Annotated in this window: 61 protein-coding genes (2 of these 61 cut by a window edge); 55 read left to right on the plus strand and 6 right to left on the minus strand. The window is 57.1% G+C overall.

The genetic code is table 11. The features are described 5' to 3' along the window. From pseI to ACVBEG_RS07435, 45 genes are all read left to right on the plus strand, one after another. On the plus strand, positions 1–522 hold the 3' portion of the coding sequence (pseI, locus tag ACVBEG_RS07215; RefSeq protein WP_322180054.1) for a pseudaminic acid synthase. The gene continues 531 nt to the left of window position 1, outside the view; only the last 522 of its 1,053 coding nucleotides appear in the window; the start codon falls outside the window, past its left edge; the stop codon is at positions 520–522. A 228-nt stretch (positions 523–750) separates the two neighbouring features. Further along, complete coding sequence (locus ACVBEG_RS07220; protein ID WP_322180052.1) at positions 751–1,677, plus strand: ketoacyl-ACP synthase III; 927 nt, start codon at positions 751–753, stop codon at positions 1,675–1,677. Between the two features lie 81 nt (positions 1,678–1,758). Then, the gene (locus tag ACVBEG_RS07225; RefSeq protein ID WP_323565703.1) at positions 1,759–3,051 is read left to right on the plus strand and encodes a motility associated factor glycosyltransferase family protein; all 1,293 of its coding nucleotides are present in this window, start codon (positions 1,759–1,761) and stop codon (positions 3,049–3,051) included. Further along, positions 3,048–3,308 (plus strand): hypothetical protein, encoded by a 261-nt coding sequence (locus ACVBEG_RS07230; RefSeq protein ID WP_322180048.1) that lies wholly within the window; start codon positions 3,048–3,050, stop codon positions 3,306–3,308. The genes ACVBEG_RS07225 and ACVBEG_RS07230 overlap by 4 nt, the downstream gene beginning before the upstream one ends. A gap of 388 nt (positions 3,309–3,696) precedes the next feature. Beyond that, on the plus strand, positions 3,697–4,854 hold the full coding sequence (locus ACVBEG_RS07235) for a flagellin N-terminal helical domain-containing protein (protein WP_322180046.1): 1,158 nt from the start codon (positions 3,697–3,699) through the stop codon (positions 4,852–4,854). Positions 4,855–5,142: 288 nt separating this feature from the next. Next, complete coding sequence (locus tag ACVBEG_RS07240; protein WP_322180044.1) at positions 5,143–5,991, plus strand: flagellin domain-containing protein; 849 nt, start codon at positions 5,143–5,145, stop codon at positions 5,989–5,991. A gap of 73 nt (positions 5,992–6,064) precedes the next feature. Next, positions 6,065–6,415, plus strand: a complete 351-nt coding sequence (locus tag ACVBEG_RS07245) for a flagellar protein FlaG (protein WP_322180042.1) — start codon at positions 6,065–6,067, stop codon at positions 6,413–6,415. Between the two features lie 81 nt (positions 6,416–6,496). Then, the gene (gene fliD, locus ACVBEG_RS07250; RefSeq protein WP_322180040.1) at positions 6,497–7,912 is read left to right on the plus strand and encodes a flagellar filament capping protein FliD; all 1,416 of its coding nucleotides are present in this window, start codon (positions 6,497–6,499) and stop codon (positions 7,910–7,912) included. Between the two features lie 128 nt (positions 7,913–8,040). Further along, positions 8,041–8,424, plus strand: coding sequence for a flagellar export chaperone FliS (gene fliS, locus ACVBEG_RS07255; protein WP_322180038.1), 384 nt, complete (start codon positions 8,041–8,043; stop codon positions 8,422–8,424). A 23-nt stretch (positions 8,425–8,447) separates the two neighbouring features. Further along, complete coding sequence (gene fliT / locus ACVBEG_RS07260) at positions 8,448–8,744, plus strand: flagellar protein FliT (protein ID WP_322180036.1); 297 nt, start codon at positions 8,448–8,450, stop codon at positions 8,742–8,744. A 172-nt stretch (positions 8,745–8,916) separates the two neighbouring features. Next, positions 8,917–10,392 carry a transcriptional regulator FleQ gene (gene fleQ / locus ACVBEG_RS07265; RefSeq protein ID WP_322180034.1) on the plus strand — a complete coding sequence of 492 codons (1,476 nt, stop codon included), beginning with the start codon at positions 8,917–8,919 and terminating at the stop codon, positions 10,390–10,392. Between the two features lie 139 nt (positions 10,393–10,531). Continuing rightward, the gene (locus tag ACVBEG_RS07270) at positions 10,532–11,728 is read left to right on the plus strand and encodes a sensor histidine kinase (RefSeq protein ID WP_447107528.1); all 1,197 of its coding nucleotides are present in this window, start codon (positions 10,532–10,534) and stop codon (positions 11,726–11,728) included. Further along, a complete protein-coding gene (locus ACVBEG_RS07275) occupies positions 11,728–13,173 on the plus strand; it encodes a sigma-54-dependent transcriptional regulator (protein ID WP_322215477.1) in 1,446 nt (481 codons plus the stop codon). The genes ACVBEG_RS07270 and ACVBEG_RS07275 overlap by 1 nt, the downstream gene beginning before the upstream one ends. Positions 13,174–13,361: 188 nt before the next feature. Further along, a complete protein-coding gene (fliE, locus tag ACVBEG_RS07280) occupies positions 13,362–13,688 on the plus strand; it encodes a flagellar hook-basal body complex protein FliE (protein WP_322180027.1) in 327 nt (108 codons plus the stop codon). Between the two features lie 14 nt (positions 13,689–13,702). Continuing rightward, a complete protein-coding gene (fliF, locus tag ACVBEG_RS07285) occupies positions 13,703–15,487 on the plus strand; it encodes a flagellar basal-body MS-ring/collar protein FliF (RefSeq protein WP_322180025.1) in 1,785 nt (594 codons plus the stop codon). Beyond that, positions 15,480–16,499: a flagellar motor switch protein FliG gene (fliG, locus tag ACVBEG_RS07290; protein ID WP_322180023.1), complete on the plus strand. Its 1,020-nt coding sequence runs from the start codon at positions 15,480–15,482 to the stop codon at positions 16,497–16,499. The genes fliF and fliG overlap by 8 nt, the downstream gene beginning before the upstream one ends. Positions 16,500–16,509: 10 nt before the next feature. Then, positions 16,510–17,346: a flagellar assembly protein FliH gene (gene fliH, locus ACVBEG_RS07295; RefSeq protein ID WP_322180020.1), complete on the plus strand. Its 837-nt coding sequence runs from the start codon at positions 16,510–16,512 to the stop codon at positions 17,344–17,346. Beyond that, positions 17,336–18,694, plus strand: coding sequence for a flagellar protein export ATPase FliI (fliI, locus tag ACVBEG_RS07300; RefSeq protein WP_322182752.1), 1,359 nt, complete (start codon positions 17,336–17,338; stop codon positions 18,692–18,694). The genes fliH and fliI overlap by 11 nt, the downstream gene beginning before the upstream one ends. 6 nt (positions 18,695–18,700) lie before the next feature. After that, positions 18,701–19,150 carry a flagellar export protein FliJ gene (gene fliJ / locus ACVBEG_RS07305; RefSeq protein WP_322180018.1) on the plus strand — a complete coding sequence of 150 codons (450 nt, stop codon included), beginning with the start codon at positions 18,701–18,703 and terminating at the stop codon, positions 19,148–19,150. Between the two features lie 91 nt (positions 19,151–19,241). After that, positions 19,242–19,547, plus strand: a complete 306-nt coding sequence (locus tag ACVBEG_RS07310) for an STAS domain-containing protein (protein WP_322180016.1) — start codon at positions 19,242–19,244, stop codon at positions 19,545–19,547. A gap of 3 nt (positions 19,548–19,550) precedes the next feature. Further along, positions 19,551–21,257 carry an ATP-binding SpoIIE family protein phosphatase gene (locus tag ACVBEG_RS07315; protein ID WP_322180014.1) on the plus strand — a complete coding sequence of 569 codons (1,707 nt, stop codon included), beginning with the start codon at positions 19,551–19,553 and terminating at the stop codon, positions 21,255–21,257. A gap of 81 nt (positions 21,258–21,338) precedes the next feature. Next, positions 21,339–21,653 carry an Hpt domain-containing protein gene (locus tag ACVBEG_RS07320; protein WP_407074674.1) on the plus strand — a complete coding sequence of 105 codons (315 nt, stop codon included), beginning with the start codon at positions 21,339–21,341 and terminating at the stop codon, positions 21,651–21,653. Positions 21,654–21,718: 65 nt separating this feature from the next. Continuing rightward, positions 21,719–23,134, plus strand: a complete 1,416-nt coding sequence (locus ACVBEG_RS07325) for a flagellar hook-length control protein FliK (protein ID WP_447107529.1) — start codon at positions 21,719–21,721, stop codon at positions 23,132–23,134. Between the two features lie 210 nt (positions 23,135–23,344). Beyond that, on the plus strand, positions 23,345–23,839 hold the full coding sequence (gene fliL / locus ACVBEG_RS07330) for a flagellar basal body-associated protein FliL (RefSeq protein WP_219060448.1): 495 nt from the start codon (positions 23,345–23,347) through the stop codon (positions 23,837–23,839). A gap of 9 nt (positions 23,840–23,848) precedes the next feature. Next, entirely contained in the window at positions 23,849–24,817 is a 969-nt protein-coding gene (gene fliM, locus ACVBEG_RS07335) for a flagellar motor switch protein FliM (protein WP_322180006.1), read from the plus strand. A gap of 63 nt (positions 24,818–24,880) precedes the next feature. Then, entirely contained in the window at positions 24,881–25,345 is a 465-nt protein-coding gene (gene fliN, locus ACVBEG_RS07340; RefSeq protein ID WP_322180004.1) for a flagellar motor switch protein FliN, read from the plus strand. Further along, a complete protein-coding gene (gene fliO / locus ACVBEG_RS07345) occupies positions 25,346–25,789 on the plus strand; it encodes a flagellar biosynthetic protein FliO (protein ID WP_322180002.1) in 444 nt (147 codons plus the stop codon). Continuing rightward, positions 25,789–26,547 (plus strand): flagellar type III secretion system pore protein FliP, encoded by a 759-nt coding sequence (fliP, locus tag ACVBEG_RS07350; protein ID WP_322180000.1) that lies wholly within the window; start codon positions 25,789–25,791, stop codon positions 26,545–26,547. The genes fliO and fliP overlap by 1 nt, the downstream gene beginning before the upstream one ends. A 19-nt stretch (positions 26,548–26,566) precedes the next feature. Next, entirely contained in the window at positions 26,567–26,836 is a 270-nt protein-coding gene (gene fliQ, locus ACVBEG_RS07355; protein ID WP_219060453.1) for a flagellar biosynthesis protein FliQ, read from the plus strand. A gap of 4 nt (positions 26,837–26,840) precedes the next feature. Beyond that, positions 26,841–27,626, plus strand: coding sequence for a flagellar biosynthetic protein FliR (gene fliR, locus ACVBEG_RS07360; RefSeq protein WP_323569136.1), 786 nt, complete (start codon positions 26,841–26,843; stop codon positions 27,624–27,626). 1 nt (position 27,627) lies between these two features. Beyond that, a complete protein-coding gene (flhB, locus tag ACVBEG_RS07365) occupies positions 27,628–28,764 on the plus strand; it encodes a flagellar biosynthesis protein FlhB (protein ID WP_322179998.1) in 1,137 nt (378 codons plus the stop codon). Between the two features lie 112 nt (positions 28,765–28,876). Continuing rightward, entirely contained in the window at positions 28,877–31,006 is a 2,130-nt protein-coding gene (gene flhA / locus ACVBEG_RS07370) for a flagellar biosynthesis protein FlhA (RefSeq protein ID WP_322179996.1), read from the plus strand. Between the two features lie 11 nt (positions 31,007–31,017). Beyond that, positions 31,018–32,340, plus strand: a complete 1,323-nt coding sequence (gene flhF, locus ACVBEG_RS07375) for a flagellar biosynthesis protein FlhF (protein ID WP_322179994.1) — start codon at positions 31,018–31,020, stop codon at positions 32,338–32,340. Positions 32,341–32,451: 111 nt separating this feature from the next. Beyond that, positions 32,452–33,285, plus strand: a complete 834-nt coding sequence (gene fleN / locus ACVBEG_RS07380) for a flagellar synthesis regulator FleN (protein WP_322179992.1) — start codon at positions 32,452–32,454, stop codon at positions 33,283–33,285. Continuing rightward, positions 33,282–34,022, plus strand: coding sequence for an RNA polymerase sigma factor FliA (gene fliA, locus ACVBEG_RS07385; RefSeq protein WP_322179990.1), 741 nt, complete (start codon positions 33,282–33,284; stop codon positions 34,020–34,022). The genes fleN and fliA overlap by 4 nt, the downstream gene beginning before the upstream one ends. A 263-nt stretch (positions 34,023–34,285) precedes the next feature. Beyond that, the gene (locus tag ACVBEG_RS07390) at positions 34,286–34,660 is read left to right on the plus strand and encodes a chemotaxis response regulator CheY (RefSeq protein ID WP_322179988.1); all 375 of its coding nucleotides are present in this window, start codon (positions 34,286–34,288) and stop codon (positions 34,658–34,660) included. A gap of 19 nt (positions 34,661–34,679) precedes the next feature. Continuing rightward, complete coding sequence (locus ACVBEG_RS07395) at positions 34,680–35,468, plus strand: protein phosphatase CheZ (protein WP_322179986.1); 789 nt, start codon at positions 34,680–34,682, stop codon at positions 35,466–35,468. Positions 35,469–35,501: 33 nt separating this feature from the next. Further along, a complete protein-coding gene (locus ACVBEG_RS07400; protein WP_322215491.1) occupies positions 35,502–37,718 on the plus strand; it encodes a chemotaxis protein CheA in 2,217 nt (738 codons plus the stop codon). A gap of 51 nt (positions 37,719–37,769) precedes the next feature. After that, complete coding sequence (locus ACVBEG_RS07405; RefSeq protein WP_322179982.1) at positions 37,770–38,912, plus strand: protein-glutamate methylesterase/protein-glutamine glutaminase; 1,143 nt, start codon at positions 37,770–37,772, stop codon at positions 38,910–38,912. Next, entirely contained in the window at positions 38,912–39,652 is a 741-nt protein-coding gene (locus ACVBEG_RS07410) for a flagellar motor protein (RefSeq protein WP_322179980.1), read from the plus strand. The genes ACVBEG_RS07405 and ACVBEG_RS07410 overlap by 1 nt, the downstream gene beginning before the upstream one ends. 10 nt (positions 39,653–39,662) lie before the next feature. Next, a complete protein-coding gene (gene motD, locus ACVBEG_RS07415) occupies positions 39,663–40,550 on the plus strand; it encodes a flagellar motor protein MotD (RefSeq protein ID WP_322179978.1) in 888 nt (295 codons plus the stop codon). A gap of 44 nt (positions 40,551–40,594) precedes the next feature. After that, positions 40,595–41,383, plus strand: a complete 789-nt coding sequence (locus ACVBEG_RS07420) for a ParA family protein (protein WP_219060466.1) — start codon at positions 40,595–40,597, stop codon at positions 41,381–41,383. 105 nt (positions 41,384–41,488) lie between these two features. Further along, positions 41,489–42,301: a chemotaxis protein CheW gene (locus tag ACVBEG_RS07425; protein WP_447107530.1), complete on the plus strand. Its 813-nt coding sequence runs from the start codon at positions 41,489–41,491 to the stop codon at positions 42,299–42,301. A 54-nt stretch (positions 42,302–42,355) separates the two neighbouring features. After that, on the plus strand, positions 42,356–42,835 hold the full coding sequence (locus ACVBEG_RS07430; RefSeq protein WP_322179973.1) for a chemotaxis protein CheW: 480 nt from the start codon (positions 42,356–42,358) through the stop codon (positions 42,833–42,835). Continuing rightward, complete coding sequence (locus ACVBEG_RS07435) at positions 42,836–43,264, plus strand: DUF2802 domain-containing protein (RefSeq protein ID WP_322179971.1); 429 nt, start codon at positions 42,836–42,838, stop codon at positions 43,262–43,264. A 17-nt stretch (positions 43,265–43,281) separates the two neighbouring features. Here the strand turns inward: ACVBEG_RS07435 and ACVBEG_RS07440 are convergent, their stop codons facing one another. Further along, positions 43,282–43,605: an EscU/YscU/HrcU family type III secretion system export apparatus switch protein gene (locus ACVBEG_RS07440; protein WP_447107531.1), complete on the minus strand. Its 324-nt coding sequence runs from the start codon at positions 43,603–43,605 to the stop codon at positions 43,282–43,284. Next, positions 43,605–45,182: a flagellar hook-length control protein FliK gene (gene fliK / locus ACVBEG_RS07445; RefSeq protein WP_447107532.1), complete on the minus strand. Its 1,578-nt coding sequence runs from the start codon at positions 45,180–45,182 to the stop codon at positions 43,605–43,607. The genes ACVBEG_RS07440 and fliK overlap by 1 nt, the downstream gene beginning before the upstream one ends. Before the next feature lie 197 nt (positions 45,183–45,379). On the opposite strand from fliK, the gene ccmA reads away from it, so the two are divergent. The 10 genes from ccmA to ACVBEG_RS07495 all read left to right on the plus strand — a co-directional run bounded on the left by ccmA (position 45,380) and on the right by ACVBEG_RS07495 (position 52,821). Next, positions 45,380–46,015 carry a cytochrome c biogenesis heme-transporting ATPase CcmA gene (gene ccmA, locus ACVBEG_RS07450; protein WP_322179965.1) on the plus strand — a complete coding sequence of 212 codons (636 nt, stop codon included), beginning with the start codon at positions 45,380–45,382 and terminating at the stop codon, positions 46,013–46,015. Then, positions 46,012–46,683, plus strand: a complete 672-nt coding sequence (gene ccmB / locus ACVBEG_RS07455) for a heme exporter protein CcmB (protein WP_219060472.1) — start codon at positions 46,012–46,014, stop codon at positions 46,681–46,683. Before ccmA ends, ccmB begins: the two co-directional genes overlap by 4 nt. Positions 46,684–46,762: 79 nt before the next feature. Continuing rightward, a complete protein-coding gene (locus ACVBEG_RS07460; RefSeq protein WP_322182748.1) occupies positions 46,763–47,548 on the plus strand; it encodes a heme ABC transporter permease in 786 nt (261 codons plus the stop codon). Next, positions 47,545–47,721, plus strand: a complete 177-nt coding sequence (ccmD, locus tag ACVBEG_RS07465) for a heme exporter protein CcmD (protein WP_322179963.1) — start codon at positions 47,545–47,547, stop codon at positions 47,719–47,721. The genes ACVBEG_RS07460 and ccmD overlap by 4 nt, the downstream gene beginning before the upstream one ends. Further along, positions 47,718–48,185 carry a cytochrome c maturation protein CcmE gene (gene ccmE, locus ACVBEG_RS07470; RefSeq protein ID WP_219060474.1) on the plus strand — a complete coding sequence of 156 codons (468 nt, stop codon included), beginning with the start codon at positions 47,718–47,720 and terminating at the stop codon, positions 48,183–48,185. Before ccmD ends, ccmE begins: the two co-directional genes overlap by 4 nt. 4 nt (positions 48,186–48,189) lie before the next feature. Then, positions 48,190–50,163: a heme lyase CcmF/NrfE family subunit gene (locus tag ACVBEG_RS07475; RefSeq protein ID WP_322179960.1), complete on the plus strand. Its 1,974-nt coding sequence runs from the start codon at positions 48,190–48,192 to the stop codon at positions 50,161–50,163. After that, positions 50,160–50,696: a DsbE family thiol:disulfide interchange protein gene (locus tag ACVBEG_RS07480; RefSeq protein WP_322179958.1), complete on the plus strand. Its 537-nt coding sequence runs from the start codon at positions 50,160–50,162 to the stop codon at positions 50,694–50,696. The genes ACVBEG_RS07475 and ACVBEG_RS07480 overlap by 4 nt, the downstream gene beginning before the upstream one ends. Continuing rightward, positions 50,693–51,163: a cytochrome c-type biogenesis protein gene (locus ACVBEG_RS07485; protein WP_447107533.1), complete on the plus strand. Its 471-nt coding sequence runs from the start codon at positions 50,693–50,695 to the stop codon at positions 51,161–51,163. Before ACVBEG_RS07480 ends, ACVBEG_RS07485 begins: the two co-directional genes overlap by 4 nt. Beyond that, positions 51,160–52,401, plus strand: coding sequence for a c-type cytochrome biogenesis protein CcmI (gene ccmI / locus ACVBEG_RS07490; RefSeq protein WP_322179954.1), 1,242 nt, complete (start codon positions 51,160–51,162; stop codon positions 52,399–52,401). The genes ACVBEG_RS07485 and ccmI overlap by 4 nt, the downstream gene beginning before the upstream one ends. Positions 52,402–52,413: 12 nt before the next feature. After that, positions 52,414–52,821, plus strand: coding sequence for a hypothetical protein (locus tag ACVBEG_RS07495; protein ID WP_322179952.1), 408 nt, complete (start codon positions 52,414–52,416; stop codon positions 52,819–52,821). 56 nt (positions 52,822–52,877) lie between these two features. Here the strand turns inward: ACVBEG_RS07495 and ACVBEG_RS07500 are convergent, their stop codons facing one another. The 4 genes from ACVBEG_RS07500 to ACVBEG_RS07515 all read right to left on the minus strand — a co-directional run. Then, the gene (locus ACVBEG_RS07500) at positions 52,878–53,876 is read right to left on the minus strand and encodes a sulfate ABC transporter substrate-binding protein (RefSeq protein ID WP_322179950.1); all 999 of its coding nucleotides are present in this window, start codon (positions 53,874–53,876) and stop codon (positions 52,878–52,880) included. Positions 53,877–53,987: 111 nt separating this feature from the next. Further along, positions 53,988–54,821 carry an ion transporter gene (locus tag ACVBEG_RS07505; protein ID WP_322179948.1) on the minus strand — a complete coding sequence of 278 codons (834 nt, stop codon included), beginning with the start codon at positions 54,819–54,821 and terminating at the stop codon, positions 53,988–53,990. A 225-nt stretch (positions 54,822–55,046) separates the two neighbouring features. After that, positions 55,047–55,655 carry a TetR/AcrR family transcriptional regulator gene (locus ACVBEG_RS07510; protein ID WP_322179945.1) on the minus strand — a complete coding sequence of 203 codons (609 nt, stop codon included), beginning with the start codon at positions 55,653–55,655 and terminating at the stop codon, positions 55,047–55,049. Between the two features lie 246 nt (positions 55,656–55,901). Beyond that, a protein-coding gene (locus ACVBEG_RS07515) for a urate hydroxylase PuuD (RefSeq protein WP_443691186.1) crosses the window boundary here: on the minus strand, positions 55,902–56,252 show its 3' end. The gene runs 843 nt beyond the window's last position; 351 of the gene's 1,194 nt are visible here — the last part of the coding sequence; the start codon falls outside the window, past its right edge; its stop codon occupies positions 55,902–55,904.

Below are 56,252 nucleotides of genomic sequence, written 5' to 3' on the forward strand. Positions count from 1 at the left end.
TGCAAGGACTTGGTGTTGCTCAAGTGCACCAGTACTTACCCGGCCTCGCCAGAAAACAGCCATGTGCGCACCATCCCGCATTTGCGCGATTTGTTTGGTTGCGAGGTGGGATTGTCCGATCATTCCATGGGCGTTGGCGTTTCCGTGGCAGCCGTAGCGCTCGGGGCGACAGTGATCGAAAAACATTTCACTCTGGATCGAGCCGCTGGCGGGGTAGATGCGAGCTTTTCCCTGGAACCGGCTGAAATGGCTAGCCTGGTCATTGAAACCGAACGTGCCTGGCAGGCCATGGGGCACGTGCATTATGGCGTCACAGAGGCCGAGCGCGCGTCACTGGTCTATCGTCGATCACTGTATGTGACTCAGGATATGGTCGCCGGTGAAGTCTTCAGTGCTGACAACCTGAGAGCAATCCGTCCGGGCTTTGGATTGGCCCCAAAACACCGCGATGCGCTCATCGGGCGACGTGCGGGACAGGCCTTGAAACGGGGTACACCCCTGGACTGGTCATTGGTCGAATAACAGCTTCTGTGGCTGATTCGGCAAAATAGCGTGACCTGCGAGTCATAACGCGCATCTTCACTGTATTGTATTAATAGGGAATGATGGCGCTTGGCTCTTTATTGGCCTGGCGATAGCCACTTATTCCCTTCGCTGTCGCTCCTTGTGGACGACAGGAAATCTCTGTTGGCCAGCGCTCTCGATTGCAGAGAACGGTGATATTCAGCTGTTTATTATTGGGAAGCCATAATGATTGGCATAAAAAGCATAGCGAGTTACGTGCCCGTAGCCGGCGTCGATAACTACGCACAAGGTGCTAAGTTCGCCAAGGATGAAGAGTTCATTCTGGGCAAGATCGGTTCTGCTTTCCTGCCGCGCAAAGACGCCGGGCAAGAAACGTCTGACCTGTGCGTCGAGGCCGTCAATGCCTTGTTCGCCAAGAATCCCGACCTCAAGCGCGAATCCATCGACGTGCTGATCGTCGTCACCCAGAACGGCGACGAAGAGGCCTTGCCCCACACCTCCGCCATCGTTCAGGACAAGCTCGGCCTGTCGACCCATGTGGCCGCGTTCGATATCTCCCTTGGGTGCTCGGGCTACGTCTACGGCCTGTATGCGCTCAAGGGCTTCATGGACGCCGCAGGGCTGAAGAACGGCCTGCTGGTGACCTGCGACCCGTACTCGAAAATTGTCGACCCCGAAGATCGCAATACCACGATGCTGTTTGGCGATGCTGCGACAGCCACGTGGATGGGCGAGGGGGCTGACTGGCAGCTGGGCAAGGCCAAATTTGGCACTGACGGTTCCGGCGCACCGCACCTGAAGGTCAGTAACGGCGTGTTTTTCATGAATGGCCGTCAGGTCTTCAACTTCGCGCTGCTCAAAGTGCCCGCGCACCTGCACGAGTTGCTGGATGAGTCTGGCTTGCATTCGGACGATATCGACGCCTTCTGTATTCACCAGGGCAGTGCTGCGATTGTCGATGCTGTAGCCCGGCGTTTTGAAGGTGATCCGGAGAAGTTTCTCAAGGACATGCTGGAAACCGGTAATACCGTTTCTTCGAGCATTCCTTTGTTGCTGGAAAAACACGTGCTCGACAGCGATTGGAATCGGGTTGCGTTGAGTGGCTTTGGTGTCGGCTTGTCCTGGGGCTCGGCGATCATTCATCGCTCGTGATTGCATAAGCTTCTAAAAATAGCGCTTCAGGTGAGTTAACCTTGAGCGCTATTTTTTTGCGCACGTTTTGAGTGAGGCAGCATGAGCGAGAGCTTTCAGCAAAATGCCGAGGTGCTACAGGCGCGCTGGCCGGAGGTGTTCTCCCGGTTGTTGGCCGAAGATAGCGAATCATTGCAGGTCGAACTGGTGGAAGGGTTGGGTTCAACCCTGAGGATTGCCGGCATTCAGTTGACCAGTCGCCATGACCGCACTGCTGAAGCCCGCCTGCAAGCAGCCAGTCTGCCACCTGAGAGTCCGATGCTGCATGTGTACGGTACGGGGCTGGGCGATTTGCAGCAGGTCTTGCTGGAAAATCCCGAGCTACGACGGTTGCAGGTGCACATTCTCAACGGTGGGTTGTTTGCTTTGGTCCTCAGCCTCCTTGACCAAACGCCCTGGCTCAGTGATCCACGGGTCGAACTGAGTTATGCCGCCGATTGCCGCGAGATCCAGTTACCGTTCTTTGCGCTGCCGTCCGAGTTGGAATTAGCGGATGAGTTTAATGCCAGGATTCGTGATCGACTGGTCAGCGAAGTGCACCTGAGCTTCAATAATCGCGAGTTCGATCCGCAATCCCCGCAGATTCTCCAGCGCTTGCAGGACAGCCTCGAGCTGTTGCGCAGTGACCGTGATATCGCTGAGCTGTTCGGCTCGCAGGCGGGGCAGGAAGTCTATGTGATTGGTACGGGGCCGAGCCTGGAGCAGCACTTCGAAAAGCTTCTGGCTATTCGTGAGCAGGTGCAGCGGCCTCTGTTTATCAGTGTCGATACGGCTTACCGGCCGTTAATTGAGCACGGCATCAAACCGGACTTGGTGGTGAGCATCGATAAGGGGATCACGGCTCGGCACTTGCCGCCGTCGGACTCCGACAGTATCCCCTTGGTGTATATGCCAATGAGTGATCCGGAGGTGCTCGTGGCCTGGAAGGGCCTGCGCTATGCCGGCTATTCCGCCAGCCCGATCTATGCCGCGCTGCGCCAGCAAATTGCCAAAGCGCAGTTGTACGTCGGCGGCAGCGTGCTTCATCCGGCGGTAGACTTGGCGGTGAAAATGGGCGCAGCGAGAATCACCTTGTTCGGCGCTGATTTTGCTTTCCCGATGAACAAGACCCACGCGGGCTGGAATGACGGTGATCTAGGGCCTGGCGTTAACCTCGCCAGGCACTGGGTGCTTGATGGTCATGGACAACGAGTCAAGACGCAGCTCAATTTTCGTCGCTATCTGGGCGAGCTGGAACGTTACATTGCCGGGCATCCAGAGGTGCGCTTTCTTAACAGTAGTCGGGCAGGTGCGATGATCGCCGGTACGGCCTTTAACCTGGAGTTTGTGCAATGAGCCCCCGTGCACAGTGTGTCATCGACTGTCGGCAGTGTGCCGGGCTGTTTCGTCTTGGGCGTAATGTCGAGGCGGCCTTGACTATGGTCGATGTGTTCGATCACGCGCAGAGTCTGTTAAGTCGGGGCTCGCCAGCAGCGCAACAACAATGGTTGCAGCTACTGCCGCCGATGCTGGCCTGCCAGGAAGGGCTGGACTGGTTGGGGTTGGCTGACTATCTAGAGTATGAGTTGGTGGCGTTACTCGAGCGCGAATAGTAGTTCGAGCGCGTTCAGGTTGCCCCGCCGACGCTTCTGCATGGATGTGTTCCTTTCTCGACTCCCCGTCACGACCCCGTTCTAGATACGTCACGAATTTTTCTCTTATCCCCGCTCGGAAAATGTGTGAGGAGGAGGCTTTTCGATTTTTTTTTCATCTTTTTTTGCAAAAAAATCCGTAAAAAATTAAACCTTTAAAAATCCACGCTTATAACCAAAATACCCTACAAATGTCGGGTATTTAATAGTTGTAATTCCCAAACAGTCTTAAAAAGCCAGTTAAAGCCACTTGTAATTTTTCCGATAAGCATTTTGTAGGTTTTCAGGGCGTGCCGGATGCAGCCCGTTTTTGGAAGCCAGCAATCTTTTTTTTGTGAGGAATTTCACGATGGCTTTAACCGTAAATACCAATGTCGCTTCGTTGTCGGTTCAGCGAAATCTGAACCGCTCTTCCGATGCCGTCAGCACATCAATGGCGCGTTTGTCTTCAGGCTTAAGGATTAACAGCGCCAAGGACGATGCCGCCGGCATGCAAATCGCGAGTCGCCTGACGACCCAGATTAAAGGGATGACGGTTGCGGCCAGAAATGCGGGCAATGCAATTTCCATTGCGCAAACTGCGGAGGGGGCATTGCAGGAATCGACCAACAACCTGCAGCGGATGCGAGAACTGGCGATTCAATCAAAAAACGGCGACAACAGTCAAAAGGAGCGGGATGCACTCAATTCCGAATTCAATCAGTCGGTTCAAGAACTGACCCGTCTTTCGAAGAGCACCACGTTTGGTGGTGGTTTGAAGCTGCTGGATGGCAGCGCCGGGACGATGACGTTTCATGTGGGCGCCAACGTAGGGAGAACCGAGGAGATCAGCCTGTCGCTCTCGGACGATTTCTCTGCCGAATCGTTGTTTGTAGCGGCTAAAAGCGCTGCGGCTGTACCGGGCGACGATAAGACAACCGGCTCCGTAGCGGTTGTGAAGGGCGAGTACACGGCGCTTGCGATTGATGGGAGCGGAAGTCGAAATCTATTGCCTGTCAATGTGACGGAAAAGATGACCGATGATGCTCTACAGAAAAATACAGCACTGGCTGCTGCTGAAGCTGCGCTGGGTGCGATTGATGCGGTTACTGATCCTGCTGCCTACACGGCTCAACAAGCCGTTGTGGCTACCGCAAAAACGGAAGCCGATGGTGCGACGACAGTTTTAAAGGACGCAACCGAACTGGATAAAAAGAGCAAACCGCTCAACGATCAAGCCATTGCCGACAACATCGAGGCAACTATTGTATCCATCGACAAGGCTCTGGAAACCATTGATGCCGCTCGTTCCAATCTGGGCGCCAAGCAAAACCGCTTCGCCAGCACCATTTCCAACCTCAACAACATGGTAAAGAACACCACGGCTGCGCGCGGCCAAATCGAAGACGTCGATTTCGCCTCGGAAACAGCCGAGCTGACCAAGCAGCAAACGCTGCAACAAGCGTCGACGGCCGTCTTGGCTCAAGCCAACCAGCTACCGGCCGCAGTTCTTAAACTTCTGCAATAAAGAATGCCTTCGGGCGCATGTCGAATCCTGGTATCCGGTCAAGGATGCCAGGCCTCAAAACGGTTGGAGATGTCGGGGTGGTGTGAGGTTGTAGGTCGTTGAATAGAGTGAGTGAGATGCTCTGCAGCCCCCGACAGCTGTAGGGATGTCAGAGTAGTGGCAATATTTTTTTAAAAAGCCCTCAAGCTCCTTGCTATCTCGACGATAACTATTACGAAGGTTCTCTAGGCCACACCCGGCGGTTGCCAGGGCCGGAAGCCGCAGTACCCAACCATTGAGGAACTCATCATGACTTTAGGCGTAAACACCAACGTTACATCCCTGGCTGTTCAGAAAAACTTGAACAACGCAGCGAGTTCTCTTTCTCAATCCATGACTCGCCTGTCTTCCGGCCTGAAAATCAACAGCGCTAAAGACGACGCTGCCGGCCTGCAGATTGCTACCCGTATGAGCAGCCAGATTCGTGGTCAGACCGTGGCAGTGAAAAACGCCAACGACGGTATCTCGATGGCTCAGACTGCTGAAGGCGCGCTGCAAGAATCTACCAACATTCTGCAACGTATGCGTGAACTGGCTGTTCAGGCACGTAACGGCACCAACGGTACCGCTGACCAGACCGCAACTAACTCAGAATTCGCTCAGATGTCTGACGAACTGACTCGTATCTCTGCCAGCACCAACTTGAACGGCAAGAACCTGCTCGACGGTTCTGCCGGTACCATGACCCTGCAAGTGGGTTCCAACACCGGTACTGCTAACCACATCGACCTGGTTCTGAGCAGCAAGTTCGACGCCGCCAGCCTTTCCGTAGCCAGCGCTACTGTTGCGCTGACCGGTACCAGCGCCACTGTTGGTACCAACATCGATAACGCAATCACTGCAATTGATGCTGCCATCGCTCAAATCGGCGCAACTCGCGCAAACCTGGGTGCTTCGCAGAACCGTCTGACCAGCACCATTTCCAACTTGCAGAACATCACTGAAAACGTCACGGCTGCACAAGGTCGCGTACAAGATACCGACTTCGCTGCTGAAACTGCTCAGTTGACCAAGAGCCAAACCCTGCAACAAGCTTCGACCGCTGTTTTGGCTCAGGCCAACCAGCTGCCTTCCGCTGTACTGAAACTGCTTCAGTAATTTTGGAATGAGTTTTGGCGGGAGGGTGCGCGTGTCGTGCTCTCCCGCTTTTTTACTTTAGGAGGTGATGGACATGGATATGAGCGTCAAGCTGAACTTGTCTTACCCGGCGGTGACACCGCTGAGCGGTGCTGCTAATAAGTCGGCTGGGACGCCTCTGGTCGATAGCGTGGCAGAAGTGACCGCGAGTAAAGACTCTGATTCGAAAAAGTTGAAAGCGGCAGTGCAGGAGATTGAAAAATTCGTTCAATCGGTCAAGCGCAATCTGGAGTTTTCGATTGACGAAACGTCCGGCAAGGTTGTGGTAAAAGTAATCGCCAGTGAAACGGGTGAGGTGGTCAGGCAGATTCCCTCGGAGGAGGCGCTGAAATTGGCAGATAACTTAAGTAATGCAAGCAGCGTGTTGTTCAACGCAAAAGCTTGATGCTGGCATGAATAGTGTCTGTATGTTCTTTTATTCGTTGTAGTGGTCAAAAGACCGACGAAAAACTGAAAGGAGATGCACATGGCAAGTCCAATTGTCCCCAGTACAGGCCTTGGCTCTGGCCTTGATATCGGTTCTATCGTCACCGCATTGGTCAATGCCGACAAGTCGGCCAAGCAGACGCAGATCAACAGTCAGACGACCCTCGCGACGTCCAAGATTTCTGGAGTGGGTTCGCTGAAAAGCGCTCTGACTGCCTATCAGACGGCGTTGACCAATCTTGGCAGCGCCACAAACCCGGCTTTTTCGGGTTTTGCGGCGACTTCGTCTACCCCGGCAACCCTTGCTGCGACCTCGGACAATACGGCGGTCAATGGCAGTTACAATATTGTTGTTCAGAATCTGGCCACCAGCTCCAAAGTTGCGACTGCCTCTTTCTCTGGAGGGGCTACCAGTGCTATTCCGAGTGGTAACTTGACTATCACTCAAAATACCACTGCGACCAGCTTCACTATCCCGGCGAACTCGACGCTGCAGTCGGTTCGTGATTTGGTCAACACCCAGACAGCCACCAGTGGCGTCAGCGCCAACATCGTGACGGACAGCACGGGGGCCTCGCGTCTGGTATTTGGTTCTACAACCACCGGTGCTGGCTCGGATATCACCACCACCAGTAGCGTTGCGGGGTTGGTTATACCCGCGAATACTGCGCTCAATTCAGCAACTCCTGGTAGTGCTGGCTATATAGGCAGTCAGGCATTGGATGCAAATCTCACCATTGATGGGCTGGCGGTCAAGAGCTCGTCCAACACGGTGAGCAAGGCAATCAGTGGTTTGAGCATGACATTGGTTGCCGCTGGCAGCTCGACGGTGACGGTTGCAACCAATACCGATGGCTTGAAAACCTCGTTGCAGACCTTTGTTGATGCCTACAACACAGTGGTCAAGACCATTACCTCCTTGACTAAGGCCACCGCAGACAGCAAGGGTAATCTCACGGTAGCGGCTGCTATGACCGGTGATTCTCTGCCAAGGACATTGCTGGCGTCTTTGCGTGACCAATTGGTTACGCCTGGTCCTGGCAGTCAGTTGTCGGTGCTTTCACAGTTGGGTATCCAGACGGACCAGAAGGCCGGTACGCTGACCTTTGATAGCACCAAGTTCACGACAGCGATGACCAGCAAGAGTCTGGGCGGGCAGGTTCAGCAGTTGTTCAGCGGTACCACGAGTACCAACGGATTGCTGGCGCGGATGGGTGCGGTCCTTACGCCTTATACTCAGACGGGTGGTATTCTTGATACGCGTTCGAGCAGTTTGACCACGCAGAAGAATGCCCTCACCACCCAGCAGGCCGCACTGGATCTGCGGGTGACCAATATGACCGCCGCGTTGACAGCCAAATACAACGCGATGGACCTTTTGGTGGGGCAGATGAAGGCGACTTCGACCAGTATCACGTCATACTTCACTTCGTTGAGCGCATCGAAGACGGGCTAATTACTGTCTCGGCACCGAAAGCCCGGCTGCGTTTAACGCAGTCGGGCTTTTGGCATCTGGCCTAAAGTTTTGTGACGTTGTGTCGATACCTTGGGTATACGAACTCTTGAGTTTTGATGAGGTAGAACATGAATCCGATGTTAGCTCTTCGGCAGTATCAGAAGATTGGTGCGCAAGCCCAGACTTCCGAAGCCAGTCCCCACCGCCTCGTGCAAATGCTGATGGAAGGCGGTCTGGACCGCATTGCTCAAGCCAGGGGTGCGATGGAGCGTAAGGACATTCCTAACAAGGGTATCCTGATCGGCAAGGCCATTGGCATCGTGGGTGGTCTGCGCGAAGGTCTTGACCTGGAGAAATCGGCAGCTGCTCTGGGGAATCTAGACAATCTCTACGTTTACATGATGAAGCGTCTGGCGGAAGCCAACATCAAGAGCGACCCGAAAATCCTCGACGAAGTCAGCGATTTGCTGCGTACGGTCAAGGATGGCTGGGATGGCATCGCGACCCTATAGCCTGCTGTTTCGAGGAGATCACCATGAGTGCTGTATTGCAGCGTATCGAAGAAACCCGTGAAGCGTTGGTCGGTGCATTGGCTGAGCGTGACTGGGAAGCTATTGGGCAGCTGGATCTAGCTTGCCGCGCTTGTGTTGACGATGTGATCAGCGAGGCTCCGCTAAACGAAACCGAAGTGAGAAGCAATCTTGAACGCCTGTTAGGGGTGTATCGACAGCTGATTGAGGTCGCTACTGATGAGCGCCAAGCAATAGTCGACGAGATGACGCAGATCCGGCAAGCGAAAAACGCGGCAAAGGTTTACCATCTGTTCGGTTGACACTCAGTTGATCGAAAAAAAGAAATTCGCCATAAATTTGACTGTGCGCGGATTTTTGACTTAACTAGTGCGGTTTACTATTTTCTGACGTCTAAATCGCCAAATGGGTCGTAGACGCCAAGCTTGCCCCCATTTCATGGGCATTGAGTTTGACTAGGGAAGTTGCTATTGCATGTGGCGTGAAATCAAGATTTTGCTGATTGATGACGATAGCCTGCGCCGCCGGGATATGGCGGTCATTTTAAATTTTCTTGGCGAAGAAAATTTGTCCTGCTCAAGCCTTGATTGGCAGCAGGTCGTCGGTTCTCTGACCTCTACCCGAGAAGTGCTTTGCGTGCTGGTGGGCGAAGTGAGCGCTCCAGGTACTCTTCAAGGACTGCTTAAGACCATCGCCGCCTGGGATGAGTTCCTTCCCGTCATGTTAATGGGAGAATTTTCTTCCACTGACCTGCCAGAGGACTTGCGCCGTCGTGTGCTCTCGTCTCTGGAAATGCCGCCCAGCTACAGCAAACTGCTCGATTCCCTGCACCGTGCTCAGGTTTATCGTGAAATGTACGATCATGCCCGTGAGCGTGGTCGTCATCGTGAGCCGAACCTGTTTCGCAGTCTGGTGGGTACCAGTCGCGCGATTCAGCATGTTCGGCAAATGATGCAGCAGGTTGCCGACACCGATGCCAGTGTGCTGATCCTCGGTGAGTCCGGTACTGGCAAGGAAGTGGTTGCGCGCAATCTGCACTATCACTCCAAGCGTCGTGATGCGCCGTTCGTACCTGTCAACTGTGGAGCCATACCTGCCGAGTTGCTGGAAAGCGAACTGTTCGGTCATGAGAAGGGCGCGTTTACCGGGGCGATCACCAGTCGTGCCGGGCGCTTTGAGCTGGCCAATGGCGGCACCTTGTTCCTCGACGAAATCGGCGACATGCCGCTGCCTATGCAGGTCAAGCTGTTGCGTGTGCTGCAGGAGCGCACCTTCGAGCGGGTCGGCAGCAACAAAACCCAGAGCGTCGATGTGCGAATCATTGCAGCGACGCACAAGAATCTCGAGCACATGATCGAGATCGGTACGTTCCGTGAAGACCTGTATTACCGTTTGAATGTATTCCCGATCGAGATGGCCCCGCTGCGCGAGCGTGTCGAAGACATTCCGTTGCTGATGAACGAATTGATTTCGCGCATGGAGCACGAAAAACGTGGCTCGATCCGTTTCAACTCGGCGGCCATCATGTCGCTTTGTCGTCACGCCTGGCCGGGCAATGTTCGCGAACTGGCCAATCTGGTCGAGCGCATGGCGATCATGCATCCCTACGGGGTGATCGGCGTCATCGAGTTGCCGAAAAAATTCCGTTACGTTGACGATGAAGACGAGCAACTGGTTGATAGCTTTCGCACTGACCTGGAAGAGCGGGTCGCTATTAATGGACATACGCCCAACTTCGCTTCCGGCGCCTTGTTGCCACCTGAAGGTCTTGACCTCAAGGACTATCTGGGAGGGTTGGAGCAGGGCCTGATTCAGCAGGCATTGGACGATGCGGGCGGCATTGTGGCGCGCGCGGCTGAGCGTCTGCGTATTCGCCGTACAACCCTGGTGGAAAAAATGCGCAAATACGGCATGAGCCGTCGTGATGGGGAAGAACAGGCGGAGGATTGACGCTTCTTCTCTTCTCGAATAATCAAACCCCTGATAAGTCAGGGGTTTTTTTTCGGCACGGGTATTGCTATGTCTCTTGCTACATACCGTTTAATGACGGTTCGCCATGCGAGAGACCACTATGCCCCAGGCTGCCCAGATGTCTTCTGCCCTTTCTTACGAAGCGCAGCCGTCCCTCGAGCCGGAAAGCCGGACCGGGCTTGAGCAGGCGTTCTCGCGGTTCGATCAGATGTCGAGTCAGTTGAGTGACTCCTACAGCTTGCTCGAAGCGCGGGTGACGGAGCTCAAGGGGGAGTTGGCGGTCGTCAGTGCTCAGCGAATGCAGGAATTGGCGGAAAAAGAGCGTCTGGCTAATCGCCTGCAAAACTTGCTCATGCTGTTGCCCGGCGGCGTCATTGTCATGGACGGTCAGGGCGTGGTGCGTGAGGCCAACCCTGCAGCATGCGACCTGTTAGGTGAGCCACTGCTGGGCATGCTTTGGCGACAAGTGATCAGTCGGTGTTTCGCGCCGCGCGAAGATGATGGTCACGAAGTGTCTCTCAAGGATGGACGACGTCTGTCCATCGCAACGCGTTCACTGGACGCGGAGCCGGGTCAGCTAGTGCTGCTTAACGACTTGACCGAAACCCGTCATCTGCAGGGGCAGCTAGCCCGTCACGAGCGTCTATCCTCCCTGGGGAGAATGGTCACCTCGCTGGCTCATCAGATTCGTACGCCGCTGTCCGCAGCCTTGATCTATGCCAGCCATTTGGCTGAGCAGGAGCTGCCGGTGGCGACTCAGCAACGTTTTGCCGGACGCTTGAAAGAGCGTTTGCACGAGCTCGAACATCAGGTGCGCGACATGCTGGTCTTCGCACGTGGCGAGTTGCCGATGACCGATCGTATTGCGCCCGATCTGTTGTTTCAGGCCTTGCAGGCGGCGGCGCAAACCCACGTGCAGGGTCTATCGGTACGTTGGCAGTGCGACAGTCGCGAAGGCGCGTTGCTGTGCAATAGAGACACGCTGGTGGGGGCGCTGCTTAATTTGATTGAAAACGCGGTGCAGGCCAGCGCTGGAAAAGCGCGCTTGAAAATCCATCTCTACAGTCGCGATAACACGCTGCGCTTATGCATCAGTGACAATGGCAGCGGGATCGACGCCTCGGCACTGGCGCGCATCGGAGAGCCTTTCTTTACCACCAAGTCCACCGGCACCGGGTTGGGGTTGGCGGTGGTCGGCGCAGTCACCCGTGCACACCAGGGGCAGCTGCAATTTCGTTCTCGTCCGGGTCGCGGCACGTGCGCGATTGTCACTCTGCCTTTGATTCCGGAAGCTTGTGACGCGGGAGTGAACTGATGGCGATCAAGGTGTTGCTGGTCGAGGATGATCCTTCACTGCGCGAGGCGCTGGGTGAGACCTTGATGTTGGCCGGGCACGACTTCCGTGCCGTCGGTTCGGCTGAAGAGGCGCTTGAGGCCGTGGCTGAAGAGTCCTTCGGTCTGGTGGTGAGTGACGTCAACATGCCGGGCATGGATGGTCATCAATTGTTGAGCGTGTTGCGCAGCCGTTATGCGCAATTACCTGTACTGTTGATGACTGCGCACGGCGCGGTCGAGCGTGCGGTAGATGCGATGCGTCAGGGCGCGGCGGATTATCTGGTCAAGCCTTTCGAGCCCAAAGCATTTATGGAGTTGGTAGCGCGGCACGCACTGGGTCGTCCCGGACCTGCTGACAGTGAGGGGCCGGTAGCCTTCGAGCCGGCCAGCGCACAATTGCTGGATTTGGCCGGTCGAGTGGCCAGGAGTGATTCGACGGTGCTGATTTCCGGTGAGTCCGGTACGGGCAAGGAAGTGTTGGCGCGTTTTATTCACCAGCAGTCTACTCGGGCTAACAAGCCGTTTATTGCGATCAATTGCGCGGCGATCCCGGACAACATGCTTGAAGCGACGTTGTTCGGTCATGAGAAAGGATCGTTCACCGGCGCCATCGCGGCGCAGGCGGGCAAGTTTGAGCAGGCAGATGGCGGCACCATTCTGCTGGATGAGATTTCTGAAATGCCCCTCGGTCTGCAAGCCAAATTGCTGCGCGTGCTTCAGGAAAGGGAAGTGGAGCGTGTGGGCGGGCGTAAACCCATCATCTTGGATATTCGTGTGCTGGCAACCACCAACCGCGATCTGGCCGCAGAAGTAGCTGCAGGACGTTTTCGCGAAGATCTTTATTACCGGATTTCGGTGTTTCCGTTGGCTTGGCGACCACTGCGTGAGCGAACTGCCGATATTCTGCCGCTGGCCGAACGGTTGCTGTCCAAACACGTCAATAAAATGAAGCATGCCGCCGTACGATTGTCGGCGGACGCGCAAGCCTGTCTGATCGGCTACCCATGGCCAGGCAATGTTCGCGAGCTGGATAACGCGATTCAGCGGGCATTGATCCTGCAGCAGGGAGGGGTGATTCAGGCACAGGACTTCTGTTTGTCTGGCCCGGTAGCGGCTTCGCCAGTGCCGGCGTTAGGTGTTCCGACGCAGCCGCAGGTTGTTGCTTCAACACCGATGCCTTCAGTGTCAGTGCCTTCAGCCGATGGTGCGGCATCACATAATCAGGTCGGAGAGTCCGCCGGGGCCTTGGGTGATGACTTGCGGCGTCGTGAGTTTCAGATAATCATCGACACCCTACGCGCTGAGCGCGGCCGTCGCAAAGAAGCGGCGGAACGCTTGGGTATCAGCCCCCGGACCTTGCGTTACAAGCTGGCGCAGATGCGCGATGCGGGGATGGATGTTGAAGCGTCTCTATTCGCTACTTGATGCCGTGTGGTGTATAAGGCGCACCGCATCAAACTATTCGCAGGCTGGCGCGTGTTCCTGCAGACTTCATACCATTTGAATGCAAGTTGCGGCTAAAGGCCATCACCTGGCTGGCACTGTTGTTGCTTTGCCATGTGTAGCCGCTTAACGAGTGTCAAAAATCTGCGGCCTTTAGTGAGAGAGACGTCATGAGCCAAGGTGTTGAATTTAATCGCTTGATGTTGGACATGCGCTCCATGCAAATGGACGCCATGGCTACGCCAAAAGCAATAAGCACCCCGGAAATCGGCGCCAGCAGCTTTGCCGATATGCTTGGCCAGGCCGTCAACAAGGTCAACGATACCCAGCAGGCCTCTAATCAATTGTCGAATGCGTTTGAAATCGGCAAAAGCGGTGTGGACCTCACTGACGTGATGATCTCCTCGCAAAAAGCGAGCGTTTCGTTCCAGGCGTTGACCCAGGTCCGCAATAAACTGGTTCAAGCGTATCAAGACATCATGCAGATGCCGGTTTAAGGACGTATTGAGTCATGGCTGAAGCAGTCACCGATAACGTGCCGGCCAAATCGGGTGCCCCTCAAGGTAAGCCGCCGCTGTTTGGTTTGTCCTTTCTGGAAAATCTCTCCGAGATGACCATGTTGCGTCAGGTTGGCCTTATGGTCGGTCTGGCAGCGAGTGTTGCTATTGGTTTTGCCGTGGTGCTCTGGTCCCAGCAGCCTGATTATCGGCCGCTGTACGGCAGTCTGGCCGGTATGGACGCCAAACAGGTCATGGATACGTTGGCGGCCGCGGACATCCCTTATACCGTCGAACCAAATTCTGGCGCGTTGCTGGTCAAGGCTGATGATTTGCAGCGTGCGCGGATCAAATTGGCGGGCGCGGGTGTAGCGCCAGGCGACGGCAACATCGGCTTCGAAATTCTCGACAAGGACCAGGGCCTGGGTACCAGCCAGTTCATGGAAGCCACGCGCTATCGTCGCGGGCTTGAAGGCGAGCTTGCCCGGACCATCTCCAGCCTCAATAACGTCAAGGGTGCACGTGTGCATCTGGCGATCCCGAAAAGTTCGGTGTTCGTGCGTGACGAGCGTAAACCGAGCGCTTCGGTACTGATCGAATTGTACGCTGGCCGCTCATTGGAGCCGGGTCAGGTCATGGCGATTATCAACCTGGTGGCAACGGCTGTTCCCGAACTGAGCAAGTCGCAGATTACCGTGGTCGACCAGAAGGGCACGCTGTTGTCCGATCAGAGTGAAAACTCCGAATTGACCATGGCTGGCAAGCAGTTTGACTACAGTCGCCGTATGGAAAACATGCTCACTCAGCGTGTACAGAACATCCTGCAACCGATTCTGGGCAATGATCGCTACAAGGCCGAAGTCTCGGCCGATGTGGACTTCAGCGCCGTTGAGTCGACAGCGGAAAGCTTCAACCCCGATCAACCTGCGTTGCGCAGCGAGCAGTCGGTCGACGAACAGCGTTCCTCCGGTGGCGGTCCGCAGGGCGTTCCGGGTGCGTTGAGTAATCAGCCGCCCGGTCCAGCCAGTGCGCCTCAGCAGGCGGGCGCGGGTGCAGCTGCCTCAGGTTCCATACAGCCAGGTCAACCGCTGCTCGACGCAAATGGTCAGCAGATCATGGACCCAGCGACCGGTCAGCCGATGCTGGCACCTTATCCAGCGGACAAGCGTAAGCAGTCGACCAAGAACTTTGAGCTGGACCGTTCCATCAGTCACACCAAGCAGCAGCAGGGTCGGGTGAATCGCTTGTCTGTGGCGGTGGTCGTGGATGATCGGGTCAAAGTCGATCCCAAGACAGGCGAGACCAGCCTTACGCCATGGAATGCCGACGAATTGGCGCGCTTTACCCGGCTGGTGCAGGACGCTGTTGGTTTCAACGCCAGTCGCGGCGACAGCGTCAGTGTGGTAAACGTGCCATTCTCCACCGATCGTGGCGAAGTGATCCCTGATATTCCGTTCTATTCCCATCCGTGGTTCTGGGACATCGTCAAACAAGTGCTGGGTGTGTTGTTCATCCTGGTACTGGTATTTGGTGTTCTGCGGCCGGTACTCAACAACATCACCAGTGGCAAGAACCGGCAGCTGGTTGGCGTCGACGGCGATGCCGAGCTCGGTGGCATGGGTGGTCTGGGTGGTGAACTGTCCAATGACCGCGTCAGCCTTGGCGGTCCGCAAAGTATTTTGCTGCCTAGCCCGAGCGAGGGTTATGACGCACAGTTGAATGCAATCAAGAGCCTGGTGGCTGAAGACCCAGGTCGTGTGGCTCAGGTCGTGAAAGAGTGGATTAACGCAGATGAGTGACAATCGAGCGCTTACCGCCAAGATGACCAAGGTCGACAAGGCTGCCATTCTCTTGCTCTCCCTCGGTGAAACCGATGCCGCTCAGGTGCTTCGGCACATGGGGCCTAAAGAGGTTCAGCGGGTCGGTGTCGCCATGGCGCAAATGCGCAATGTGCACCGTGAGGAAGTCGAGCAGGTGATGAGTGAGTTCGTCGAGATCGTCGGCGACCAGACCAGTCTCGGCGTCGGCTCCGACGGTTATATCCGCAAAATGCTGACCCAGGCCTTGGGCGAAGACAAGGCCAACGGCCTCATCGACCGGATCTTGCTGGGGGGCAATACCAGTGGTCTGGACAGCCTGAAATGGATGGAGCCTCGTGCGGTTGCTGACGTGATCCGCTATGAGCACCCGCAAATTCAGGCCATCGTTGTGGCTTATCTGGACCCGGATCAGGCTGGCGAAGTGCTCGGTCATTTCGATCACAAGGTACGTCTGGATATCATTCTGCGTGTCTCCTCGCTCAACACCGTGCAGCCGGCGGCATTGAAAGAGCTGAACCAGATTCTGGAAAAGCAGTTCTCCGGCAACTCCAATACAGCGCGCACCACCTTGGGCGGCATCAAGCGTGCGGCCGATATCATGAACTTCCTCGACAGCTCCATCGAAGGCCAGTTGATGGACTCGATCCGCGAAGTCGACGGGGACCTGTCCGGTCAGATCGAAGACCTCATGTTCGTTTTCAACAACCTTTCCGATGTCGACGACCGGGGTATCCAGGCGTTGCTGCGCGAAGTGTCTTCTGATGTGCTGGTGTTGGCGCTTAAAGGCTCCGACGAAGCAATCAAGGAGAAAATCTTCAAGAACATGTCCAAACGTGCTGCCGAATTGTTGCGCGACGATCTCGAGGCCAAAGGCCCGGTGCGCGTCAGCGATGTGGAAACCGCGCAGAAAGAAATCCTCACTATTGCTCGCCGTATGGCCGAAGCCGGAGAAATCGTTCTCGGTGGCAAGGGCGGCGAAGAGATGATCTGAGGATCACTACATGTTTAGCTCCAACAAAGAGCCGCCCAGTGATCTGATCCGGGCCAAGGATGTCGGCGGCTTTGATGTCTGGTCGTTGCCTAGTTTCGACCCGCACAGTGAAGCGCTGTTAGAGCCAGAGCCTGAACCGGTTGAGGTCGAGCCGGCGGAGATGGAAGAAGTACCTCTGGACGAAGTCCAGCCGCTGACCCTTGAAGAGCTGGAAGGCATTCGTCAGGAAGCCTACAACGAAGGTTTTGCCACGGGTGAGAAAGAGGGTTTTCACAGCACTCAGCTCAAGGTCCGGCAAGAGGCTGACGTAGCCTTGAGCGCCAAGCTTGCGAGCCTTGAGCAATTGATGGTCCATCTGTTCGAGCCTATCGCCGAGCAGGACACGCAGATTGAAAAATCGCTGGTCGAACTGGTAGGGCACATTACCCGGCAAGTCATTCAGCGCGAGTTGACCACTGACTCTAGTCGTATCGGTCAGGTATTGCGTGACGCTTTGAAGTTGTTGCCTATGGGCGCGCAGAATGTACGCATCTTCATCAACCCTCAGGACTTCGCTCAGGTCAAAGCCCTGCGTGAACGCCATGAAGAAACCTGGCGCATCGTCGAAGACGATACCCTTCAGGCGGGTGGTTGCCGGGTCGAAACCGAGCACAGTCGAATCGATGCGACCATCGAAACTCGAATTTCTCAAGCATTGGCGAAAATGTTCGATCAGTTGCACGATCAGGCTCTGCACCCTGCGCCTGCGGACATGAGCCTCGATCTGGGTACAGTCGTCGACGCCCCGGTCATTGCAGATGACGCAGATGACGCCTCTCCTGAAAAAGCAGGCCCCGATGCGCCTTGACCGGACCAGCTTCGGCAAGCGTCTGGGTTCCTACGTCGACGCCATCGAGCTGGCAGGCCAGCCGGTGGTGGAAGGTCGTTTGTTGCGTATGGTCGGTTTGACCCTGGAAGCCGAAGGCTTGCGGGCTGCGATGGGCAGTCGGTGTCTGGTGATCAACGATGATAGCTATCACCCGATGCAAGTCGAAGCCGAGGTGATGGGGTTTTCCGGGTCCAAGATATTCCTGATGCCGGTGGGCAGTGTTGCCGGTATCGCACCGGGTGCTCGGGTTGTGCCGCTGGCCGATACCGGTCGCTTGCCGATGGGTATGGGAATGCTGGGTCGGGTCCTCGATGGCGCCGGACGCGCGCTCGATGGCAAAGGTGGAATGAAAGCCGAAGACTGGGTGCCAATGGATGGCCCGACGATCAACCCGCTCAAGCGCAATCCGATCAGCCAGCCTCTGGATGTGGGTATTCGCAGTATCAATGGGCTATTGACCGTTGGCCGTGGTCAGCGTCTCGGTCTGTTCGCCGGTACCGGTGTGGGCAAGAGCGTGCTGCTCGGGATGATGACGCGCTTCACCGAAGCCGACATTATCGTGGTTGGCCTGATCGGCGAACGGGGGCGAGAGGTCAAGGAATTCATCGAGCATATCCTCGGCGAAGAGGGGCTGAAACGCTCGGTGGTGGTGGCTTCACCCGCCGATGATGCGCCCTTGATGCGGATGCGGGCGGCCATGTATTGCACGCGCATTGCCGAATACTTTCGCGACAAGGGTAAAAACGTCCTGTTGCTCATGGATTCGTTGACTCGATTTGCTCAGGCTCAGCGGGAAATCGCTTTGGCCATTGGCGAGCCGCCCGCCACCAAGGGGTATCCACCGTCAGTGTTTGCCAAGTTGCCCAAACTGGTGGAGCGCGCCGGTAACGCCGAGGCCGGGGGCGGCTCGATTACTGCGTTCTATACCGTGCTTTCTGAAGGCGACGATCAGCAGGACCCGATTGCCGATGCCGCGCGGGGTGTGCTCGATGGGCATATCGTGTTGTCCCGGCGTCTGGCCGAAGAGGGACATTACCCGGCTATCGATATCGAAGCGTCCATCAGTCGGGTCATGCCTTCGGTGGTCAGTCCTGAACACATGGGGCAGGCTCAGCATTTCAAACAATTGTGGTCGCGCTACCAGCAGAGTCGCGACTTGATCAGCGTTGGTGCTTACGTGGCCGGTGGTGATCGGGAAACCGACATGGCGATCGCCTTGCAGCCGACATTGGTGCGCTACCTGCGCCAAGGGCTCAATGACAACGAGAGCCTGCAGGAGAGTAAGGCGCGCCTCGCCGCAGTGTTCAATCCCGCAGCAGGCGGCTGATAAGCCATGGCCTCAAGTCGAGCGGTACGCCTGGCGCCGGTGGTGGACATGGCCGAAAAGGCAGAGCGCGCAGCGGCTCAGCGCCTGGGGCACTTCCAGGGACAGGTCAGTCTGGCTGAGACCAAGCTGGCCGAACTCGAGCGTTTTCGCCATGAGTATCAGTTGCAGTGGATCGACAAAGGCGGTCGCGGGGTGTCGGGGCAGTGGCTGATAAATTATCAAAGCTTTCTCAATCAGCTGGAAACTGCTGTGGCCCAGCAACAGAAGAGCCTTGCCTGGCATCAGGAAAATCTCGACAAGGCTCGGGGTGCCTGGCAGCAGTGTTATGCGCGGGTCGAGGGTCTGCGCAAGCTGGTTCAGCGCTACATTGATGAAGCGCGGCAGCTTGAAGACAAGCGCGAACAAAAGCTTCTCGACGAACTTTCCCAGCGCTTACCCCGCCACGATCAATTTTAATGCAGGTAATTGAATTCATTCGGGTTGCTGTTGGCGCAGCAGAATGCTAAATCTTTCACACCGTGTCTGTGTTAACCCAAGGAAGCCTCCAATGTCCGTAAACACCGAGCTCTCCCACGACGGGCAAGAACTGACCATTTTCATCGAAGGGCGTTTTGATTTCGCCGCGCATCAAGATTTTCGCGGTGCCTACGAGAACGCTGCCGGCACTCCTCGGCGCTTCGTTGTCGATCTAAAGGGCACGAGTTATCTGGACAGTTCCGCGCTTGGCATGCTGTTACTGCTGCGTGACCATGCCGGCGGTGACGATGCGAAGATCCATCTGATCAACTGCAACGCCGACGTGAACACCATCCTGACCATCTCCAATTTCTCAAAACTGTTTCAGATCGGCTGACGTGTGCTAACCCTGCCCGAAAGCCTGTGCGTGCTTATTGCTGACGACAATGCCAGTGATCGCTTGCTACTCACGACCATCGTCCGTCGCCAGGGCCATACAGTGCTCAGCGCCAGCAATGGCCTGGAAGCGTTGGCGTTGTTTGAAAAAGAGCGTCCGCAGTTGGTGCTGATGGATGCTTTGATGCCGGTGATGGACGGTTTTGAGGCCGCGCGCCGAATCAAACAGGTGGCAGGCGAAGCGCTGGTGCCCATCATTTTTCTCACCTCGCTGAGCGAAAGCGAGGCGTTGGTTCGATGCCTTGACGCAGGGGGCGACGATTTTCTCGCCAAGCCCTACAGCGAGGCGATCCTCACCGCGAAGATCAATGCCATGGAGCGCTTGCGACGGTTGCAGGAAACGGTCTTGGAACAACGTGACCAAATCGCCAGGCATCATGGCTATTTGCTTAATGAACAGCGGGTAGCCAAAGCAGTATTTGATCAGGTGGCGCATTCCGGCTGCCTGAGTGCGCCGAACATTCGCTACCTGCAATCGCCCTATGCCTTATTCAACGGCGATCTATTGTTGGCTGCGTACACGCCTGCCGGCAACATGCACGTTTTATTGGGTGACTTTACCGGCCATGGTTTGCCTGCGGCTGTAGGGGCGATGCCCTTGGCTGAAGTGTTTTACGGCATGACCGCCAAGGGGTACGGCCTGACCCAAACCTTGCGGGAAATGAATGCGAAGCTCAAACGCATTTTGCCCGTGGACATGTTTTGCTGTGCGACTTTGCTGAGCGTGAACTTCAGCTTGCAGCAAGTGGAAGTGTGGAACGGTGGTCTGCCTGATGGTTATCTGCATCACGTTGCCAGTGGGGAGCGAACGCCGCTGGTGTCGCGGCATTTGCCATTGGGTGTGCTCGACCCGGCTCGCTTCGATTACAAGACCGAAGTGCACCCGCTGGCCTTGGGTGACCGGATTTTCCTGTTGTCCGACGGCGTACTCGACACCAGTGACAACGATGATCAATTGTTTGGTGTCGAGCGATTACAGGCGGTGTTCGCCGCCAATCGCCAGCCGGACGAACTGATCAATGAGATTCAGCGTGCCCTGGACGGCTTTCGAGGGCAGGCGCGGGATGATGTAAGCATGGTCGAAATCAGCCTGATCGCCCCGGCCCTGCTGGGGTCTCCGTCGGTGACATATTCGGACAGTGGTGAGTCCAGCCCGCTGGACTGGTCGGCGAGCTTCGAGTATCGCGCCACGACGCTCAAGCGTTTCAATCCTTTGCCTTACTTGTTGCAGCTGCTGATGGAGGTGCATGGTCTGCGCAGTCTGAGCGGGCCGTTGTACAGCGTGCTCTCCGAGCTGTACACCAACGCCCTGGAGCATGGCGTGCTGGGTCTCGACTCGGAACTAAAGCGCGATGCTCTTGGTTTTGCCCAGTACTACCGGGAGCGCAATGAGCACTTGGCGAGTCTTGAAGAGGGTTATGTGCGCCTGCATTTGCAGATTGTGCCGCGCGGGCAGGGTGGTCATTTGACGATACGCGTTGAAGACAGTGGTGCTGGATTCGACGTCGATCGTGTTCTGGCGCTGTCGGCGCAGACTCATGAGTTATCAGGGCGAGGCCTCAACTTGATACGTGAATTGAGTGAGCATTCCTATTGGTCGCAGGACGGACGTACCGCGTGCGTGGAATTTTCCTGGGGGGCTCTGGCATAATCCAATGATTCTTGATCAAGGAGCGAACAAGTGTCAGTGACTCATTTGGATTACCGTGTGCTGGGCGGCTTGCAAGAAGTGATGGAGGCCGAATATCCCATCTTGCTCGACACGTTTCTTAAAGACTCCGAACAGCGCCTGGTGCAGTTGCACCATGCCCTTGCTGCGCAGGCATCTGGTTTGCCGGCGCTGGGCATGGCTGCTCATAGTCTCAAGGGCAGCAGTGGCAACATGGGGGCTACTCGGTTGGCTGAGCTGTGCCAGCAGCTCGAAGAGCGTGCTCAGTGCAATGAGCTGACCGGAGTCGATGAGTTGCTCAGGAAAATCGACGTTGAATTCATCACGGTCCGGCGTTTGTTCAGCGTTGAACGTCAGCGTTTTATCGGTCAAGGCTGAGATAAGCCGAAGCTGGCCCGTCCCTTGCTTGGTGACTTGGCAATTGTGCCCGTACGGAGACTGACATGCCCCTTGCCACTCACCCGCTTCTCCAGGCTGCCGCCGTAGCCAAATCCCAGCCAGCTGTCGCCAGTAGTGCGGCAAAACCTGCTGAGACGGGCAAGGAAGACACTTCCAGCTTTGCTCGAGTGTTTGCCAAACATGCCCAGCCCAAGCCTGTGGTGAGCAATGACACCCGTACAAAAGCGGTCCACGACAAGCCCGATGCAGGTAACGGCAAGCAAGCGGTGAGCGATAAATCTGCCGCTTCCACCTCGGCGGTTGCCGATAGCGGCAAATCCTTGCCTGCCGATAACGTCAGCGGAAAAGCGGATGCTACGGGTAAGGATATGCCGAAGGATAAGACGACCGACCCGGCGCTAAGCGACGTTGCCCCCGTTGATCCGACCCTGGATCCGGCGGCCTTGCAGGCGCTGGTCGTCCAGCCGGCTGCCGAGTCTGTGGTGCCGGTCGCTCCGGCCGTTGAACCTCAGGTCGTGCCGGTAGCCGTGAGTGCAGCGGTAGCCACGCAGCAGTCGGCTGTTCCTGTTCCTGTTCCTGTTGGCACTGGCACTGGCGCTGGTTTCGACCCTGCGACTGACCCTCTGGCAGGGTTGCCTGCTGTGCAAATGGCGCTGGAGCAGAGCGCCAAAGCGTCAGGCTCAGTGCCAGTGCCAACCGCGTCTACCTCTGCTCCGAGTGTCGCGAAAGCATCTCCCGCTCAAGCCGATGCGGACCCCTTGCAGGCCATTGCCAATAACCTGACGGTCATCACGGATCAACCGTCCGCGGGTGGCGCAGGTACTGAGGGGGGCGATAAGGCTTTTAAAGGTCTTATTGAAGACGGTTTGAGCAATGTTAAAGCTCCGGCCAGTGATACTCGGGTCGATGATTTTGCCAATCGCCTAGCCGCCCTGAGTCAGGCAGTACAGCCCAAGGCGGCGGAAGCAGCTTCGCCTTTGTCGTTGGCCCAGCCATTGGCCATGCATCAGAGCGGTTGGAGTGAGGGGGTCGTGGATCGCGTCATGTATATGTCGAGTCAGAACTTGAAGTCAGCAGATATTCAGCTGGAGCCGGCGGAGCTGGGTCGCCTGAATATCCGCGTCAACATGGCACCTGACCAGCAAACCCAGGTTACGTTCATGAGTGCCCATGTCGGTGTGCGCGATGCGCTGGAGGCGCAGATGTCCAAGCTGCGCGATTCGTTTGCTCAGCAGGGACTGGGCCAGGTTGACGTCAATGTGTCTGACCAGTCCCGTGGCTGGAATGGGCAGGGGCAGGACCAGCAGCAGGCTAGCCAAGGGCAGCGAAGTGGCGGCGCGAGGAGTGGTGGCACTGATCCAGTCAATGGCCTCGATGACGGGTCCATTCATGATGTGGTGCAGGCTGCCAGTCAGCCTATGCAAATCATCGGCTCCAGCGAAGTGGATTACTACGCTTGATGCTATAACACGCTATTGGTAGGCGCGGGCTTGCGACCGTGCGTTCAGCCGTGATGGCGGTGTGCCCGACACGCCGCCTCAAGCCCTTCGTGAGTGAGATCGCGCCTACAGAATAAACCCCCTCCGCCGATCCGGTCACACATCTGGCATAACACTTGCTCTGCCTCTGTCACGCATTGGTGAACCCCCGAATAGTGACGGATTATTGGCATGGCGAAGACCGAAGCAGTAAAAGACCCCGCAGCGAAAGGCAAACTCAAGCTCATTATCATTATCGTCGTGGCATTGTTGCTTGCGATCGGCTTGTCGGTTGGCGCCACTTGGTTCTTTTTGCACTCGTCCCAAAGTAAACCTGAGCCAGCCGTAGCGGCCAGCAACGTCAAGGCTCCTGCGATTTTCGAGCCTATGACACCGGCCTTTGTGGTCAATTTCAACCAGAACGGTCGTCAGCGTTATATGCAGGTCAGTATCACCCTGCTGGCACGTAATCAGGGTGATCTGGATGCGCTGAAAGTTCATATGCCGGTTATCCGCAACAACCTGGTCATGCTCTTCTCTGGGCAGACTTTCGACTCTTTGGCAACGCCAATCGGTCAGGAAATGCTGCGTCAGAAGGCCACCGCCAGCGTTCAGGAAGTGGCGCAGAAAGAGGTTGGCAAGGTGGTGGTTGAACAATTGCTTTTTACTAACTTCGTATTGCAGTAGGACCACGACATGGCCGTGCAAGACCTGCTGTCCCAGGATGAGATCGATGCCCTGTTGCACGGTGTCGACGATGGTCTGGTCCAGACCGAAAGCGTTGCCGAACCCGGCAGCGTCAAAAGTTATGACCTGACCAGTCAGGATCGCATCGTCCGAGGGCGGATGCCGACCCTGGAGATGATCAACGAGCGTTTCGCCCGGTATACCCGTATCAGTATGTTCAACATGTTGCGCCGTTCTGCGGATGTGGCGGTGGGCGGTGTGCAGGTCATGAAATTTGGTGAGTACGTGCACTCACTGTACGTACCGACCAGTCTCAATCTGGTCAAGATGAAGCCGTTGCGCGGCACTGCGTTGTTCATTCTGGACGCCAAGCTGGTGTTCAAGCTGGTGGACAACTTTTTCGGTGGTGACGGGCGGCACGCCAAGATCGAGGGTCGTGAGTTCACGCCAACCGAATTGCGCGTGGTGCGCATGGTGCTCGAGCAAGCATTCATCGATTTGAAAGAAGCCTGGCAGGCGATCATGGAAGTGAGCTTCGAGTACATCAACTCTGAAGTGAACCCGGCCATGGCCAACATCGTCGGCCCCAGCGAAGCGGTTGTAGTCTCGACGTTCCATATCGAGCTCGACGGCGGTGGCGGCGACCTGCACGTGACCATGCCTTACTCGATGATTGAGCCGGTACGCGAAATGCTCGATGCCGGTTTCCAGTCCGACCTGGATGACCAGGATGAGCGTTGGAGCAAAGCCTTGCGCGAGGACCTGCTGGATGTCGCTGTGCCACTGAGTGCCGTCGTCGCTCGCCGTCAATTGCGCCTGCGCGACATTCTGCACATGCAGCCGGGTGACGTGATTCCCGTGGAATTGCCTGAAGAGCTGATCATGCGTGCCAATGGCGTGCCGTCGTTCAAGGTCAAGCTGGGCTCCCACAAGGGGCATCTGGCGCTGCAAGTTATCGAACCAATTGAACGTCGCTGACCTTTGCCGTCAGCGTGAATAAATGTGATGTGTTAACGAATCAATGCCCGCCGAGGACAACTGATGGCTGATGAAAACGAAATAACGTCTGCTGAAGATCAGGCATTGGCCGATGAATGGGCAGCCGCGCTGGGTGAATCCGGCGATGCCAGCCAGGATGACATCGACGCTCTGCTTTCAGCCGATACCGGTAACTCCTCTGCCAGTCGCTTGCAAATGGAAGAGTTTGGCAGCGTGCCGAAGAACAATGCGGCCGTGACCCTGGAGGGTCCAAACCTGGATGTGATTCTGGATATTCCGGTATCGATTTCCATGGAAGTGGGCAGTACTGATATCAATATTCGCAACCTGTTACAGCTTAACCAGGGTTCGGTGATCGAACTCGACCGGTTGGCTGGAGAACCGCTGGACGTGCTGGTCAACGGCACGCTGATTGCTCACGGTGAAGTGGTTGTGGTCAACGAAAAGTTCGGCATTCGTCTGACTGACGTTATCAGCCCAAGTGAACGCATCAAGAAGTTGCGTTGAATGAATAGGCTCCTCGGTGTGATGCTCGTCTTGCCTTTAAGCGCGATGGCTGCGGAGCCTGCCGTGCAGGCTGCTGCGCCGCAAGTCAGCAGTGCGCTGGGCGGAGGGGTGGGCGGTCAATTGATGCAATTGGTATTGGGTCTGTTGCTGGTGATTGGCCTGATCTTCGGGTTGGCCTGGCTGCTACGCCGAGCGCAGGGTGCCGGCCCGCGCAACGGCCAACTCATCGAGCTGCTGGGTTCGCGCGCACTGGGTCCGCGAGACCGGCTGGTGCTGGTGCAAGTGGGTAGCGAGCAGATTTTGCTCGGGATTACGCCGGGACGCATCACGCCCTTGCATGTGCTCAAAGAGCCGCTACAAGTGCCCGCCGCTTCGCAGGCAACACCGGAGTTTGCCCAGCGTCTGATGGAGCTGCTGGGCAAGGATTATAAGGATAAGAAGTAATGGGTGCGTTGCGCATAATCTTGACGTTGCTGCTGGTGCTGGCGGCGCCCTTGGTATTCGCGGCTGATCCACTGTCGATACCTGCGATCACATTGTCCAGCGGTGCCAACGGTCAACAGGAATATTCGGTCAGCCTGCAGATCCTGTTGATCATGACGGCGCTGAGTTTCATCCCTGCATTCGTCATGCTGATGACCAGCTTTACCCGGATCATCATCGTTTTTTCGATTTTGCGTCAGGCCCTGGGTTTGCAGCAGACGCCGTCGAACCAGATACTCACCGGCATGGCGCTGTTCTTGACGATGTTCATTATGGCGCCCGTGTTTGACCGGGTGAACCAGGATGCATTGCAGCCCTATCTGAGTGAAAAACTTACCGCGCAGGACGCAGTGCTCAAGGCTGAGGTGCCCATCAAGGACTTTATGCTGGCGCAGACTCGACAGAGCGATCTGGATTTGTTCATGCGACTCTCCAAACGCACCGATATTTCCAGTCCTGATCAGGCGCCGCTGACGATCCTGGTTCCGGCATTCGTGACCTCGGAACTTAAAACCGCGTTCCAGATCGGGTTCATGATCTTCATCCCGTTCCTGATTATCGATCTGGTGGTTGCCAGTGTATTGATGGCGATGGGCATGATGATGCTGTCGCCGCTGATTATCTCTCTGCCGTTCAAGATCATGCTGTTTGTACTGGTGGACGGTTGGGCCCTGATCATCGGCACCCTGGCGAGCAGCTTTGGCGGGGTCTCGCCATGACTGGCGGGGAGCGTGCGCAATGACGCCTGAAGTCGCTGTCGACCTGTTTCGCGAGGCGTTATGGTTGACCACGATGATGGTCGCCATACTGGTGGTGCCCAGTCTGATCGTGGGGTTGTTGGTCGCCATGTTTCAGGCTGCGACGCAGATTAACGAGCAGACGTTGAGCTTTCTGCCCCGTCTATTGGTGATGCTGATCACCCTGATCGTCGTGGGGCCCTGGCTGGTTCGGGTGTTCATGGAGTACATCCTGTCGCTGTACGGCAGTATTCCGCAGTTGATCGGTTAGCAACGTGCCCTCCGTGCTTGCCCTGACTGACGCGCAGATCGGGACGTGGGTAGCGAGTTTCATGCTGCCGTTGTTCCGGGTCGCGGCGGTCCTGATGACCATGCCGATCTTTGGCACGACGCTGGTGCCAAAGCGTGTGCGTCTGTATTTCTCGGTGGCGATTACCGTCGTGATTGCCCCCGGTCTGCCGCCGATTCCCGAGGTCCATGCGCTGGATCTGAGCGCGCTACTGCTGATTGGTGAGCAGATCATCATCGGTGCAATGCTGGGCTTGTCCCTGCAATTGTTTTTTCAGGCGTTCGTTATCGCCGGGCAGATTGTTGCGACGCAAATGGGCATGAGCTTCGCGTCGATGGTTGACCCGACCAACGGTGTATCAGTGGCGGTGGTCGGGCAGTTTTTTACCATGCTGGTGACCTTGCTGTTTCTGGCTATGAATGGCCATTTGGTGGTCTTCGAAGTACTGGTGGAGAGCTTTACCACGTTGCCTGTCGGCAGTGGGCTGGATCTCACGCACATTTGGGAACTGGTTGGTCGTATGGGCTGGGTATTGGGTGCCGGCTTGCTGCTGGTCTTGCCGGCCGTTACTGCGTTGCTGGTGGTGAACGTTGCATTTGGGGTCATGACGCGTGCTGCGCCGCAGTTGAATATCTTCTCAATTGGCTTTCCGCTTACGTTGGTGCTGGGCATGGTGATTCTGTGGATCACTCTCGGCGATATTCTCAATCAGTATCAACCGCTGGCGGTGGAAGCCTTGCAGTTGCTACGCAGTCTGGTCAGGGCCCGCTGAGATGGCTGAGAACGAGAATGGCCAGGACAAAACAGAAGACCCCACGTCCAAACGGCTCAAGGAATCGCGTGACAAGGGTGAGACGGCCCGCTCCAAAGAACTGAATACACTGGTCATCATGATGGCGGGTGCAGGCGGATTGCTGGCGTTTGGTGGCCAGCTGGCGGAAATGATGCTCGGGTTGATGCGGGTCAATTTCACGCTTTCGCGTGAAGTGATCATGGATGACCATTATATGGGCTTGTATTTTCTCAACGCCGGCAAAGCGGCGCTGGTTGCCATCCAGCCGCTGATGCTGATCATGGTTCTGGCGGCGCTCATCGGCCCCATCTCGCTGGGAGGCTGGCTGTTTTCTACTGACACGATGGTGCCCAAGTTCAGTCGAATGAATCCGCTTTCCGGGATCAAGCGCATGTTTTCCGTTCAGGCATTGGTCGAGCTGGTCAAAGCGTTTGCCAAGTTTTTCATCATCCTGATGGTGGCGTTGGTGGTGCTGTCCAAGGACCGGGGGGATCTGGTCTCCATCGCCCATGAGCCATTGGAGTTGGCGATCGTCCACAGTGTGCAGGTGGTGGGCTGGAGTGCGTTATGGATGGCGTGTGGGTTGATCATTATCGCTGCGGTGGATGTACCGTTTCAGCTCTGGGAAAGCCATAAAAAGCTGTTGATGACGAAGCAGGAGGTGCGTGACGAGCACCGAGACAGTGATGGGCGGCCAGAGGTCAAACAGCGGATTCGTCAGTTGCAGCGTGAAATGTCACAGCGACGAATGATGGCGAAGATCCCTGATGCCGACGTGATCATCACCAACCCGACGCACTTTGCCGTGGCGCTCAAATATGATCCAGAGCAAGGTGGGGCGCCGATGTTGCTGGCCAAGGGCAGTGATTTTCTGGCGTTGAAGATTCGGGAAATCGGCGCCGAGCACAACATACTCCTCCTTGAATCACCGGCTTTGGCGCGTTCGATTTATTACTCCACCGATCTGGATCAGGAAATTCCTGCTGGCCTGTACCTCGCAGTAGCGCAGGTATTGGCATACGTCTATCAAATCCGCCAGCATCGCGCAGGCAAGGGCAAGCGCCCGGACCCATTGGGCGATATGCCTATCCCAGGCGATTTGCGACGTGATTCATGAGCCTGCGTACAAGTTTGCGCAACAAACCCATAGTTGGAAAGCTTCTTGCACTGACCTTGCTACGTCGCTTGATGGCGTCAAAAGTTTGATTTAGCAGGCAGGAAAAGAATTGGTGGATCGCTCTCAATTAATCAACGCTGCACGCAGCAACCTGCTGGGCCTGGGTCGTGGGCAGCTGGGTGTACCGTTGCTGCTGTTGGTCATGTTGGCAATGATGATGTTGCCGATGCCGCCATTCCTGCTCGATGTGTTTTTCACGTTCAACATCGCGCTGTCGATCGTCGTCCTGCTGGTTTGCGTGTACGCCCTGCGGCCACTGGACTTCTCTGTATTCCCCACCATTTTGCTGGTTGCCACGTTGTTGCGGCTGGCGCTGAACGTGGCGTCGACCCGGGTGGTCATGCTTCACGGTCAAGACGGTCACGCTGCCGCCGGTAAGGTGATCCAGGCCTTTGGTGAGGTGGTGATCGGCGGTAATTACGTGGTGGGTATCGTAGTTTTCGCGATTTTGATGATCATCAACTTTGTTGTTGTGACCAAGGGTGCCGGGCGGATTTCCGAAGTAAGTGCCCGCTTTACCCTCGACGCGATGCCCGGCAAGCAGATGGCTATCGACGCAGACCTCAACGCAGGCCTGATCGATCAGCCCCAGGCAAAACATCGTCGACTGGAAGTCGCCCAGGAAGCCGAGTTCTACGGTTCGATGGACGGCGCCAGTAAATTCGTGCGCGGCGATGCGATTGCCGGGCTGCTGATTTTGTTCATCAACCTGATTGGCGGCGTGGCTGTCGGTATTTTCCAGCACAACATGTCCTTTGCCGATGCCGGCAAGGTTTACGCGCTGTTGACCATTGGTGACGGTTTGGTGGCGCAATTGCCATCACTGCTGCTGTCCACCGCCGCGGCAATCATGGTGACCCGTGCGTCCGGCTCGGAAGAGATGGGCAAACAGATCAATCGGCAGATGTTCGCCTCGCCCAAGGCGCTGGCGGTGGCCGCGGGCTTGATGATAGTCATGGGGTTAGTGCCGGGCATGCCCCACTTGTCCTTTATCAGTCTGGGGCTGGTGGCCGCTGGAGTTGCTTATCTGCTTTGGAAAAAGCAGAGCATGGTCAAGGTCAATGCGTTGCAAGAGGTCCAGCGCCAGCAGGATCTCTTGCCTTCGCCAACGCGAGCTCAGGACTCGAAAGAACTGGGTTGGGATGATGTCACAGCCATCGACATGATCGGCCTGGAAGTAGGCTACCGCTTGATTCCGTTGGTGGATCGCAATCAAGGCGGTCAGCTCCTGGCACGGATCAAGGGCGTGCGTAAAAAGCTTTCCCAAGAGTTGGGCTTTTTGATGCCGACCGTGCATATCCGCGACAACCTTGATCTGGCGCCCAGCGCCTATCGTCTGACACTGATGGGCGTCACCCTGGCTGAGGCCGAGATTTACCCTGATCGCGAACTGGCGATCAATCCGGGTCAGGTCTTTGGTACGCTCAACGGGATCACCGCCAAGGACCCAGCGTTCGGTCTGGAGGCAGTGTGGATCGAAGTCAGCCTGCGCAGTCAGGCGCAATCGCTCGGTTACACCGTGGTGGATGCCAGCACAGTGGTGGCGACTCACCTCAATCAGATTCTGTACAAGCATTCTCATGAGCTGATTGGCCATGAAGAAGTGCAGCAATTGATGCAGTTATTGGCCAAAAGCTCGCCCAAACTGGCCGAAGAGCTGGTACCAGGTGTTCTTTCGCTCTCGGCATTGCTCAAGGTGTTGCAGGCGTTGCTGGCTGAACACGTCCCTGTCAGGGATATCCGCAGCATTGCCGAAGCCATCGCTAACGCTGCACCTCGGAGTCAAGATACTGCCGCGCTGGTCGCAGCGGTGCGCGTCGGACTGTGTCGCGCTATCGTCCAAAGCATTGTAGGGGCTGAGCCGGAGCTGCCTGTCATTACCCTTGAGCCAAGATTGGAACAAATATTGCTAAATAGTCTTCAGAAGGCTGGTCAGGGTCAGGAAGAGGGCGTTCTTCTCGAGCCGAGCATGGCTGAAAAGCTCCAGCGTTCGTTGATTGATGCTGCTCAGCGCCAGGAAATGCAGGGGCAGCCAGTGATTTTGTTAGTCGCAGGCCCGGTTCGCGCCATGCTGTCACGATTTGGACGGTTGGCTGTACCGAACATGCATGTTCTGGCGTATCAGGAAATTCCTGACAATAAGCAAGTCACAATCGTCGCGACTGTCGGGCCCAACGGCTGAGGTAGTGAGTCATGCAAGTTAAGCGTTTTTTCGCCGCCGACATGCGTCAAGCCATGAAATTGGTCCGTGATGAATTGGGCGCTGATGCCGCCATCATTGGCAACCGGCGGATTGCCGGTGGTGTAGAGCTGACTGCTGCCCTGGATTACAAACTTTCCGCGCTGGCACCGCGTGTGCCGAACATTGAACTCGAAGACGAACTGCGCAAAACCCAATCTCGCATCGTCTCTGCTCAGGCTGAACTCGGCACCCGTGGCGATAGCGATTCATCGATCAATCGCCAGCTTTATTCCGGCCTGCCGTTGACCGCTGGCGACTCGCACATTGAGCCGACCTTCAGCGAGCCGCCGCGTCCAGCCGCTCCGGCCACTGCCGTTGAGCCCGTCGCTGGGCAGCATGCTTATGAGTCCATGCGTTTTGAGTTGAACGGTCTGCGCGAACTGCTCGAAGTGCAACTCGGTTCGTTGGCCTGGAATCAACTGCAAGGCAGCCGTCCGCAGCAAGCCAACCTGTGGCGTCGCCTGCAACGCATTGGTCTGTCGGGTCCGTTGTCGCGGGACCTGTTGGCGATGATCACCGATATTGAAGAACCCCGTCAGGCGTGGCGCATGTTACTGGCCCACTTGGCGCGGATGATCGTGACGCCCGACGTCGAACCTCTGGAGGAGGGCGGCGTGATCGCCATGGTCGGTCCGGCAGGGATGGGCAAGACCACGACGCTGGCGAAACTGGCAGCACGGTATGTCTTGAAATATGGTCCACAAAATATTGCACTGGTGAGCATGGATAGCTATCGGATTGGCGCCCAGGAACAGCTGAAAACCCTGGGCCGTATTCTCAATGTGCCGGTCACTCATATCGACCCGGGCCAGTCGCTTGGTCAGGCGTTGGAGCCGTTGGTACGCAAGCGCGTGGTCTTGATCGACACCGCCGGCCTGCAGGCGAGCGATCCAGCACTGCGCCTGCAACTGGAAAGCCTCGCCGGTCGTGGTATCAAGGCGCGTAATTATCTGGTGCTGGCAACAACCAGCCAGAAACAGGTTCTGACCGCGGCATACCACAGCTACAAACGTTGCGGTCTAGCCGGCTGCATTCTCACCAAACTGGATGAAACCGCCAGCTTGGGTGAAGTGTTAAGCCTGGCAATCAGTCATGAATTACCGGTGGCCTATCTGACGGATGGGCCACGGATACCGGATGATTTGCACTTGCCGCGCCGGCACCAATTGGTGAGTCGAGCGGTCAGTGTGCAAATGCAGGAAGAGCCGAGCGAGGAAGCTATGGCGGATATGTTCGCGGATCTTTATCACAGCCCGAACAAAAGGGTTGGGTAAAGCAAGACACTGGAATGTACCTACATCATGGTCTGCCTTGCTTTGTTCTCTCAACGAACTCGCAGTCAGTAATGTGGCCTCGGTCTAAGCAACACAAGGTAAAGAAATAACATGGGCAGCATGCATCCCGTACAGGTTATCGCGGTGACCGGTGGCAAAGGTGGCGTCGGCAAGACCAACGTGTCAGTGAACTTATCACTGGCTCTGGCTGAGCTCGGTCGGCGCGTCATGCTGCTGGATGCCGACCTGGGTCTGGCTAATGTCGATGTGTTACTCGGCTTGACCCCCAAACGCACCCTCGCCGACGTTATCGAAGGACGCTGCGAGCTTCGCGATGTGCTGCTTCAGGGGCCGGGCGGGATTCGTATCGTGCCGGCTGCGTCCGGCACCCAAAGCATGGTTCACCTGACGGCAGCACAACATGCCGGTCTGATCCAGGCCTTCAGCGACATCGGCGATAACCTCGATGTACTGGTGATCGACACGGCTGCGGGCATCGGTGAATCGGTCGTCAGCTTCGTGCGCGCGGCCCAGGAAGTATTGCTGGTGGTGTGTGATGAGCCGACCTCGATCACCGATGCTTACGCGCTGATCAAACTGCTCAACCGCGATTACGGGATGAACCGCTTCCGGGTGCTTGCCAACATGGCACAAAGCCCTCAGGAAGGCCGCAATCTGTTCGCCAAGTTGACCAAGGTCACTGACCGCTTCCTGGATGTCGCCCTACAATACGTCGGCGCCGTGCCTTATGACGAATGCGTACGTAAAGCCGTGCAGAAGCAGCGCGCCGTATATGAAGCGTTCCCGCGTTCCAAGTGCTCCCTGGCGTTCAAAGCTATCGCACAGAAAGTTGACACTTGGCCGTTGCCGGCCAACCCGCGCGGGCATCTGGAATTTTTCGTTGAGCGGCTCGTACATCCAGCGAGTGCAGGACCGGTGCTATGACAGCCAGCGGCTATCGCATGTACAGCAAGGTGTCAAAAGACTCCCAGTACGAGCTGATCGAGCGTTATGCGCCGCTGGTTAAACGCATTGCTTATCACCTGCTGGCGCGGTTGCCAGCCAGTGTGCAGGTCGAAGACCTGATCCAGGCTGGCATGATTGGTTTGTTGGAAGTCTCGACTAAATACGACGCCACCAAGGGTGCGAGTTTCGAGACCTATGCCGGGATTCGTATTCGTGGCGCCATGCTCGATGAGGTGCGCAAGGGTGATTGGGCCCCGCGTTCTGTGCATCGCAATACACGCATGGTCAGTGACGCAATTCGGGCAATTGAAGCTAAAACCGGTCGTGACGCTAAAGATCACGAGGTTGCGGCCGAACTCCAATTGAGTCTCGATGATTATTACGGGATTTTGAATGACACCTTGGGCAGTCGGCTATTCAGTTTCGACGATCTGTTGCAGGACGGCGAACATGAAGGGCTGCACGAGGATGGCGCAAGCGCTCACCTTGAGCCGTCGCGCGATCTGGAAGATGAACGCTTCCAGGCTGCGTTAGCAGATGCGATAGCCAATTTGCCAGAGCGCGAGCGACTGGTATTGGCGCTGTACTACGACGAGGAGCTGAACCTTAAGGAAATTGGTGAGGTATTGGGGGTCAGCGAGTCGCGGGTCAGCCAGTTACACAGCCAGTGCGCAGCTCGTTTGCGAGGGCGTTTGGGGGAATGGCGAGCGCGTTGACAGGCAGTGCGTGGCCCTTGGTGGTTTCGCGCTATCTGCAGGCTGGCTGTGCAAAGCGTTGCGTGCGAAGAAAATAGGACTAGGCAGGAGCCGGTCAGTCAGGGTCCTGTAAGACCTGCTGTGCCCGTTTCCCGACCTGTTGATTTACCAAGCTCGTCGTCGTTTTCGTGCAGCCGTTGTGTGCTGCGCCGGTTTTTGATTGAACAGCGTATTCAGGTGCTGAATGCGTTAAAGACTGCTTGGAGGTCGAATTGAACAAGAACATGAAAATCCTCATCGTTGATGACTTCTCAACGATGCGGCGGATCATAAAAAACCTGTTGCGTGACTTGGGGTTTACCAATACGGCTGAGGCGGATGACGGGGTTACCGCGCTGCCGATGCTGCAAAGCGGGAGCTTCGATTTTTTGGTGACTGACTGGAACATGCCTGGCATGTCCGGCATCGATCTGTTACGCCATGTGCGTGCAGATGAACGCCTCAAGCATCTACCGGTGTTGATGGTAACGGCTGAAGCCAAGCGTGATCAGATCATCGAAGCTGCTCAGGCCGGTGTGAACGGTTACGTGGTCAAGCCCTTCACGGCTCAAGTGCTGAAAGAAAAGATCGAAAAGATCTTCGAGCGCGTCAATAGCTGATGTTTGCCGCGAGGGCTCTATGGAGCACACAGATTCGTCATCGGGCGACTTTGAGTCGACCCTGAAAAAACACGCACACGAGTTGGTCGATAGCCTTGAAAAGGGCCGGTTCGGCGACGCTGCGCAACTGATCAATGAGCTTAATAAGGCCCGCGACAGCGGCCTGTATCAGGAAGTCGGCAAACTTACTCGCGAACTGCACAGTGCCATCGTCAATTTTCAGATTGACCCGAACACGCCGCAAGCCGAGGAAGTCTCGCAGATCAATGATGCTACCGAGCGGCTGTCCTATGTGGTCAGGCTGACCGAGGCAGCGGCCAACCGCACGATGGATCTGGTGGAGCTCAGTACACCGCTGGTGGGTGGGCTTGGCACTGAGGCTGCTGCTTTGAGTGTCGATTGGGGACGCTTCATGCGTCGCGAAATCGGCGCCGAAGAATTTCGTGAGCTGGCTCGGCGTGTCGATGGTTTTTTGACGCGCAGCGAAAAGGAAACCCGGGAAGTGTCGGGCCACCTCAACGATATTTTGCTGGCTCAGGATTATCAGGACCTTACCGGTCAGGTCATCAAGCGCGTGACCCAGTTGGTCACGGAAGTCGAAAGCAACCTGCTCAAACTGGTACTGATGGCCAGTCAGGTCGATCGTTTTGCCGGGATCGAACATGACCATCAATCGATACGCGTAGAAAAAGAACAAGAAAAACATCTGTCTCAGGGTGAAGGTCCGCAGATTCATGCCGATAAGCGTGATGACGTTGTGTCCGGACAGGATGATGTTGACGATCTGCTATCCAGCCTGGGCTTCTAGGTCGGTTGATGGTTAATTTTAGGGAGCACCCCAATGAGCTTCGGCGCCGATGAAGAAATCCTTCAGGATTTTCTGGTAGAGGCCGGCGAGATTCTCGAGCTATTGTCCGAGCAGCTGGTCGAGCTGGAAAGCCGACCTGATGATGCGGACTTGCTTAATGCAATTTTTCGCGGTTTTCACACTGTAAAAGGGGGCGCCGGCTTCCTCCAGCTCCATGAGCTGGTGGAGTGCTGCCACATCGCCGAGAACGTCTTCGACATCCTGCGCAAGGGTGAGCGTCGCGTCGACTCGGAGTTGATGGACGTGGTCCTTGAAGCATTGGATGCGGTCAACGGTATGTTCACTGAAGTGCGTGAGCGCACTACCGTGACCCCGGCCACGCCCGAATTGCTGGCTGCATTAGCACGTTTGGCAGCGCCAGCGTCTGCCGATGAGATCGCTGCGGCAGCGCCCGCCAGCGTCGAAGAGCCACCTGCTGAGGCCGCAGGCGACATCACCGATAACGAATTCGAGCAGTTGCTCGATTCGCTCAACGCCGTCAAGGCGCAAGCGGCCGCTTCAGCTGCGGCCCCCGCAGCAGTAGTTGCGATGCCTGCTATTGACCCCAATGCCAGCGACGAGATCAGTGATGCTGAATTTGAATCGCTGCTCGATCAGTTGCACGGGAAAGGCCAGTTCGCCGCCGATGCCGTGCCTGTTCAGGCTGCGCCTGTGGCGACCGCGTCAGCGAGCAATGAGATCACCGACGACGAGTTCGAAGCACTGCTCGATCAGTTGCACGGAAAAGGCTCGTTCGTAGCCGATGCTCTGGAGTCTGGGGTACTGGCTCCAGTGGCCGTCGCCAAGGCGCCTGTCAGTGCTGCGGGCGGCGATCAAATCTCCGATCACGAATTCGAAGCGTTGCTTGATGAGCTGCATGGCAAAGGCAAGTTTGAGCCTGAAGCCGTTGTGGCAGCTGTTGCCCCTGCACCTGTCGTAGCTAAAGCCGCAGTGGTGAAGGCGCCTGCGCCGGCCAAGGCTGTTGCTGCAGCCCCGGCTCCGGCCAAAGCGCCCGTACCGGAGAAGCACGCGGCGTCTGAAGCTGAAACCACGGTGCGGGTCGACACCGCACGCCTCGACGAAATCATGAACATGGTCGGCGAGTTGGTGTTGGTGCGGAACCGCCTGGTTCGTCTGGGTCTCAACAGTGGCGACGAAGCCATGTCCAAGGCGGTGTCGAACCTTGACGTGGTCACGGCTGATCTGCAGACCGCGGTGATGAAAACCCGCATGCAGCCGATCAAGAAAGTCTTTGGCCGCTTCCCACGACTGGTTCGCGACCTTGCACGCCAGCTGAAGAAAGAGATCAATCTGGAGCTGGTCGGCGAAGAAACCGACCTGGACAAGAACCTGGTCGAGGCCTTGGCCGACCCGCTGGTCCACTTGGTGCGCAACGCTGTCGACCACGGCATCGAAACCCCGGAAGAACGCGAAGCATCCGGGAAAGCCCGATGCGGTCGGGTAATTCTGGCGGCTGAGCAGGAGGGTGACCATATCCTGTTGTCGATTTCCGATGACGGCAAGGGCATGGACGCCAACGTGTTACGTGCCATCGCCGTGAAACGCGGGGTGATGGACAAGGACGCTGCGGATCGCTTGAGCGAAACCGATTGCTACAACCTGATCTTCGCGCCGGGCTTCTCGACCAAAACCGAGATTTCCGACGTATCTGGGCGCGGCGTGGGCATGGACGTGGTGAAAACCAAAATTGCCCAACTCAATGGCTCGATCAATATTTACTCGACCAAGGGCCAGGGTTCGAAGATCGTCATCAAGGTGCCGTTGACCCTGGCGATCATGCCGACCCTGATGGTGATGCTTGGCAATCAGGCTTTTGCCTTCCCGCTGGTCAACGTAAACGAGATTTTCCACCTCGACCTGTCGCGGACCAACGTTGTCGACGGCCAGGAAGTGGTCATCGTGCGCGACAAGGCTTTGCCTCTGTTCTATCTCAAGCGTTGGCTGGTGGCCAAGGCCGCTCACGAGGAGCAGCACGAAGGTCATGTGGTGATCCTGTCGGTCGGCACCCAGCGTATCGGTTTTGTCGTCGATCAGTTGGTGGGTCAGGAGGAAGTCGTCATCAAGCCGCTGGGCAAAATGCTGCAGGGAACACCGGGTATGTCAGGCGCCACCATTACCGGTGACGGTCGAATTGCCTTGATTCTCGATGTACCAAGCATGCTCAAGCGTTACGCTGCACGGCGTATTTGATTCTGGGGCTGCGGGCCGCTTTTGGTGCCCGCAGCACCTAACGGAGTGTTTATGGCAGTCAAGGTCCTGGTGGTGGATGATTCAGGTTTCTTCCGCCGCCGCGTCTCGGAAATTCTTTCTGCGGACCCGAATATCCAGATAGTCGGCACGGCGACTAACGGCAAAGAAGCCATCGAGCAAGCGCTGGCGCTGAAACCCGATGTGATTACCATGGATTACGAGATGCCAATGATGGATGGCATCACAGCAGTGCGTCACATCATGCAGCGCATTCCGACACCGGTCTTGATGTTCTCCTCGCTGACCCATGAAGGCGCCCGGGTTACGCTGGATGCGCTGGATGCGGGTGCGGTCGATTTCTTGCCCAAAAACTTCGAAGACATCTCGCGCAACCCCGAAAAGGTCAAACAGCTGCTGTGCGAAAAAATTCACACTATTTCGCGCAGCAACCGTCGTTTCACTGGCTACAGCACTCCGACTCCGGCGCCGCAGGTGGCTGTGTCATCGGGCGCAACTTCCAGTAGCGCTTTGAGTGTCGGGTCGACGACTCCCCGCGCTGTACCCGTACGCTCGCCGACAAACGCTTCCTCGGCGCACGTGCCAGCGCATGCGTCGCCTGCTCCAAAGCGCAAAGCCTACAAGCTGGTGGCAATCGGTACATCAACGGGTGGCCCGGTGGCATTGCAGCGCGTGTTAACGCAACTGCCCGCCAGCTTCCCTGCACCTATCGTCCTGATTCAGCACATGCCGGCAGCGTTTACCAAGGCGTTCGCCGAGCGTCTGGACAAGCTGTGTCAGATCAGTGTCAAAGAAGCCGAAGACGGTGATATTTTGCGTCCGGGTCTGGCATTGCTGGCCCCTGGCGGCAAGCAAATGATGATCGATGGTCGCGGCGCGGTGAAGATCCTGCCCGGTGACGAGCGCTTGAATTACAAACCCTGTGTGGATATTACCTTCGGTTCTGCGGCCAAATCCTACGGTGACAAGGTGTTGGCGGTGGTACTCACCGGTATGGGGGCCGATGGTCGCGAGGGTGCTCGCCTGCTCAAGCAGGGTGGTAGCCATATCTGGGCGCAGGATGAGGCAAGCTGTGTGATTTACGGCATGCCTATGGCGATCGTCAAAGCCGACCTGGCGGATGCGGTGTACAGCCTGGACGAGATTGGCAAGCATTTGGTCGAGGCCTGTCTCTGATGGATGTGCTGAGCCTGATTGGGATCATCCTGGCGTTTGTCGCCATTATTGGCGGCAATTTCCTGGAGGGCGGACACCTGAGCGCCTTGCTCAATGGTCCGGCAGCCTTGATCGTACTGGGTGGAACTCTGGCGGCTTCGCTGCTGCAGTCTCCCATGAGTTCTTTTATGCGAGCCCTGCAGATTGTTGGCTGGATTCTGTTCCCGCCACGCATCGATCTGTCGGGTGGGATTGACCGTGTCGTCAACTGGAGCCTGATTGCACGCAAGGAAGGGCTGCTCGGGCTTGAAGCCATCGCCGACGGGGAACCCGATACCTATTCGCGCAAAGGCTTGCAGTTGTTGGTCGACGGTGCTGAACCCGAAGCGATTCGGAGCATTCTGGAAGTGGACTTCATGACCCAGGAAGCACGCGATACTCAGGCGGCCAAGGTTTTCGAGAGCATGGGTGGCTACGCGCCGACCATCGGCATCATCGGCGCGGTTATGGGCTTGATTCATGTGATGGGCAACCTCGCCGAGCCAAGTCAGTTGGGCAGCGGGATTGCCGTGGCATTCGTCGCGACTATCTACGGGGTGGCTTCAGCCAACCTGATTTTGCTGCCGATCGCGAGCAAGCTCAAAGCGATTGCCCTGCGTCAGTCGCGTTATCGCGAAATGTTGCTCGAAGGCATTTTGTCTATCGCCGAGGGCGAGAACCCGCGCTCAATCGAATTGAAACTGCAAGGTTTCATGGAGTGATGCAATAGTCATGGCCCGCCGTCGCCGTCCCGAAGAGCATGAAAATCACGAACGTTGGCTGGTGTCTTACGCGGACTTCATCACCTTGTTGTTTGCTTTTTTTGTGGTGATGTATTCGATTTCATCGCTCAACGAGGGTAAGTACAAAGTTCTGTCGGAGGCCTTGAATGGTGTATTCAGCGATGCCGAGCGCAGTCTCAAACCGATTCCTATCGGTAACGAGCGCCCCCTGACGGTCAGACCGGCGGAACCATTGATTCGGGACAGCGAGGAGGTCGATGCGGGTTTGTCGCCAAGCTCGATTGACCCGCTGCAGGCGATTTCGAACGATGTGCGCAGTGGCTTTGGCGATTTGATCAAGTCCAATCAGTTGACGGTTCGCGGCAATGAACTGTGGATTGAGATCGAGCTCAACTCCAGTCTGTTGTTCGGTAGCGGCGATGCCATGCCCAGTGACATGGCATTCAATATCATAGAGAAGGTCGCGAAGATTTTGCATCCCTTCGACAACCCGGTGCACGTTGAAGGTTTTACCGATGACCAGCCGATCCGCACGGCGCAGTACCCGACCAACTGGGAGTTGTCGTCGGCGCGGGCGGCAAGCATCGTGCGCATGCTGGCGATGGATGGGGTTAACCCGGCTCGCATGGCATCGGTGGGTTACGGCGAGTTTCAGCCGGTGGCTTCAAATACCACGGCCGAGGGGCGCGCCCATAACCGGCGCGTGGTGCTGGTGATTTCGCGCAATCTCGAGGTACGCCGCAGTCTTACTGGCTCCGGCACTGCCAATGCAAAACCGGATGCCGCGTTGAAGCGTGCTGGCACACAAACTGCACCGACCCACCGTACGCAGCCGGTAAGTGGGAACGCCGTCAATTCCCCGTCACCCGCCTTATAGTCAATTCTCGGTATGGCAAGCGTCATGTCGGGAGGAAAAGCACAATGAGAGTCTGGGCAGTAGCCAATCAAAAAGGTGGCGTCGGTAAGACCACCTCTTCCATCGCTTTAGCTGGCTTGCTGGCAGAGGCGGGCAAGCGCGTGGTCGTTGTCGATCTCGACCCTCATGGTTCCATGACCAGTTACTTCGGGCACAACCCCGACACGCTGGAGCACAGCGCTTATGACCTGTTTCTGCACAAGGGTGTCGTGCCCGATGGTCTGCCCGGTCAGTTGCTGTTGCCGACCAGCGATGAGCGCATTTCCCTGCTGCCATCGAGTACAGCGCTGGCGGTGCTGGAGCGTCAGTCGCCGGGGCAAAGTGGCCTGGGGCTGGTGATTGCAAAAAGTCTGGCGCAGCTTTGGCAGGATTTTGATTACGCCATCATCGACAGTCCACCGTTACTCGGCGTGTTGATGGTCAATGCTTTGGCGGCCAGTCAGCAGTTAGTCATTCCAGTGCAAACCGAATTTCTGGCGGTCAAGGGCCTTGAACGCATGGTCAGCACGCTGGCGATGATCAATCGTTCGCGCAAACAGGCGCTGCCTTACACCATTGTTCCAACCTTGTTCGACCGCCGCACGCAGGCGTCCATGAGTACCTTGAGGGTGCTGCGCGACAACTACCCGGAAAACATCTGGAAGGCGTACGTGCCAGTGGACACCCGTTTGCGCGATGCCAGCCGGGCCGGGCTGACGCCCTCGCAGTTCGACAACAAAAGTCGTGGCGTGGTGGCCTATCGGGCGCTGCTCAAAGACCTGCTTTCCCAGCAACTTGTTGCTCAGGTCGCTTGAGGTGTTGGTGCGTGACTCTCGGACACATTCAAGTCGGGCGCCAGCGCAGCCGATAACAATAAACAGTGAATGTTATTTCTACGGTACTTGTTTATGGGCACCCTTATGAGCCGCCCTGTCGATATAGCAACACGGCCACAATTGGCGCTGCAGTCTTATCTGGATGCCTTGCTGCAGGAAGCGACTGAAGAGCTGACGCTCAGCTCCAGTCTTGACGAATTCCAGGCGGCGGTACTTGAAGAGCAGGCGCGCGATGCAGTAGTTCGCGTGGCGCTCAATTCGCCAGTAGTTGCCACACCTGCGCCAGTTGCCGTTATCGCCGATGTTGCACTGTCGGAACCTGTTTTAGCGGCGGTTGAGACTCCGGTTGTGACCTTGGTTGAGCCTGTGGTCGAGGTGCATCTTGCGGCCGGTCATCGCACGCCGCCGCCATCGTCTGCTGACGGTAGGCCGGCATGGGCTGCCGAGCCGTTCGAATGCCTGTTATTCGATGTCGCCGGGCTGACCCTGGCCGTACCGTTGGTGTGTCTGGGCTCGATTTATTCGCTGGAAGGGCAGGAGTTGACGCCGCTGTTCGGTCAGCCGAACTGGTTCCTTGGCATTCTGCCCAGCCAGAGCGGGAACCTGAAGGTGCTCGATACCGCACGCTGGGTCATGCCGGACCGTTACCGCGACGATTTACGTCAGGGCCTGCAATACGTTATCTCGGTTCAAGGCTATGAGTGGGGGCTGGCGGTGCATCAGGTCAGCCGCTCGTTACGCCTGGACCCGAACGAAATCAAATGGCGCACCCACCGAGGCCAGCGTCCCTGGCTGGCGGGCACAGTGATCGAGCATATGTGCGCGCTGTTGGATGTTTCCGAATTGGCCGAGCTGATAGCCAGTGGCGCGGTCAAGCAAATGCACACCATCAAATAATCATAGGGCGGTGCAAAGCACCGTCTGCACAGCACACACTTGAGGGGTTAGGGTATGAATAGGTCGTCAGCACAGGGTTCCGAAGATCCTATCCTGCAGTGGGTTACCTTCCGTCTGGACAACGAGTCTTACGGCATCAACGTGATGCAGGTTCAGGAAGTGCTGCGCTACACCGAAATCGCCCCTGTGCCAGGCGCGCCAAGCTATGTGCTGGGGATCATTAACCTGCGCGGCAACGTTGTGACTGTGATCGACACCCGTCAGCGTTTCGGCCTGGCTCCGGTAGAAGTCAGCGACAACACCCGCGTCGTGATCATCGAAGCCGACAAGCAAGTGGTCGGGATTCTGGTCGATAGCGTGGCTGAAGTGGTTTATCTGCGTCAGTCCGAAGTCGAAACTGCGCCGAACGTAGGCAATGATGAGTCAGCCAAGTTCATTCAGGGCGTGTGTAACAAAAACGGTGAATTACTGATCCTCGTCGAGCTGGACAAGATGATGTCCGAAGAAGAGTGGTCGGATCTGGAGAACATCTGATTGATCTTAGAGGCTGCTGTCATTTTTCTGGGCCTTCTCTGGGCATTGTCACTGGTGCTGTTCCTTGCGTACAGCAAACGCCAGCGGCTATTGGTTGCGCAGCAGGCCGAGGATGACGTGTTGCGCGATCAGCGGGTCAAGGAGTTGGCCAGGCGCCTGGATGACTACCAGAGCGGCACCATTCGCATGGGTGAAGACCTGCACGAACTGCGCGCGGTGGTTGGGCCCTTGCCTGACAAATTGATTCAGCTCGAACAGCGCGACCCCTCCAGCCTGTCGTTTGCCCAGGCAGCACGACTGGTCGGCATGGGTGCGAGTGCCGATGAACTGACCCAGTCTTGCGGTCTGACTCAGGCAGAAGCTCGGCTGATGAGCAAAATGCACCAGTCGCCCGGGCGTAGATTGGGCATGGAAGAGTCCGACAACTAAACCGTGCTGCGTCGTTTTCAGGCGGTCGGCGTTATATCTCTTTCCACAGGCGGTGCATCTGGATCCTGCCCTTCGGGGAATTTGCCTTTGAGGTGCCAGGCGAACGCGATGATTTCGGCGATGGTGCGGTACAGGGCCTCGGGAATGCTGTCACCCAGTTCCATGCGGGCCAGCAATTTGACTAGCTCGGCATTCTCATAGATAGGCACGTCATATTCCCGGGCGATGGCCAGGATAGCCTCGGCCAGCTGGTCATTGCCTTTGGCGGTAAGCGTAGGCGGGTGTTGCCCGTCGTAGCTGAGGGCGATTGCCTGGCGCGGGGTATGTTCGGATTGAGTCATCAGGCGGTCTCGTCGATCCAGCGTTGTTCCAGGGCGGTGCGCGGCCCTTGTGGTGGTGTGCCGTGACGGCAGGCCAGTTCGCCAACAGTCAGACCAGATGCGATCAAGCGGTCGCGCAGGTGGTCCAGTTCCCGGGTAATCAGGTTCGCGCTTTCAGCGCGTTCGGCCCACAACTGACTGGACAAGCTGCCTCTGATCAATTGTGCCTGGACCTGCAATGGTCCCAGTGGCTCAAGATCAAACGCCAGTTCAACTCGCCACAGTTTTTCCTTGGCAGGCTTGACCGTATTGTCATCCTTGTCGGCTGGCTGGTCCTTGTCCGGCGTTTCCTCGCGCTGCAATTTGACCTGCAATGGCACGATGTCCTGCAGGTTGCGCATCGGTATTTCCAACTGCCATGTGGTCAATTGAGTTCCGTCGGCGGTCGTGCGGGTCTGTTCCAGGCCTGACAGTTGATGGCTTTGCAGGCGCGACACTGCTGCGGCGGCAAGTTTAAGCAGGGTCTCCAGGTCTTCGCCATGTTCGCCATTCATAGTGCGCGAGGGCAGAGGGAAGCTACTGGGTTGCGCGCGAGGACTGACCAGGCCTAACGTTCCCAAGGCGCTGCGGATCATGCTGGGCATGACGCGTGCCAGGGTGTTTGCGGCTGCGGCTGCGTCATAATTGCTGTTGTCGGGCAGGCCGGGAAGAATTTGCGCGATCAGGCGCATCAGGTTGGCCTTCAAGTCCGGGGCGGCGGCGGGGTTCTGACCACTGAGTAATTTGGCTTCAAGGAACAGTCCGCTGCCGTTCAACGCCTGTGCGAGCGTTTTTGGGTCTGCGAGTTGACGGATATCCGGCAGGTCGTCCAACAGGGTCTCGATGCTGGCGCGCAGGTTGGGTGGCAGATCGCCGTCTTGCTGGACGGTCTGCAGCGCTTTGATCAGCCCGTCCAGTGAACCCTGGCGGCTTTGCTGAACGCTCAGTTGTTGCGCAACCGCCAACTGGTCGAGCCGACCACTCAGCGGCACGAAGTTCAGCGCCTGCGCTCCCTGGACTTGCGCACTGAGCAGGCTGCCGACGGTCAATGGCTTTGGGCTGTCCACGGTCAGGCTGGCACCGGCCAGCAGGGTGTTGAGCAGGCTGATCACGTTCCGGTACAACGCCGGTTGGCCCGCGCTTTGCGCGAGCGCCTGGCTGCTCATTACGGTGCCCTGTAACAACGTACCCACCGGTAATTGTTTGGTGTCGATACTCGTCAGGGTGGCGACGGCGGCGCTCAAGCTTTGCTGCACAGTGATTGCCAGACTGCTCGGCGTTGGCTGGGTGACGATCAGGTTGGCGCCGGCGGGTAGAGGTCGCTGGCTGATGGCTTCTACCAATGCCTGGCGGCCACCGTCCAGCGTCAGCCGCATTAGCACTTGAAATGCCTGATCGACCGGTTTCAGGTTCACGACTTCGGCCTTGACTGACTCGCCAGCGGCCACCAAACCGTCCACAGGTTGTATCAATTTGAGAATTTCATTCGGTGTAACGCCCGCTTTCACCAGAGCGGTGGTCGGGGCAAGCGGTGCAAGGCTGCTGATGTCGCCTGTCATGGGTTACAACCTGTCGAAATTGCCCTCTTGGTATCAGGACATGACATGTATAATGCCGCCCCGTCTACGGTGGCGCGCATAAGAACGTCTGCGATCCACGGTTTTAGGCTGGATGTTCATTTAATCGTCATCAGTATAACGGCTGCTGTTTAGCCGACTTGAACCGCTCAGCTCTTGATCAAAAGAAAAGGTCAGCCATGCCCAGCCCTCTTCTAGAAGCCGTGGCGCTTGCTTGCGAGCGTGACTGGCGGATGCTCTTCGAGAATCTCGAATTGCGTCTTGCCGCCGGTGACATGCTGCAAATCAGTGGCCCGAACGGCAGCGGCAAGACCAGTCTGCTGCGGTTGTTGGCCGGGTTGATGCAGCCCACCTCAGGTGAAGTCCGGCTCAACGGCCAACCTCTGGCGCAGCAACGAACCGAGCTGGCACGCAATCTGCTCTGGATAGGTCATGCCGCAGGCATCAAGGACCTGTTGACCCCGGAAGAGAACCTGACCTGGCTCTGTGCCTTGCACCGCCCTGTCGAGCGCGATGCGATCATGCAGGCGCTGGAGTCAGTTGGCCTGCGCGGCTTTGAGGATGTGCCGTGTCACACCTTATCGGCCGGACAGCAACGACGAGTGGCATTGGCGCGTCTGTATCTGGCAGGGCCGCCTTTGTGGATTCTGGATGAGCCCTTTACAGCTCTAGACAAACAAGGTGTGGCCCAACTTGAAGAACATTTGACCAAACATTGCGAGCAAGGTGGCATGGTAGTTCTGACCACCCATCACACGCTGACCCGGATTCCTGCCGGCTATCGGGACCTTGATCTGGGGCATTGGGCTGTATGAGTCACGTTTTTACCCTATTGGTCGCCCGTGAAGCGCGTCTATTATTTCGTCGCCCGGCGGAATTAGCCAACCCGCTGGTGTTTTTTGCAATTGTGATCGCCATGTTTCCGCTGGCCGTCGGCCCGGAGACTCAATTGTTGCAAACCTTGTCACCGGGATTGGTCTGGGTGGCGGCGTTATTGTCAGTCCTGCTCTCGCTTGACGGGCTGTTTCGCAGTGATTTTGAAGACGGTTCTCTGGAGCAGTGGGTCCTTTCGTCGCACCCCCTGGCTCTTCTAGTTCTGGCCAAGGTACTGGCACACTGGGCGTTTTCCGGGTTGGCGCTGGTATTGTTGGCACCGTTGCTGGCGCTGATGTTGGGTTTGCCCGGTGAATGTGTCCCTGTGTTGCTGATTTCGCTGCTGCTGGGCACACCGGTATTGAGCCTGCTGGGTGCGGTGGGCGCGGCGTTGACGGTAGGCTTGAAACGCGGTGGACTGTTGTTGGCGTTGTTGATTTTACCCCTGTACATCCCGGTATTGATCCTTGGCAGTGGCGCGTTGCAAGCGAGCCTGCAAGGGATGCCGGCAACGGGTTATCTGCTCTGGCTTGGCAGCCTGACCGCCTTGGCAGTGACCCTGACACCTTTTGCAATAGCGGCTGGGCTGAAGATCAGCGTCGGCGAATAATTGAGGTTCTGATCACGCCCGCATACGACGGCTGGCGATCAGTAAAGACCCTGGATGCACCGTGATGAAAGGCAACGTGATGAAAGCGAGCATCAGTTGGGCCTGGTTCCACAAACTGGGCTCACCTAAATGGTTTTATGGCATCAGCGGGCGAATGCTGCCTTGGCTGAGCATCGCCGCCGTATTACTGATCGGCATCGGCCTGGTGTGGGGGTTGGCCTTTGCGCCGCCCGATTATCAGCAGGGCAATAGCTTTCGCATCATCTATATCCACGTCCCGGCAGCCATGCTCGCTCAGTCTTGCTACGTAATGCTCGCGGTCTGTGGTGTGGTCGGGCTCGTCTGGAAGATGAAAATTGCCGATGTCGCGCTGCAATGCGCCGCGCCCATTGGCGCCTGGATGACCGCCGTGGCACTGGTCACCGGCGCTATTTGGGGTAAACCGACATGGGGTTCGTGGTGGGTCTGGGATGCGCGACTAACGTCGATGTTAATCCTGCTGTTTCTGTACTTCGGTCTTATTGCATTGGGCCAGGCAATCAGTAACCGTGACAGCTCGGCCAAGGCCTGTGCGGTACTGGCGATTGTGGGCGTGATCAACATCCCGATCATCAAGTATTCGGTGGAGTGGTGGAACACTCTGCATCAGGGCGCGACCTTCAGCCTCACCGAGAAACCTGCGATGCCGGCCGAGATGTGGCTGCCGTTGCTGTTCATGGTGTTGGGTTTCTACTGTTTCTTTGGCGCGGTGCTGTTGCTGCGTATGCGCCTTGAAGTGCTCAAGCGCGAAGCGCGCAGCAGTTGGGTCAAGGCCGAAGTTCTGAAAAGCCTCGGTCAAGTCCCGGTCAAAGGAGCCCCGCTGTGAGTTTTGCCTCCTTCAGTGATTTTCTCGCCATGGGTCACCATGGTTTATATGTGTGGTCGGCCTATGGCATCAGCCTGTTGGTCATGGCCCTCAACGTGGCGTGGCCGGTGCTGGCGCGTCGGCGTTACCTGCAACAAGAGGCGCGACGTTTGCGCTGGGAGAATAAGAAGTGAATCCGCTGCGTAAAAAACGTCTGTTGATCATCGTCGCGATTCTGGCGGGGGTCGGCATTGCCGTGACCCTGGCTTTGAACGCGTTGCAGCAGAACATCAACTTGTTCTACACCCCGAGTCAGATCGCTAATGGCGAAGCGCCGCATGACACGCGCATTCGCGCAGGTGGCATGGTCGAGAAAGGATCGTTGCAACGCTCCGGCGATTCACTGGACGTCAGGTTCATCGTCACCGACTTCAACAAGTCGGTGACCATCACGTATCGCGGCATTCTTCCGGACTTGTTCCGTGAAGGGCAGGGTATCGTCGCGCTGGGGAAAATCAACGCCGATGGCGTGGTTGTCGCCGATGAAGTACTCGCCAAACACGATGAAAAATACATGCCGCCGGAAGTGACCAAAGCGCTGAAAGACAGCGGCCAGTCGGCGCCCATGACGTCCACCACACCATCCAAACAGGGCTGAAACCATGATTCCCGAACTCGGCCATCTGGCCATGATTCTGGCGCTGTGCTTTGCCATCGTGCAGGCAGTCGTGCCGTTGATCGGTGCCTGGCGCGGCGATCGTCTTTGGATGAGCCTGGCCCAACCGGCCGCTTGGGGGCAGTTCGCTTTCCTCGTATTCTCCTTCGCCTGCCTGACCTACTCGTTCATGACCGATGATTTCTCAGTCGGTTATGTGGCCAATAACTCTAACAGCGCCTTGCCCTGGTATTTCAAGTTCAGCGCGGTGTGGGGTGCTCACGAAGGTTCGTTGCTGCTGTGGGCCTTGATCCTCGGCGGCTGGACCTTCGCCGTGTCGATCTTCTCCCGGCAATTGCCGCAAGTGATGCTGGCGCGTGTACTGGCGGTGATGGGCATGATCAGCGTCGGCTTCCTGCTGTTCCTGATCCTCACGTCCAACCCGTTCTCGCGCATCCTGCCGCAAATACCGGCCGACGGCCGCGATCTCAACCCGTTGCTGCAAGACATCGGTCTGATCGTGCATCCGCCGATGCTGTACATGGGCTATGTCGGTTTCTCGGTGGCCTTTGCCTTCGCCATCGCCGCCTTGCTTGGCGGACGTCTTGACGCCGCCTGGGCGCGTTGGTCGCGACCATGGACCATCGTCGCCTGGGCCTTCCTCGGCATCGGTATCACCCTCGGTTCCTGGTGGGCTTATTATGAACTTGGCTGGGGCGGCTGGTGGTTCTGGGACCCGGTGGAAAACGCTTCCTTCATGCCATGGCTGGTGGGTACTGCGTTGATCCACTCTCTGGCGGTCACGGAAAAACGTGGCGTGTTCAAAAGCTGGACCGTGTTGTTGGCGATTGCTGCGTTCTCGCTGAGCCTGCTGGGCACTTTCCTCGTGCGTTCCGGGGTGCTGACCTCGGTGCATGCGTTTGCGTCCGACCCGGCCCGTGGCGTGTTCATCCTGATCTTCTTGCTGACAGTCGTCGGCGGCTCGCTGACGCTGTTCGCCTTCCGCGCTCCGGTGGTCAAAAGCCACGTGGGTTTCGCCCTGTGGTCGCGTGAAACCCTGTTGCTGGGCAACAACCTGGTGCTGGTGGTTGCTGCGTCGATGATTCTGCTGGGCACCCTGTACCCGCTGGTACTCGATGCACTGACCGGTGCCAAAATGTCGGTCGGCCCTCCGTACTTCAACGCGTTGTTCGTGCCGTTGATGGCCCTGCTGATGGTCGTGATGGCAGTCGGCATGGTGGTGCGCTGGAAGGACACGCCGGTTAAATGGCTGGTGAGCATGCTTGCACCGGTGCTGGTCGGCAGTGCCATATTGGCCATCGTTGCCTGCTTCGTACTCGGTGATTTCCAATGGGCAGTGCTGGCGACCTTCATGCTTGCGGCCTGGGTATTGCTGGCTGGCGTGCGCGACCTGCTGGACAAGACGCGGCACAAAGGCTTGATCAAAGGTGCTCGCAGCTTGACCCGTAGCTATTGGGGCATGCAAGTGGCCCACATCGGTATTGCCATCTGCGCACTGGGCGTGGTTCTGTCCAGCCAGAATAGTGCCGAGCGCGACCTGCGCATGGCGCCGGGCGAATCGATGGAGCTGGGTGGCTATATGTTTGTTTTTGAGGGTGCCAAGCATGTTCAGGGCCCGAACTATACCTCCGACAAGGGCACCATCCGTGTGCTTGAAAACGGCAAGGAAGTCACCGTCTTGCACCCGGAAAAGCGTCTGTACACCGTGCAGCAGTCGATGATGACGGAAGCAGGCATCGACGCCGGTTTCAGCCGTGATCTATACGTTGCCCTTGGCGAGTCGCTGGGCGATGGTGCCTGGGCGGTACGGGTTCACGTCAAGCCGTTTGTGCGCTGGATCTGGTTCGGTGGCCTGTTCACCGGCTTTGGCGGGCTGTTGGCCGCTGCTGACAGGCGTTACAGGGTCAAGGTCAAAAGTAAAGTGCGCGACGCGTTGGGCCTGTCTGGAGCTGCGGTATGAAGCGCTGGATTCTGCTGGTGCCGCTTGCGCTGTTTTTGGGTATGGCGGCGTTTCTCTACCGGGGTCTGTACCTTGACCCGGCCGAACTGCCTTCAGCGATGATTGGTAAACCTTTTCCTGCGTTCTCGCTGCCGGATGTGCAGAGCGGCAAAATCATCACCCAGGCTGACTTGCTGGGCAAACCTGCCTTGGTCAACGTCTGGGGCACCTGGTGCATTTCCTGCCGTGTTGAACACCCCGTGTTGAACAAGCTGGCGGGGCAGGGCGTGGTGATTTACGGCGTCAACTACAAGGATGTGAACGCCGACGCATTGAAGTGGCTGAAGGAGTTTCACAATCCTTATCAGATAAACATTCGCGATGACGCTGGCAGTCTTGGTTTGAACCTGGGCGTGTATGGCGCACCGGAAACCTTCCTGATCGACAGCAAGGGCGTGATTCGCCACAAGTACGTCGGCGTGATCGACGAGACCGTCTGGCGTGAAAAGTTGGCTGGGTTGTATCAAGGCTTGGTCGATGAGGCCAAACCATGAAGCGTTGGTTAGTCGCAGCTGTTTTAAGTGTCGGGCTCGCTAATGTGGCGCAGGCCGCCATTGACGCCTACGAGTTTCGTGATGAAGCCGAACGCGCCCGTTATAGCGAATTGACCAAAGAGCTGCGTTGCCCTAAATGCCAGAATCAGGACATCGCCGACTCCAACGCGCCGATTGCCGCTGACCTGCGTAAAGAGATCTACCGCATGCTTGGCGAAGGCCAGAGCAATCAGCAGATCATCGACTTCATGGTCGATCGCTACGGTGACTTTGTACGCTACAAGCCGGCGCTCAATTCAAGAACCTGGCTGCTCTGGTTCGGTCCCGGGATCTTGCTGATTGGCGGCGTGCTGGTGATGGGTGTGATCGTGATGCGCCGGCGCGGCAAGCGTGCCGAAGGTGCGGACGTTCTTTCTGACGAGGAGCGTCAGCGCCTCGACCAACTGTTGGATAAAAAACACGAATGATTGATTTCTGGCTAGCTGCCGGCCTGCTGTTGCTGGTGGCCCTGAGTTTCTTGTTGATCCCTGTTCTGCGCGGCGGTCGTCGTGCGCAAAGCGAAGAGGATCGTACCGCGCTCAACGTTGCCCTGTATCAGGAACGCCTGGCCGAGCTACAAGATCAGCAGGAGGAGGGCGTGCTCTCTTCTGTGCAGATGGACAGTGGCCGTGCCGAGGCCGCCCGTGAGTTGCTGGCGGATACCGAAGGCGCCGACATCCCACGCACCTCACGCCTGGGTAAGCCCTTGCCGTTGCTGGCTGCGTTGCTGGTACCGGTATTGGGTTTGGCGCTGTATCTGCATTTCGGTGCCAGCGACAAGGTCGAACTGACTCGCGAGTTTGCCCAGGCGCCGACATCACTGGATCAAATGTCCAATCGTTTGGAGCGCGCGGTAAAAGCCCAGCCGGATTCGGCCGAAGGCATGTACTTCCTCGCCCGCACCTACATGGCTCAGGAGCGTCCAGCCGATGCAGCGAACATGTTCGAACGTGCCGTGGGGTTGGCCGGACGTCAGCCGGAACTGCTCGGACAGTGGGCTCAGGCGCTGTATTTTGCGGGCAACAAGCAATGGTCGGCGCAGATTCAGGCCCTGACCGATGAAGCACTCAAAGCTGATCCTAACGAAGTCACCAGCCTGGGGCTGTTGGGGATCGAGGCATTTGAAGGCGAGCGTTATCAGCAATCTATCGATTACTGGAAGCGTCTGTTGGCTGTACTGCCTGCCGAAGACCCTTCCCGTTCTGCGCTCGAAGGCGGTATCTCACGTGCCGGTGACAGGTTGGTGGCGAGCGGCGGCAAAGTCGCCGTGACACCGACAGTTGCTGCAAAACCAGCGGGTTCCCCAGCGGCCGACAACAAGGTCGCCGGGTTACTCAAGGTTCGTGTCGATCTGACGGCAGCAGTCAAAGCCAGCGTCCAGCCGGGTGATAGCGTGTTCATTTTTGCTCGCGCGACCTCAGGCCCACCGATGCCGCTGGCCGTCAAACGCCTGACCGTGGCGGACCTGCCGGCCGAAGTCGAATTGGCTGATGCCGATGCAATGATGCCGCAACTGAAACTGTCGAACTTTCCGGAAGTCCAACTGGTTGCACGGGTGTCCCGTGCCGGTCAGGCGACCAAGGGTGAGTGGATCGGTCGCAGCAAACCACTGGCCAGCAGCACCACGGCCCAGCAAGCATTGACCATCGACAGTCCAGATCAGTAGAGAGAATGTCCCATGACCGCTGTCGCACGTATCACCTTATTGAGTCTGGTCCTTGGCTTGAGTGCGTGTGCCGTCCAGCACCCCACGGGACCGCAAAGCAGCGAGTCGATTCCGACACTGCCCAGCAAACCGCAATCCGGCAAACCGCACACTGCGCCGCAGACGTCTCCCCAGCGTCCGGCGCCCGCCACTGGCCCCAAAACCTCTGCCCACTTCGCTCCACCGCCGGGTGGTAACTGCCACTGGGATGCGCGCCTCGGTGTGTACGTACTGGATGACGAGGCGGACACCTTCTACCGTCAGCGCACTTACTACCGCTGGAATAACGGCTGGAGTTGGTCGACCGGGCGTAACGGGCCATGGCAGGTGACAGATGCCAATGGCGTGCCGCCGGGGCTGGGGCGTCAGTACGGTCATTGAGTAGGCGTAAAAAAACGGCGACCCCAGGGTCGCCGTTTTTGTTTATGCGCCAGGGCTTATTTCACCGTGTAAATCTGGTCGAAAATACCACCGTCACTGAAGTGGGTTTTTTGCACGGTGCGCCAGTCGCCGAAGGTTTTCTCTACCGAGAGGAAGTCGACTTTAGGGAAGCGGTCGTTGTATTTGGCCAATATGGTCGGATCACGTGGGCGCAGGTAGTTGGTGGCTGCGATTTCCTGGCCTTCAGGGGACCAGAGGTATTTCAGGTATTCCTCTGCAAGGGCACGGCTGCCTTTCTTGTCGACGACTTTATCGACCACGGTCACGGGTGGCTCGGCTTCGGCCGAAACGCTTGGATAAACCACTTCGAACTGATCCCGACCAAATTCCCGGGCGATCATTTCGGCTTCGTTTTCGAAGGTCACCAGCACATCACCAATCTGGTTGGTCATGAAGGTGGTCGTGGCACCACGACCGCCTGTGTCGAGTACAGGCACATTGCTGAATAACTGGCCGACGAACTTTTTCGCGGCCGCTTCATCACCGCCATTCTTCAGCGTATAACCCCATGCCGACAGGTAAGTGTAGCGACCATTACCCGAGGTTTTCGGGTTGGGTACGATCACCTGAACACCGTCCTTGACCAGATCAGGCCAGTCTTTCAGGGCTTTAGGGTTGCCCTTGCGCACGATGAAAACCGTGGCTGAGGTGAACGGCGCGCTGTTGTTTGGCAGGCGAGAGACCCAGTCTTTCGGCACCAGACCACCGTTGTCGGCCAGCGCATTGATGTCGGTGGCCATGTTCATGGTGATGACGTCAGCCGGCAGACCATCGATTACGGAGCGGGCCTGTTTGCTTGAGCCACCGAAGGACATTTGCAGGGCGACGTTTTCATTGTGTTCGGCTTGCCAGTGTTTCTGGAACGCGCTGTTGTAGTCTTTGTAGAAGTCGCGCATCACATCATAGGAAACGTTGAGCAGGGTCGGGGCGGCTTGGGCCACGCTGCCGAAGGCCAGGCCTGCGGCCAGAAGTGAGGCGCCAAAGAATTTGTTCACTGCGCATTCCTTATTGGAGGTGTGGGTGAGGCTGCTGATAGGGCGAGTGGCTCATTGCTGGCGACTATAGCCGGGTGGCTATAGTCATTTAAATACTCAAAAGCAATTTGCTTATGCTTTGTTCTCATTTTTCGGAAACAAGGCATTGCCACACCGCGCGCAAAACGCCGCACTGGGCTGGTGGTCGTTCTTGGCGCAGACCGGACACGTGTGCTCCAGTTGTTCTCCACGCATGGCGTTGGCCAGTTCGGCGGTGAAGATCCCGGTGGGCACCGCGATGATGGAGTAACCGGTGATCATCACCAGCGACGACAACATTTGCCCCAGCGGTGTCTTCGGCACAATGTCGCCGAAGCCTACTGTCGTCAGCGTGACGATGGCCCAGTAGATCCCGATGGGGATACTGGTGAACCCATGTTCAGGGCCTTCGATCACATACATCAGGGTGCCGAAAACGATGACCAGGGTAGTGACGGTGGCCAGGAATACGATGATCTTTTGCTTGCTGCCGCGTAGCGCCGCGAGCAGGTAGTTGGCCTGCTTGAGGTAATGACCGAGCTTGAGCACCCGGAAGATTCGCAACATCCGAATGATACGAATGATCAGCAGGTATTGAGCGTCGCTGTAATACAACGCGAGAACGCCGGGCACAATCGCCAGCAGGTCGACCAGGCCATAGAAACTGAAGGCGTAGCGCATCGGTTTAGGCGAGCAGTACAGGCGCAGGACATACTCGATGGTGAACACCAGAGTGAACCCCCATTCGATAGTCGCCAGCAGGTTGGCGTAGTCGTGATGAATGCTTTCGATGCTATCGATAATCACCACGACCAGGCTGCTCAGAATGATCAGCAGCAAGGTCTTGTCGAAGCGTCTGCCCGCGACCGTATCGGTCTGAAAGATGATGATGCGTAGCTGTTCCCGCCAGCCGGTGTTGCTGTCCATGGGCTATTTCCGAATTGAGTATGCGTAGAGCCTAGGAGCTTTCCGGTCACCAGTGCAACTGATGATCCAGCGCTGACTGATGTAACAGGCAAGCGCTGGCTTGAACTAACAGAGCCAGCGGGGGTAAAAGGTGGGGTCAAGGTGGGCAGGGCATGCACACAGTATCGCCTGCGCGGTGTCGAAGGCGGAGCGGGATCTCTTACAGGTTATGTATCAGCCGCAGTGTCACTTATCGGGCTCACACCCTTTGAGCACCAACCGGATGATGGTCTGCGCGGCGGCTTCGTAGTCGCTGTCGTCGAGTTTGGCTTTGCCGGTGACGGTGGATATTTGCCAGTCAAAGTCGGCGTAGGTCTGGGTCGCGGCCCAGAGGGTGAACATCAAATGGTGCGGGTCGAGCGGTGCAATCTGACCGCTGTCGATCCAGGACTGAATGCAGTCGATGTTGTGTCGGGCCTGGCTGTTGAGCTGTTCGACTTGCTCGGCAGTCAAGTGCGGTGCGCCGTGCATGATCTCGCTAGCGAACACCTTCGAGGCGAACGGCAAGTCGCGGGATATGCGGATTTTCGAGCGAATGTAGCCACTCAGCACCTCAGCCGGTACGCCGTCGCGATTGAACGGCGTCGATGCCTGGAGGATCGGCTCAATGATGCTTTCGAGCACCTCGCGGTAGAGGTTGTCCTTGGATTTGAAGTAGTAGTAGACGTTAGGTTTTGGCAGCCCGGCCTTGGCCGCGATATCGCTGGTCTTGCTGGCTGCGAAACCCTTGTCGGCGAACTCTTCACTGGCTGCGCGCAGGATCAGTTCTTTGTTACGCTCGCGAATGCTGCTCATGAACCAGAGTTTTCCTTGCCTGTGCCAGCGGTTGCGCATGGTAGCACCGGTTTTGCGGCAGGCTCAAGATTGCCCGGGACGGGCGTCCAGCGCGTCACCGGTCTATAGCAAAAAAGCCTGAGTGTTCAGGCTTTTTTCAGGGGATTGACTCGCCCTGAATAAGGTTTACACCTTCTGGCTTCTTATCAGGAAGGTGCAATGGATACGGGCACAAGTCGCGCGGCTCAAGTGCCTTGGATCAATCGATCAGTTGGTCTGCGCACCCTTGTCGATCCATGCGCCGATCAGATCACGTTCCTGTTGGGTCATCTGGGTGATATTGCCCAGCGGCATGATCTGCGAAATCACGGCCTGGGCCTGGATGCGCGGTGCCAGTTGCTGGATTTGTTGCGGGGTATCGAACATCACGCCAGCGGGCGCTGTGCTGAACAGTGGGCTGGTCGGCTTGGCCGAATGGCACACGGCGCAGCGTTCTTGAATCACGCTGTGAACCTTGTTGAAATCGATACCGCTGGCGCGTGCTGCAGATGCCGCGTCAGTCGGCCCTTGCGCAGGGCCAGTGACATACGCCAGGCAGATCATGCCCAGCGCGGCAAC

The sequence above is a fragment of the Pseudomonas sp. GG8 genome, assembly GCF_052976945.1.

Bases quoted from the DNA above. Each gene is read 5' to 3' on its own strand.
- fliI (WP_322182752.1), top strand. From the start codon at position 17,336: ATGCGCCTTGACCGGACCAGCTTCGGCAAGCGTCTGGGTTCCTACGTC.
- fliE (WP_322180027.1), top strand. From the start codon at position 13,362: ATGAGCCAAGGTGTTGAATTTAATCGCTTGATGTTGGACATGCGCTCC.
- ACVBEG_RS07480 (WP_322179958.1), top strand. From the start codon at position 50,160: ATGAAGCGCTGGATTCTGCTGGTGCCGCTTGCGCTGTTTTTGGGTATG.
- fliT (WP_322180036.1), top strand. From the start codon at position 8,448: ATGAGTGCTGTATTGCAGCGTATCGAAGAAACCCGTGAAGCGTTGGTC.
- fliL (WP_219060448.1), top strand. From the start codon at position 23,345: ATGGCGAAGACCGAAGCAGTAAAAGACCCCGCAGCGAAAGGCAAACTC.
- ACVBEG_RS07420 (WP_219060466.1), top strand. From the start codon at position 40,595: ATGAGAGTCTGGGCAGTAGCCAATCAAAAAGGTGGCGTCGGTAAGACC.
- ACVBEG_RS07430 (WP_322179973.1), top strand. From the start codon at position 42,356: ATGAATAGGTCGTCAGCACAGGGTTCCGAAGATCCTATCCTGCAGTGG.
- flhB (WP_322179998.1), top strand. From the start codon at position 27,628: ATGGCTGAGAACGAGAATGGCCAGGACAAAACAGAAGACCCCACGTCC.
- fliA (WP_322179990.1), top strand. From the start codon at position 33,282: ATGACAGCCAGCGGCTATCGCATGTACAGCAAGGTGTCAAAAGACTCC.
- ACVBEG_RS07230 (WP_322180048.1), top strand. From the start codon at position 3,048: ATGAGCCCCCGTGCACAGTGTGTCATCGACTGTCGGCAGTGTGCCGGG.
- ccmB (WP_219060472.1), top strand. From the start codon at position 46,012: ATGAGTCACGTTTTTACCCTATTGGTCGCCCGTGAAGCGCGTCTATTA.
- motD (WP_322179978.1), top strand. From the start codon at position 39,663: ATGGCCCGCCGTCGCCGTCCCGAAGAGCATGAAAATCACGAACGTTGG.
- ACVBEG_RS07495 (WP_322179952.1), top strand. From the start codon at position 52,414: ATGACCGCTGTCGCACGTATCACCTTATTGAGTCTGGTCCTTGGCTTG.
- fliG (WP_322180023.1), top strand. From the start codon at position 15,480: ATGAGTGACAATCGAGCGCTTACCGCCAAGATGACCAAGGTCGACAAG.
- ACVBEG_RS07320 (WP_407074674.1), top strand. From the start codon at position 21,339: ATGGAGGCCGAATATCCCATCTTGCTCGACACGTTTCTTAAAGACTCC.
- ACVBEG_RS07235 (WP_322180046.1), top strand. From the start codon at position 3,697: ATGGCTTTAACCGTAAATACCAATGTCGCTTCGTTGTCGGTTCAGCGA.
- fliK (WP_447107532.1), bottom strand. From the start codon at position 45,182: ATGACAGGCGACATCAGCAGCCTTGCACCGCTTGCCCCGACCACCGCT.
- ACVBEG_RS07245 (WP_322180042.1), top strand. From the start codon at position 6,065: ATGGATATGAGCGTCAAGCTGAACTTGTCTTACCCGGCGGTGACACCG.
- ACVBEG_RS07485 (WP_447107533.1), top strand. From the start codon at position 50,693: ATGAAGCGTTGGTTAGTCGCAGCTGTTTTAAGTGTCGGGCTCGCTAAT.
- fleN (WP_322179992.1), top strand. From the start codon at position 32,452: ATGGGCAGCATGCATCCCGTACAGGTTATCGCGGTGACCGGTGGCAAA.
- ACVBEG_RS07275 (WP_322215477.1), top strand. From the start codon at position 11,728: ATGGCGATCAAGGTGTTGCTGGTCGAGGATGATCCTTCACTGCGCGAG.
- fliF (WP_322180025.1), top strand. From the start codon at position 13,703: ATGGCTGAAGCAGTCACCGATAACGTGCCGGCCAAATCGGGTGCCCCT.
- fliM (WP_322180006.1), top strand. From the start codon at position 23,849: ATGGCCGTGCAAGACCTGCTGTCCCAGGATGAGATCGATGCCCTGTTG.
- ccmI (WP_322179954.1), top strand. From the start codon at position 51,160: ATGATTGATTTCTGGCTAGCTGCCGGCCTGCTGTTGCTGGTGGCCCTG.
- ACVBEG_RS07225 (WP_323565703.1), top strand. From the start codon at position 1,759: ATGAGCGAGAGCTTTCAGCAAAATGCCGAGGTGCTACAGGCGCGCTGG.
- ACVBEG_RS07460 (WP_322182748.1), top strand. From the start codon at position 46,763: ATGAAAGCGAGCATCAGTTGGGCCTGGTTCCACAAACTGGGCTCACCT.
- flhF (WP_322179994.1), top strand. From the start codon at position 31,018: ATGCAAGTTAAGCGTTTTTTCGCCGCCGACATGCGTCAAGCCATGAAA.
- fliH (WP_322180020.1), top strand. From the start codon at position 16,510: ATGTTTAGCTCCAACAAAGAGCCGCCCAGTGATCTGATCCGGGCCAAG.
- ACVBEG_RS07310 (WP_322180016.1), top strand. From the start codon at position 19,242: ATGTCCGTAAACACCGAGCTCTCCCACGACGGGCAAGAACTGACCATT.
- fliO (WP_322180002.1), top strand. From the start codon at position 25,346: ATGAATAGGCTCCTCGGTGTGATGCTCGTCTTGCCTTTAAGCGCGATG.
- ACVBEG_RS07390 (WP_322179988.1), top strand. From the start codon at position 34,286: ATGAAAATCCTCATCGTTGATGACTTCTCAACGATGCGGCGGATCATA.
- fliP (WP_322180000.1), top strand. From the start codon at position 25,789: ATGGGTGCGTTGCGCATAATCTTGACGTTGCTGCTGGTGCTGGCGGCG.
- ACVBEG_RS07220 (WP_322180052.1), top strand. From the start codon at position 751: ATGATTGGCATAAAAAGCATAGCGAGTTACGTGCCCGTAGCCGGCGTC.
- ACVBEG_RS07475 (WP_322179960.1), top strand. From the start codon at position 48,190: ATGATTCCCGAACTCGGCCATCTGGCCATGATTCTGGCGCTGTGCTTT.
- fliQ (WP_219060453.1), top strand. From the start codon at position 26,567: ATGACGCCTGAAGTCGCTGTCGACCTGTTTCGCGAGGCGTTATGGTTG.
- ACVBEG_RS07440 (WP_447107531.1), bottom strand. From the start codon at position 43,605: ATGACTCAATCCGAACATACCCCGCGCCAGGCAATCGCCCTCAGCTAC.
- ACVBEG_RS07270 (WP_447107528.1), top strand. From the start codon at position 10,532: ATGTCTTCTGCCCTTTCTTACGAAGCGCAGCCGTCCCTCGAGCCGGAA.
- ccmA (WP_322179965.1), top strand. From the start codon at position 45,380: ATGCCCAGCCCTCTTCTAGAAGCCGTGGCGCTTGCTTGCGAGCGTGAC.
- ACVBEG_RS07505 (WP_322179948.1), bottom strand. From the start codon at position 54,821: ATGGACAGCAACACCGGCTGGCGGGAACAGCTACGCATCATCATCTTT.
- ACVBEG_RS07405 (WP_322179982.1), top strand. From the start codon at position 37,770: ATGGCAGTCAAGGTCCTGGTGGTGGATGATTCAGGTTTCTTCCGCCGC.
- ACVBEG_RS07425 (WP_447107530.1), top strand. From the start codon at position 41,489: ATGAGCCGCCCTGTCGATATAGCAACACGGCCACAATTGGCGCTGCAG.
- fliN (WP_322180004.1), top strand. From the start codon at position 24,881: ATGGCTGATGAAAACGAAATAACGTCTGCTGAAGATCAGGCATTGGCC.
- fleQ (WP_322180034.1), top strand. From the start codon at position 8,917: ATGTGGCGTGAAATCAAGATTTTGCTGATTGATGACGATAGCCTGCGC.
- fliD (WP_322180040.1), top strand. From the start codon at position 6,497: ATGGCAAGTCCAATTGTCCCCAGTACAGGCCTTGGCTCTGGCCTTGAT.
- ACVBEG_RS07325 (WP_447107529.1), top strand. From the start codon at position 21,719: ATGCCCCTTGCCACTCACCCGCTTCTCCAGGCTGCCGCCGTAGCCAAA.
- ACVBEG_RS07400 (WP_322215491.1), top strand. From the start codon at position 35,502: ATGAGCTTCGGCGCCGATGAAGAAATCCTTCAGGATTTTCTGGTAGAG.
- fliJ (WP_322180018.1), top strand. From the start codon at position 18,701: ATGGCCTCAAGTCGAGCGGTACGCCTGGCGCCGGTGGTGGACATGGCC.
- ACVBEG_RS07395 (WP_322179986.1), top strand. From the start codon at position 34,680: ATGGAGCACACAGATTCGTCATCGGGCGACTTTGAGTCGACCCTGAAA.
- ACVBEG_RS07410 (WP_322179980.1), top strand. From the start codon at position 38,912: ATGGATGTGCTGAGCCTGATTGGGATCATCCTGGCGTTTGTCGCCATT.
- fliS (WP_322180038.1), top strand. From the start codon at position 8,041: ATGAATCCGATGTTAGCTCTTCGGCAGTATCAGAAGATTGGTGCGCAA.
- ACVBEG_RS07240 (WP_322180044.1), top strand. From the start codon at position 5,143: ATGACTTTAGGCGTAAACACCAACGTTACATCCCTGGCTGTTCAGAAA.
- ACVBEG_RS07510 (WP_322179945.1), bottom strand. From the start codon at position 55,655: ATGAGCAGCATTCGCGAGCGTAACAAAGAACTGATCCTGCGCGCAGCC.